The 56,805-nt window shown below is 69.5% G+C and carries 51 protein-coding genes (1 of these 51 only partly in view); 24 read left to right on the top strand and 27 right to left on the bottom strand.

Annotated elements, in window-relative coordinates; translation table 11 throughout:
- Positions 1–144: 144 nt before the first annotated feature.
- The 3 genes from ACFXI3_RS05820 to ACFXI3_RS05830 are packed head-to-tail and all read right to left on the bottom strand — an operon-like array spanning position 145 to position 3,709.
- On the bottom strand, positions 145–906 hold the full coding sequence (locus ACFXI3_RS05820) for a class I SAM-dependent methyltransferase (protein ID WP_378398269.1): 762 nt from the start codon (positions 904–906) through the stop codon (positions 145–147).
- A 5-nt stretch (positions 907–911) separates the two neighbouring features.
- Entirely contained in the window at positions 912–2,063 is a 1,152-nt protein-coding gene (locus tag ACFXI3_RS05825) for a MalY/PatB family protein (protein WP_378398270.1), read from the bottom strand.
- 26 nt (positions 2,064–2,089) lie between these two features.
- Entirely contained in the window at positions 2,090–3,709 is a 1,620-nt protein-coding gene (locus ACFXI3_RS05830; protein ID WP_378398272.1) for an APC family permease, read from the bottom strand.
- A gap of 72 nt (positions 3,710–3,781) precedes the next feature.
- On the opposite strand from ACFXI3_RS05830, the gene ACFXI3_RS05835 reads away from it, so the two are divergent.
- Genes ACFXI3_RS05835 through ACFXI3_RS05845 form a run of 3 tightly spaced genes read left to right on the top strand, consistent with a single transcriptional unit; the run spans position 3,782 to position 6,190 of the window.
- Positions 3,782–4,681 (top strand): LysR family transcriptional regulator, encoded by a 900-nt coding sequence (locus ACFXI3_RS05835; RefSeq protein ID WP_370938163.1) that lies wholly within the window; start codon positions 3,782–3,784, stop codon positions 4,679–4,681.
- 25 nt (positions 4,682–4,706) lie between these two features.
- Positions 4,707–5,423, top strand: a complete 717-nt coding sequence (locus tag ACFXI3_RS05840) for a hypothetical protein (RefSeq protein ID WP_344279791.1) — start codon at positions 4,707–4,709, stop codon at positions 5,421–5,423.
- Positions 5,420–6,190 (top strand): methyltransferase domain-containing protein, encoded by a 771-nt coding sequence (locus ACFXI3_RS05845; protein WP_378398274.1) that lies wholly within the window; start codon positions 5,420–5,422, stop codon positions 6,188–6,190. The genes ACFXI3_RS05840 and ACFXI3_RS05845 overlap by 4 nt, the downstream gene beginning before the upstream one ends.
- Here ACFXI3_RS05845 and ACFXI3_RS05850 read toward each other — a convergent pair.
- From ACFXI3_RS05850 to ACFXI3_RS05900, 11 genes are all read right to left on the bottom strand, one after another.
- Positions 6,174–6,839, bottom strand: coding sequence for a DNA alkylation repair protein (locus ACFXI3_RS05850; RefSeq protein ID WP_378398276.1), 666 nt, complete (start codon positions 6,837–6,839; stop codon positions 6,174–6,176). The genes ACFXI3_RS05845 and ACFXI3_RS05850 overlap by 17 nt on opposite strands.
- Positions 6,840–6,928: 89 nt before the next feature.
- Entirely contained in the window at positions 6,929–7,564 is a 636-nt protein-coding gene (locus ACFXI3_RS05855; RefSeq protein WP_378398278.1) for a flavin reductase family protein, read from the bottom strand.
- Positions 7,565–7,570: 6 nt separating this feature from the next.
- Positions 7,571–9,193 carry an amidohydrolase gene (locus tag ACFXI3_RS05860; protein ID WP_378398279.1) on the bottom strand — a complete coding sequence of 541 codons (1,623 nt, stop codon included), beginning with the start codon at positions 9,191–9,193 and terminating at the stop codon, positions 7,571–7,573.
- The gene (locus tag ACFXI3_RS05865; protein ID WP_378398281.1) at positions 9,190–10,215 is read right to left on the bottom strand and encodes an ABC transporter ATP-binding protein; all 1,026 of its coding nucleotides are present in this window, start codon (positions 10,213–10,215) and stop codon (positions 9,190–9,192) included. The genes ACFXI3_RS05860 and ACFXI3_RS05865 overlap by 4 nt, the downstream gene beginning before the upstream one ends.
- Entirely contained in the window at positions 10,212–11,030 is an 819-nt protein-coding gene (locus ACFXI3_RS05870; protein ID WP_344279773.1) for an ABC transporter permease, read from the bottom strand. The genes ACFXI3_RS05865 and ACFXI3_RS05870 overlap by 4 nt, the downstream gene beginning before the upstream one ends.
- The gene (locus ACFXI3_RS05875; RefSeq protein WP_377926643.1) at positions 11,023–11,910 is read right to left on the bottom strand and encodes an ABC transporter permease; all 888 of its coding nucleotides are present in this window, start codon (positions 11,908–11,910) and stop codon (positions 11,023–11,025) included. Before ACFXI3_RS05875 ends, ACFXI3_RS05870 begins: the two co-directional genes overlap by 8 nt.
- On the bottom strand, positions 11,907–12,947 hold the full coding sequence (locus tag ACFXI3_RS05880; RefSeq protein ID WP_370938171.1) for an extracellular solute-binding protein: 1,041 nt from the start codon (positions 12,945–12,947) through the stop codon (positions 11,907–11,909). The genes ACFXI3_RS05875 and ACFXI3_RS05880 overlap by 4 nt, the downstream gene beginning before the upstream one ends.
- 11 nt (positions 12,948–12,958) lie before the next feature.
- Positions 12,959–14,236 carry an aspartate aminotransferase family protein gene (locus ACFXI3_RS05885; protein ID WP_378398283.1) on the bottom strand — a complete coding sequence of 426 codons (1,278 nt, stop codon included), beginning with the start codon at positions 14,234–14,236 and terminating at the stop codon, positions 12,959–12,961.
- 25 nt (positions 14,237–14,261) lie between these two features.
- Positions 14,262–15,701, bottom strand: a complete 1,440-nt coding sequence (locus ACFXI3_RS05890; protein WP_378398284.1) for an aldehyde dehydrogenase family protein — start codon at positions 15,699–15,701, stop codon at positions 14,262–14,264.
- 187 nt (positions 15,702–15,888) lie between these two features.
- Positions 15,889–16,431 (bottom strand): TetR/AcrR family transcriptional regulator, encoded by a 543-nt coding sequence (locus ACFXI3_RS05895; protein ID WP_378398285.1) that lies wholly within the window; start codon positions 16,429–16,431, stop codon positions 15,889–15,891.
- 146 nt (positions 16,432–16,577) lie between these two features.
- Entirely contained in the window at positions 16,578–16,862 is a 285-nt protein-coding gene (locus tag ACFXI3_RS05900) for an alkylmercury lyase (RefSeq protein ID WP_344279755.1), read from the bottom strand.
- Between the two features lie 182 nt (positions 16,863–17,044).
- On the opposite strand from ACFXI3_RS05900, the gene ACFXI3_RS05905 reads away from it, so the two are divergent.
- Positions 17,045–18,181, top strand: coding sequence for an FAD-dependent oxidoreductase (locus tag ACFXI3_RS05905; protein WP_378398286.1), 1,137 nt, complete (start codon positions 17,045–17,047; stop codon positions 18,179–18,181).
- Here the strand turns inward: ACFXI3_RS05905 and ACFXI3_RS05910 are convergent.
- The 4 genes from ACFXI3_RS05910 to ACFXI3_RS05925 are packed head-to-tail and all read right to left on the bottom strand — an operon-like array spanning position 18,168 to position 21,491.
- Positions 18,168–19,106, bottom strand: coding sequence for a GNAT family N-acetyltransferase (locus tag ACFXI3_RS05910; RefSeq protein WP_378398288.1), 939 nt, complete (start codon positions 19,104–19,106; stop codon positions 18,168–18,170). The genes ACFXI3_RS05905 and ACFXI3_RS05910 overlap by 14 nt on opposite strands.
- A 12-nt stretch (positions 19,107–19,118) precedes the next feature.
- Positions 19,119–19,796, bottom strand: a complete 678-nt coding sequence (locus ACFXI3_RS05915; RefSeq protein WP_378398289.1) for an aspartate/glutamate racemase family protein — start codon at positions 19,794–19,796, stop codon at positions 19,119–19,121.
- Positions 19,793–20,797, bottom strand: a complete 1,005-nt coding sequence (locus ACFXI3_RS05920) for a D-cysteine desulfhydrase (RefSeq protein WP_378398291.1) — start codon at positions 20,795–20,797, stop codon at positions 19,793–19,795. The genes ACFXI3_RS05915 and ACFXI3_RS05920 overlap by 4 nt, the downstream gene beginning before the upstream one ends.
- A 37-nt stretch (positions 20,798–20,834) precedes the next feature.
- Positions 20,835–21,491 carry a helix-turn-helix domain-containing protein gene (locus ACFXI3_RS05925; protein ID WP_344279740.1) on the bottom strand — a complete coding sequence of 219 codons (657 nt, stop codon included), beginning with the start codon at positions 21,489–21,491 and terminating at the stop codon, positions 20,835–20,837.
- Positions 21,492–21,624: 133 nt separating this feature from the next.
- On the opposite strand from ACFXI3_RS05925, the gene ACFXI3_RS05930 reads away from it, so the two are divergent.
- Positions 21,625–23,490 carry an FAD-binding monooxygenase gene (locus ACFXI3_RS05930; RefSeq protein WP_378398292.1) on the top strand — a complete coding sequence of 622 codons (1,866 nt, stop codon included), beginning with the start codon at positions 21,625–21,627 and terminating at the stop codon, positions 23,488–23,490.
- A gap of 3 nt (positions 23,491–23,493) precedes the next feature.
- Here the strand turns inward: ACFXI3_RS05930 and ACFXI3_RS05935 are convergent, their stop codons facing one another.
- On the bottom strand, positions 23,494–24,930 hold the full coding sequence (locus ACFXI3_RS05935) for an alpha/beta hydrolase (RefSeq protein ID WP_378398293.1): 1,437 nt from the start codon (positions 24,928–24,930) through the stop codon (positions 23,494–23,496).
- Between the two features lie 73 nt (positions 24,931–25,003).
- Positions 25,004–26,158: an epoxide hydrolase family protein gene (locus ACFXI3_RS05940; protein ID WP_378398295.1), complete on the bottom strand. Its 1,155-nt coding sequence runs from the start codon at positions 26,156–26,158 to the stop codon at positions 25,004–25,006.
- An 83-nt stretch (positions 26,159–26,241) separates the two neighbouring features.
- Here ACFXI3_RS05940 and ACFXI3_RS05945 point away from each other — a divergent pair, with 83 nt between their 5' ends.
- From ACFXI3_RS05945 to ACFXI3_RS05965, 5 genes are all read left to right on the top strand, one after another.
- The gene (locus ACFXI3_RS05945) at positions 26,242–26,817 is read left to right on the top strand and encodes a CGNR zinc finger domain-containing protein (RefSeq protein WP_378398296.1); all 576 of its coding nucleotides are present in this window, start codon (positions 26,242–26,244) and stop codon (positions 26,815–26,817) included.
- 107 nt (positions 26,818–26,924) lie between these two features.
- A complete protein-coding gene (locus tag ACFXI3_RS05950; protein WP_378398297.1) occupies positions 26,925–29,042 on the top strand; it encodes a 2Fe-2S iron-sulfur cluster-binding protein in 2,118 nt (705 codons plus the stop codon).
- 128 nt (positions 29,043–29,170) lie between these two features.
- The gene (locus tag ACFXI3_RS05955; RefSeq protein ID WP_378398299.1) at positions 29,171–29,968 is read left to right on the top strand and encodes a helix-turn-helix transcriptional regulator; all 798 of its coding nucleotides are present in this window, start codon (positions 29,171–29,173) and stop codon (positions 29,966–29,968) included.
- 32 nt (positions 29,969–30,000) lie between these two features.
- Positions 30,001–31,116, top strand: a complete 1,116-nt coding sequence (locus ACFXI3_RS05960; RefSeq protein WP_378398301.1) for a WD40/YVTN/BNR-like repeat-containing protein — start codon at positions 30,001–30,003, stop codon at positions 31,114–31,116.
- On the top strand, positions 31,113–31,418 hold the full coding sequence (locus tag ACFXI3_RS05965; RefSeq protein ID WP_275291770.1) for a MoaD/ThiS family protein: 306 nt from the start codon (positions 31,113–31,115) through the stop codon (positions 31,416–31,418). Before ACFXI3_RS05960 ends, ACFXI3_RS05965 begins: the two co-directional genes overlap by 4 nt.
- Positions 31,419–32,070: 652 nt before the next feature.
- Here the strand turns inward: ACFXI3_RS05965 and ACFXI3_RS05970 are convergent.
- Positions 32,071–32,409 (bottom strand): DUF3140 domain-containing protein, encoded by a 339-nt coding sequence (locus tag ACFXI3_RS05970; RefSeq protein WP_378398302.1) that lies wholly within the window; start codon positions 32,407–32,409, stop codon positions 32,071–32,073.
- Between the two features lie 5 nt (positions 32,410–32,414).
- Positions 32,415–33,203, bottom strand: coding sequence for a FadR/GntR family transcriptional regulator (locus ACFXI3_RS05975; protein WP_378398303.1), 789 nt, complete (start codon positions 33,201–33,203; stop codon positions 32,415–32,417).
- A gap of 54 nt (positions 33,204–33,257) precedes the next feature.
- Between ACFXI3_RS05975 and ACFXI3_RS05980 the strand changes: the two genes are divergently transcribed.
- On the top strand, positions 33,258–36,041 hold the full coding sequence (locus tag ACFXI3_RS05980) for an FAD-binding and (Fe-S)-binding domain-containing protein (protein ID WP_378398304.1): 2,784 nt from the start codon (positions 33,258–33,260) through the stop codon (positions 36,039–36,041).
- A 9-nt stretch (positions 36,042–36,050) separates the two neighbouring features.
- Here ACFXI3_RS05980 and ACFXI3_RS05985 read toward each other — a convergent pair whose 3' ends face one another.
- On the bottom strand, positions 36,051–36,728 hold the full coding sequence (locus ACFXI3_RS05985) for a GntR family transcriptional regulator (RefSeq protein ID WP_378398305.1): 678 nt from the start codon (positions 36,726–36,728) through the stop codon (positions 36,051–36,053).
- Between the two features lie 231 nt (positions 36,729–36,959).
- On the opposite strand from ACFXI3_RS05985, the gene ACFXI3_RS05990 reads away from it, so the two are divergent.
- Positions 36,960–37,835: a MaoC family dehydratase N-terminal domain-containing protein gene (locus ACFXI3_RS05990; RefSeq protein WP_378398306.1), complete on the top strand. Its 876-nt coding sequence runs from the start codon at positions 36,960–36,962 to the stop codon at positions 37,833–37,835.
- Positions 37,836–37,901: 66 nt separating this feature from the next.
- Positions 37,902–38,720, top strand: a complete 819-nt coding sequence (locus ACFXI3_RS05995; RefSeq protein WP_378398308.1) for an enoyl-CoA hydratase/isomerase family protein — start codon at positions 37,902–37,904, stop codon at positions 38,718–38,720.
- A gap of 32 nt (positions 38,721–38,752) precedes the next feature.
- Here the strand turns inward: ACFXI3_RS05995 and ACFXI3_RS06000 are convergent, their stop codons facing one another.
- Positions 38,753–39,517, bottom strand: coding sequence for a GntR family transcriptional regulator (locus ACFXI3_RS06000; RefSeq protein ID WP_378398309.1), 765 nt, complete (start codon positions 39,515–39,517; stop codon positions 38,753–38,755).
- Between the two features lie 90 nt (positions 39,518–39,607).
- Between ACFXI3_RS06000 and iolC the strand changes: the two genes are divergently transcribed.
- The 5 genes from iolC to ACFXI3_RS06025 are packed head-to-tail and all read left to right on the top strand — an operon-like array spanning position 39,608 to position 45,464.
- A complete protein-coding gene (gene iolC / locus ACFXI3_RS06005; protein WP_378398311.1) occupies positions 39,608–40,555 on the top strand; it encodes a 5-dehydro-2-deoxygluconokinase in 948 nt (315 codons plus the stop codon).
- Positions 40,552–41,418 carry an aldolase gene (locus ACFXI3_RS06010; RefSeq protein ID WP_378398313.1) on the top strand — a complete coding sequence of 289 codons (867 nt, stop codon included), beginning with the start codon at positions 40,552–40,554 and terminating at the stop codon, positions 41,416–41,418. Before iolC ends, ACFXI3_RS06010 begins: the two co-directional genes overlap by 4 nt.
- Positions 41,415–42,221 (top strand): 5-deoxy-glucuronate isomerase, encoded by an 807-nt coding sequence (gene iolB / locus ACFXI3_RS06015; RefSeq protein ID WP_378398314.1) that lies wholly within the window; start codon positions 41,415–41,417, stop codon positions 42,219–42,221. Before ACFXI3_RS06010 ends, iolB begins: the two co-directional genes overlap by 4 nt.
- Positions 42,218–44,077, top strand: a complete 1,860-nt coding sequence (gene iolD / locus ACFXI3_RS06020; RefSeq protein ID WP_378398315.1) for a 3D-(3,5/4)-trihydroxycyclohexane-1,2-dione acylhydrolase (decyclizing) — start codon at positions 42,218–42,220, stop codon at positions 44,075–44,077. The genes iolB and iolD overlap by 4 nt, the downstream gene beginning before the upstream one ends.
- 43 nt (positions 44,078–44,120) lie before the next feature.
- On the top strand, positions 44,121–45,464 hold the full coding sequence (locus tag ACFXI3_RS06025; protein ID WP_378398316.1) for an MFS transporter: 1,344 nt from the start codon (positions 44,121–44,123) through the stop codon (positions 45,462–45,464).
- A gap of 3 nt (positions 45,465–45,467) precedes the next feature.
- Here the strand turns inward: ACFXI3_RS06025 and ACFXI3_RS06030 are convergent, their stop codons facing one another.
- Complete coding sequence (locus tag ACFXI3_RS06030) at positions 45,468–46,625, bottom strand: DUF418 domain-containing protein (protein ID WP_378398317.1); 1,158 nt, start codon at positions 46,623–46,625, stop codon at positions 45,468–45,470.
- Positions 46,626–46,778: 153 nt separating this feature from the next.
- On the opposite strand from ACFXI3_RS06030, the gene ACFXI3_RS06035 reads away from it, so the two are divergent.
- The 4 genes from ACFXI3_RS06035 to ACFXI3_RS06050 all read left to right on the top strand — a co-directional run bounded on the left by ACFXI3_RS06035 (position 46,779) and on the right by ACFXI3_RS06050 (position 52,978).
- Entirely contained in the window at positions 46,779–47,312 is a 534-nt protein-coding gene (locus ACFXI3_RS06035; protein ID WP_378398319.1) for a hypothetical protein, read from the top strand.
- A gap of 8 nt (positions 47,313–47,320) precedes the next feature.
- Positions 47,321–47,992 carry a two-component system response regulator CseB gene (gene cseB, locus ACFXI3_RS06040; protein ID WP_378398320.1) on the top strand — a complete coding sequence of 224 codons (672 nt, stop codon included), beginning with the start codon at positions 47,321–47,323 and terminating at the stop codon, positions 47,990–47,992.
- A complete protein-coding gene (locus tag ACFXI3_RS06045) occupies positions 47,989–49,191 on the top strand; it encodes a sensor histidine kinase (protein ID WP_378398321.1) in 1,203 nt (400 codons plus the stop codon). The genes cseB and ACFXI3_RS06045 overlap by 4 nt, the downstream gene beginning before the upstream one ends.
- A 514-nt stretch (positions 49,192–49,705) precedes the next feature.
- Positions 49,706–52,978: a GH92 family glycosyl hydrolase gene (locus ACFXI3_RS06050; protein ID WP_378398322.1), complete on the top strand. Its 3,273-nt coding sequence runs from the start codon at positions 49,706–49,708 to the stop codon at positions 52,976–52,978.
- Between the two features lie 74 nt (positions 52,979–53,052).
- Here the strand turns inward: ACFXI3_RS06050 and ACFXI3_RS06055 are convergent, their stop codons facing one another.
- Together ACFXI3_RS06055 and ACFXI3_RS06060 are read right to left on the bottom strand one after the other, a co-directional pair.
- A complete protein-coding gene (locus ACFXI3_RS06055) occupies positions 53,053–55,068 on the bottom strand; it encodes a glycosyltransferase (protein WP_378398324.1) in 2,016 nt (671 codons plus the stop codon).
- On the bottom strand, positions 55,065–55,697 hold the full coding sequence (locus ACFXI3_RS06060) for a DUF998 domain-containing protein (protein ID WP_378398326.1): 633 nt from the start codon (positions 55,695–55,697) through the stop codon (positions 55,065–55,067). Before ACFXI3_RS06060 ends, ACFXI3_RS06055 begins: the two co-directional genes overlap by 4 nt.
- Positions 55,698–56,090: 393 nt before the next feature.
- Between ACFXI3_RS06060 and ACFXI3_RS06065 the strand changes: the two genes are divergently transcribed.
- Both ACFXI3_RS06065 and ACFXI3_RS06070 read left to right on the top strand, forming a co-directional pair.
- Positions 56,091–56,645, top strand: coding sequence for an OmpA family protein (locus ACFXI3_RS06065; protein ID WP_378398328.1), 555 nt, complete (start codon positions 56,091–56,093; stop codon positions 56,643–56,645).
- A protein-coding gene (locus ACFXI3_RS06070; protein WP_378398329.1) for a polysaccharide pyruvyl transferase family protein crosses the window boundary here: on the top strand, positions 56,642–56,805 show its 5' portion. The gene runs 1,009 nt beyond the window's last position; 164 of the gene's 1,173 nt are visible here — the first part of the coding sequence; the start codon lies at positions 56,642–56,644; its stop codon lies off the right edge, out of view. Before ACFXI3_RS06065 ends, ACFXI3_RS06070 begins: the two co-directional genes overlap by 4 nt.

Here is a 56,805-nt window from a genome sequence, read left to right on the forward strand (position 1 = left end):
GCAAACCCCGCCCACTCAGAAGACCAGGCAACCGCGCCCCAACTCAACGGATCCCGACGACAATCCGATCATCCCCCACCTGCCACACCGTCCCGACCTCGGCAAACCCCGCCCACTCAGAAGACCAGGCAACCGCGCCCCAACTCAACGGATCCCGACGACAATCCGATCATCCCCCACCTGCCACACCGTCCCGGCCTCGGCGAACCCGGCCTCACGCAAAAACGCCAGGTAATCATGCACAGACGGCCGATCAGTCACCTCATGCGCGAACCCGCCGTCCCGCTCCGCGACCAGCCCGGCCAGCTCCGGAGCCGCCTCGACGGCCTGCCACCAAGCCGCCCAATCCTCGTTCCGCGCGATCCCGGCCCGAACCGCGCGCCGCTGGGTCAGCGCGCGGTTCAGGGTGTCCAGCCGAGGTCCGGCGTCGCCCTCATAGAGGTGGTCGCCGTTGACGAAGACCCCGCCAGGAGCAAGGACTTCGCCGCACACCGCCAGCAGATCACGCAGCGGCAGGCGGTTCATCCAATGCAGCGCGGTCGTGCTGACGAACGCGTCGGGCGCGCGGTCGAGCCCGAGCGCCTCGTACCAACCACGCTGGCGCAGGTCGGCCGTGACAGTGCGGAACCGAGCGCTGCCGTAGGCGAGATCGGCGAGCCCGAGCAGCAGCGGATCAGCGTCCACCCCGACCACCCTCGCACCGGGGAACCGCGCCAGCAGCCGCGTCGCGAGCGAACCCGGGCCGACGCCCAGGTCGACGATCAGCGGGTCCGAGCGCGGGATCAGCTCGTCCAGCACATCGCCGAGCACCGCGAACCGTTCCTCGCGGTCGGGCAGGTAGTGCTCCTGCTGCCGGTCCCAGCGGTCCAGCCAGTACCGGGCGCGGTCTTCGGTGAGGACAGTCATGGGGATCATTCCAGCACTTGGATGATCCGCGCGGCCGCATCAGCCAGAACGTCCGGCTCGGTGGCGTAATTCAGCCGCACGAATCCGGCTCCGCTCGTCCCGTGGTCCGGCCCCGCGGTCACCGCGACGCTGGCCTTCTCCCGCAGCAGCTGCGCGGGATCGGCCAAGCCCAGCCGGCGCAGGTCCAGCCAGCCCAGATAGGTCGCGTCGGCCGGTTGATAGACCTCAGGCAGACCGGCGGCGGCGAACTGGGCGGCCAAGCGGAGGCGGTTGGCGTCCAGGAAGGCGAGCGCACGCTCCAGCCACGGCGCGCCGTGCTCGAACGCGGCGGCGGACGCGACCATCCCGAGTGGACTGATGCCTCCGCTGGCCGCGCCTGGCAGCCGGTCCCAGCGCGAGCAGTCGTCCGGGTTGGTCAGTGCGACGAAACCGCAGCGCAGTCCCGCGATGTTCCACGCCTTCGAGGCGCTGAACAACGTCACCGCCTGCCGCCGGGCCGTCTCGCTGACCGCGGCGTACGGCACGAAGTCCACGCCGTAGCGCAGCGGCGCGTGCACCTCGTCGCTGATCACCCGGCCGCCGTGGCGTTCGGCGATCTCCGCCAGTTGCCGCAATTCGGGAGGCGAGAAGATCCGCCCGACCGGATTCGCCGGGTGGCACAACAGGAGGCTGCCCGCACCGGCGGCGAAGGCGGCGTCGATCCGGTCGTAGTCGAGCCGGTGTCCCTTCAGCAGCGGGACCTGCACCGCTTCCCGGTCAGCCAGCGAGATGGCGCCGAAGAAGCTCCGGTACGTCGGCGTCGGCACGATCACCGCGGAGCCCGGCGCGGTGAACTCGCGCAGCGCGTTGGTGATGCCTTTCATCAGCTCCGGCAGAAGCCGGATCTCGCCGGGGTCGACGGTCAGCCCGTGCGTTTCGGTGAGCCACTTCGCGGCGGTTTCCGGCAGCCCCGACTGCGCGGCCGGAATGGGGTAGCCGAAGGTCTGCCGTTCGACCGCGTCGCGCAGCACGGCCAGGATCGGCTCGGCGATCGGCAGGTCCATTTCGGCGACAGTCAGGTCGAGCACGTCCGGCCCGTACACCGACCAGCGTTTCGTGCGCCGCTCGCGGGACTTCGCCAGGTCCCAGGCGAAGCCGGGGTCGTGCGTGTCGGTCATCTGGTTTCTTCTCCCTTTCGCTGAGTTCACCCGGCGGGCAGAACTTGGGGCCGCGCCGAGGATTCTGTCTGTTCCGCGATCCGGTACCGCACCCCGGACCGGTGTGCGAGCCACCACGTGGCCGCGCTGACCGCGCCCGCGGCGAGCGAGTCGTACGGCGCGGCGATCGTCCCGGTGCCTTTGAAGGACCCGAAAGCGGACAGCGCGCCGAGCACGAGCAGCCAGCCGATCAGCCAAACCCCTTGCAGCACCGGGGTATTCGAGCGACCGGACCGGGTCGCGCGGCGGATCAAGTAGATGACGAAGCCGACGAGCAGCAGCGGCAGCGCGATCCGCATCTTCGCCCAGCCGGACCAGTACAGGATCAGGCCGGACACCACAAAGGACGCCGCGCCGACCGGGGTCGCCCACCGGCCGAGCCAGCCTTCGCCGTCCTCGGTGCGGTACAGGATCGTCGCGGCGACCGACACCACGGCGTAGCTGAGGCCGTAGAAGAAGCTCAGAGAGCTGACGATCGACTCCCAGCTGCCGAAGCTGAGGATCACCGTCGCGCCGATCAACGCGTTGAACGCCAGCGCCGCCCACGGCACGCCCCAACGTCCGCTGACGCGGGTGAACAGCCGTGGCAGCAAGCCGTTCTGCGCCGCCCCGTAGGTGTAGCGGGCCTTGATCGAGGTGCCCATCAGCAGGCTGCCGGACGGCGAGAACACCGCGTCCGCGATCAGCACGGCGGACAGCCAGCCCATGCCGAGGAGACCGGCCAGCTGCGCGAGCGGCGACGTCAGGTTCATGCCGCGCCAGCCGGAACCGAGCAGCCCGGCCGGCGGCGTGTAGATCATCGCGAACTGCAATCCTAGATACAGCAACACCGAACCTGCCAGCACGATCAGCGTCGCGCGCGGCACGGATTTGCGCGGGTTGCGGGCTTCGCCGGACATCACCGCCGCGCCGTTGATGCCGGTGAAGGCGTAGACCACGCCGCCGCCGACCACGGCCATCAGCGCCGACGAGATGCCGTACGGCGCGAAACCGCCGCCGAGTGCGTAGTTGTTCGAGTCGAAACCGCTGGCCAGCAACAGGATCACGGTGGCGGCCGGGACGATCAGCTTGACCGTGGTGACCACGTTGTTGAGCCGCGTGATGAAGACGACGCCGAAGAAGCTGGCCGAGCAGAACACCAGGAGCAGCGCCGCGGCGAAGAGCCGGCCTTCCCAGCTCAGCGTGTCCTCGCCGAGCAGTCCGGGCAGCCACCGGCCGAGATACTGCGCGACCGCGGTCGATTCGCTCGGCCCGGCGAACACCGCCTGCAGCAGGATCGCCCAGCTCACCGCGGTGCCGACCAGCGGCCCGGACGCCATCCGCGGCCAGCGGACGTTGCCGCCGGACATCGGATTGCGGAACGCCAGGTCGATGAACACCAGGCAGACCAGCAGCGTCGCCCCGCCGCCGATCACCCAGGTCAGCAGGGCGGCGGGCCCGGCCTGGCGCGCGACGGTGTAGGGCGAGAGCAGCCATCCCGACCCGATCACGCTGGAAAATGTCAGCATCGCGAGCGAAGGCGTGCCCAGCGCGCGCCGCAACCGGTGGTCGGCCGCAGCGGAAACTGTCGCGGCGTCGTTGCCCGAAGTTCTGCTTGCCTCGTTCATCGGTCCACCGTGACGCACCGGCGAGCATTGCGGTAGACAGACATCCGTTACGGCTGGCCTTAAGCTGAGGCTATGGCTCAAGTGCCCGTCGAAACGACCGACCTCGTGGTGCTCGACGCCGCCGCCCGGCTCGGCAGCTTCTCCGCCGCAGCCGCTGAGCTGCAGCTTTCCGCCCCGTCGGTGAGCAATCGGCTCGCCGCGGTGGAGCGCAGGCTCGGGGTCCAGCTGTTCGAGCGCGGCGCGCGGGGCAGCGTGCTGACCACAGCCGGTGCGCAGCTCGCCGAGTACGCGCGACGCTGTCTGCGACTGCTGGACGAAGCCGTCGCCGAGGTCGGCGCCGAACGGTCGCAACGGCTCGTGCTGGCCGCGCCGGCCAGTCTCGGTTCGTCGGTGTTCCCGCCGGTCCTGGCGGTGTTGGCGGGCCGTCCGATCGCGGTGCACTGCCGAGTCGCGCACAGCGACGAGGTTCTGCAACGGCTGCGAGACGGCAGCGCGCACGCCGGATTCCTGCTGTCGCGTCCGCCCGGGGACGACCTCCGTTCAGTCCGGATCGGACGGTCCGGCATCGTCGCGGTCTGCCGTCCCGGCCATCCGCTGGCGACGCGGTCCCGGCTGCGGTTCGGCGATCTGGCCGACAGTCCCGTGCTCGTCTACCGCTGGGGTGTCGGCGCGGAATCGCTCGCCGCGGCGTTCGAACATCCGGAGCGGCCCGCGGACCGGCCGGTGCACACGATCGGTTTGCCGGGGACCGCGTTGCAGCTCGCCGAGGACGACGATTACGTCGCGGTGGTCCCGCATTTCGCCGCGGCACGGGCGATGGAGCGGGGCACGGTGCGGCGGTTGCCGCTCCCCCTCGGCGAGTGGAAGGTCGAGGTACGGTTCGCGCATCCGGCCGCGTCCGCGAGCCGTCCTGGGGTGGCCGAATTGCTGGATGATGTCGGCGGTCTCCGGAAAGCGCTGGCGCTGGACTGAAGCGTTTTCTGGTTGACTCGAGGACATGACTGTCGGAGCTCCCGGTCCGTCGCCTGCGGAACTGGCCGGATACGTGCAGGTGGCGCGCGATCACCGCGAGCACGAGCGCTACCACTCGGTGCTCAAGATCGAGGAGGCGGCGGCCTGGCGGCGCGATTCCAACGCGTTGAAACTGCTGGCCGCCCGGTGGTCCGACAGCCCCGCTCCCGACCGGCTCGATCCCGCGCACGGCGCCGTCGGCTGTGTCGACCTCAACGACCCGGCGGTGGTCGCGACGACCGGAATTCTCTTCATGGAAGGCGAATCCGAGCCCGCGGAGCTGATCGCCCTGCGTGCCCGGTTCGAGCAGGCCGCGGCGCGGTACCAGCGGCTGTCCGGGTGGCTGGGCGAGCACATGGCGGCGGAATGGCCGCGGCTGCGCACCCTGCTGACCCCGGCGCTGGCGGAAGCCGCCCGCCCTCGCTTCCGGGCGCTCACCCGCACGACGGAAGCGGCCAACGCCTACAGCCTCGTCGCCCGGCTGCTCGACTCCGCCGTCTACACGCTCAACGCCCAGGACCTCACTCCCGAGGGCGTGCGCCGCGCTCCCGCCGCCGCGGCGAGCATGGTGCTGACCGCGTCGTGGTTCCTCGATTCCGCGGCTTCCTCCCTCGCCGAGGCCGGTGCGCATCTCGGGTTGTCCGATCCGGACTGGACCAGCTTCATCGCACTCGCCGAGACCTCTGGTTCACTCGAAACATGACTTTCGGCGTTCCTCGACCGGACAAAATCGACTACTACGCCCAAGTCGCCGAAGCCGGGCGCGATTACAAACGGCAAGTGCTGGCCGCGCTCGACCTGCGGCCCGGCCTGACCGTGCTGGACGTCGGCTGCGGTCCCGGCACCGATCTGCCCGCCATGGCTGAAGCGGTGGGTTCGTCGGGGGCGGTCCTCGGCGTGGACATGGAACCGGCGATGGTCGAGGAGGCCGGGCGACGGGTCGCCGGGACGCCGCGGATCTCCGTCCGGCTGGGCGACGCGCACGCGCTGCCGCTGGCCGAGTCGAGCGTCGACCGGGTCCGGGCGGACCGGATGGTGCAGCACGTCGCCGATCCCGCCGCGGTTTTCGCGGAGCTGCACCGGGTCCTGCGCCCCGGCGGGCTGGCTTGTGTGGCCGAGCCGGATTGGGACAGCCTGGTGGTCGATCCCGGGGAGCTCTCGACGAACCGGGCGTTCAACCGGTTCGTGTGCTCGACGATGGTCCGGAACGCGACTGTCGGCCGTTCCTTGCCGCGGCTGGCTTCAGGCGCGGGATTCGAGGTGCTCGACGTTTCGGTTGCCACGCCGGTGTTCCGCGATTTCGAGGCGGCGGACAAGATTCTCGGCTTGAGCCGGAACACCGAACGCGCGGTGCGGGCGGGTCAGCTGGAGCGGGCGACCGGTGAGAAGTGGCTGGCAGCGCTGGCCTCGGGACCGTTTTTGGCTGCCAGCATGGTTTTCATCGGGGTTTTCGCTAAGCCTGCCGCTTGACCATCTCCGCGATCCACACCGGCGCGTACGGCGAGGTGCAGTTCGGCGGAGTCGGGTAGTCCTTGAGCACGCCCAGCCGCTCCCCGATGCCGATCGCACGGGCGCGCAGGTCCGGGTTCTCGATGCCGATCTGCGCGAGACAGTGGTTCATCGCCCACTGCAGCCGCTCCGGGGCGGCCTTCATCTCGGCTTCGATGACGTCGAGCAGCCCGGGAAGGTCCAGCCCGTCCGGCTTCTTGGCGACGCGGTCGACGGTCAACGCCCAGCCCGCGCTCGCCACCACCGGGTCGGGGTCTTCGAGCCAGGCGACGCGGAGTTCCTCGGCGTAGCGGCTCTTCTTGACGATGTTCGTTATAAGCCAGTCCTGGACCTTCGGTTTGACGGCCTCGCGCAGCATGGCGTCGAGGTCGTCGCGGTCGAACTGCTTCGGCCTGGCGACGAGAAGGGCCAGCAGACGGGCGTTGGTGTCGCCGGTCCGCCACAGTTCGCGGGCGAGGTCCGGCTGGGCTTTGAGCTCTTTCGCGAGGGCACGGAGCTTGCCGAGGTTGACGCTGTGGTCGTCGCCGTGGCTCTCGTTGACAGCGCGGATTCTAGGATCGTCGAGCTCCTCAAGCCGAGCGAGGACCCCGGGAAGAGTTGCGTCAGCCACGAAAACCTCCCTGCTCAGGTACGAGACCAAGACTACGACCCGAGCCGGCTCAGCCGACTTTGCGGTCCGTGAGGGGAACCCTGACGGATTCAGAGTCCCTCAGGGTTCCCCTCACGGACCTGGCCGGCCAGCAGCTCCTCCGGAGCGGGGATCGGCACCCGCACCCAGTTGTCCACCCGGGTGAACGTCGCGCCGCCCATGCGGCCCACCGGCTGGTACGCGTCCTGGTCCAGCCGTCCGTCCGCGCGCAGCAGCCGGTCGTCCACCGCGACTCCGACCACCTCGCCGAACACCAGGTGCGAGCCCCGGAACTCCTCGATTTTCACCAGCGTGCACTCCAGGCTCGGGCCCGCCCCGGCGGGATGCGGGACGGCGATCCGCACCCCGGCAGTCCACGACAAGCCGACCTGTTCCGCCTCGTCCACCGAAGAGTCCACTGTGGACGCAGTGCGCGCGACGAGTTCCTCTTGGCCGCTCAGCGCTATCGTGATCGCGAACTCGCCCAGGGCCTCGATATTGGTCAGAGTGTCTTTAGGCGCTTCCGAAATCGAGAAGACGACCGTCGGCGGGTCCATCGTCAGCGGGGCGAAGTAGCTGAACGGCGCGAGGTTCCGCACGCCCGCGCTGTCCACCGTGCTCACCCACGCGATCGGCCGCGGGACGACGGCGTTCTTCACCATCCACACGAAAGCGCCGCGATCGGCGTCGGTGTTGCTGCTGTACACGAACCCTCACTCCGCCACTACGCGTCCTCCGAGCACGGTCAATTCCGACCGTACGCTGAGCAACTCCTCGTCCGCAGCGGTGACCGGATCGTGGGCGAAAACCGCGAGGTCGGCGAGGGAGCCGACACTGAGCGTGCCCTTGAAAGCCTCCGCGTGTTCGAGCCAGGCGGGGCCGGTGGTCCACAGCCGCAGCGCTTCCTCCCTGGTCAGCGGGCTGGCCACGAGAGAGTACGCGTTCGGCCCGGGCGAGCCGGTGAACGTCGCGACGCCGCGGCGCCAGTCCGGGACAGTCACCGGTGCGTCCGAGCTGTCGGCGACCATCACTCCGTGGTCCAGCAGCGCCCGTGCGGGGAAAGCGTCTGCCCACCGAGACTCGCCCAGCACGCGGACCATCGACGGGCCGCTGTAGGTCCGCATCAGCGAGCTGGTGATCACGCCGATGCCGGATCGCGCCAGCCGCGAAAGCACCGCGGAGGACAAGAAGGTGCCGTGGATCAGGGCGTGTCGCGCGTCCGGCCAGGGGTCGGCCGCCTGCGCCGCCTCGATCGCGTCGACCACTGCGTCCGCGGCGCGGTCCCCGGTCACGTGGACCTGCACCCGCACCCGCCGCACATGGGCGACCAGGATCAGCTCGTGCAGTTCCCGTACTCGCGCGTCGTCGTCGGGGCCGAAGGTCACCAGGCTTCCGTGCTCGCCGGACGGATACGGCGAGTGCATCCACGCGGTGCAGTGCGTCGGCACTCCGTCGGCGAACAGTTTGATCCCGCCGATCCGCAGCAGGTCGTCGCCTTGCGCGAAATCCGTCTCGTCCAGCAGTTGTGCCAACGAGGCAGCGGACGTCGTCGGCGATGGCCAGTTCCAGTGCAGCAGCGCGGTGATCCGCAGCCGGAGGCGGCCGGCGGCGTGCAGGTCCCGGTAGTCCCGCCACAGATCGGGCGGGACGATCGGGTCGGTCACGCTGGTCATCCCGAGGGCGTTCAGCCGCTGCATGCCGCGGACGATCGCGTCCAGCCGGACGGAACGGCTCGGCTGCGACACCAGCGAAGCGACCAGTTCCTGCGCGCTCTCCACGAGCACCCCGGTCGGCTCCCCGGAGGAGTCGCGCACGATCTCCCCAGCTTCGGGATCCGGCGTCGACGCGGTGATTCCTGCCCGCTGAAGCGCCGCGCTGTTCGCCCAAACCTCGTGCGACGACGCGTGATGCAGCACCGTCGGCTGTGCACCGGTCACGGCATCGAGCCAGGCGCGAGTCGGCACCGCTCGGCCGTCCGCGAATTCGGCGATCGTCGTTTCCCGCCAGCCTCGGCCGACGATCCACTCCCCCGGCGGCGCACTGGCCAAAGCGCTGGCCACCGAGTCCAAAGAAGAGGCAGCGGAAAGGTCCACACAGAACTCCGGACCGGCTGCGGCGTGGAAGGCCAGGTGCAGGTGGGCGTCGTTCAGTCCAGGAAGGACAGTCCGGCCCGCCAGCTCGACGACCCGCGCCTCCGGCGAAGCCGCGGCGGAAACCGTCTTGTCGTCGCCGACCGCGGCGATCCGGCCGCCGGACACCAGCACCGCGGAAGCGGTCCCGACCGCCGGATCGAAAGTCCGGACCACGCCGCCGCGCAGCAGCAATTCCTCAGTCATACCGCCGCCAATTCCGGAACGCCGCCGCTCGGCACCACGGCCTGATGCTCCGGATGCCAGGCCGCGATCACCTCGTCCCCCGGCCGGTGCTCGTGCGCGACCCCGGCCGACACCACCGCGCAACCACGCGCACCGTCCGAATACCGCAACCAGATCCGCGTGTGATCGCCGACGTACACGATGTCAGTCACCCGCGCGCTCGCCCGCTGGTGTCCACTCGGGACTGGATCCGCCGAAGTGTGCAGCGTCAACCGTTCCGGCCGCACGATCGTCACCTCCCCCGGCGTGAGCGACAACGCATTGGACTCCCCGATGAACTGCGCGACGAACAAGGTCTCCGGTCGCTCGTACAGTTCCTCCGGCGTACCGACCTGCTCGATCCGGCCGTCGTTGAAGACCGCGATCCGATCCGACAGCGTGAGCGCCTCCTGCTGATCGTGCGTCACGAAGAGGAACGTCATCCCCAATTCCCGGTGCATCCGCGCGATTTCCCGCTGCAACTGATCACGCAGCTTCTTGTCCAACGCACCCAGCGGCTCGTCCATCAACAGCGCACGCGGTTCGTACACCACCGCTCGCGCGAGAGCCACGCGCTGCTGCTGACCGCCGGAAAGCTGGCGCGGCAGCCGGTCCCGCACCGCCGACAGCCCGACCAGCTCCAGCACCTCGTCCACCCGCCGGGAGATCTCGGCCTTCGCCACCTTGCGCTGAGTCAGTCCGAAAGCGACATTGCGCGCCACCGACATGTGCGGGAACAGCGCGTACTGCTGGAAAACCACGCCCAGATTCCGCCGGTGCGGTTTGAGCCGCGAAATCTCCTGACCGTCCACAGTGATCGATCCGGACGTCAGCGGCGTGAACCCGGCGATCATCGACAGCATCGTCGTCTTGCCCGAACCGGACGGGCCGAGGAAGGTCATGAACTCGCCGTCGGCGATGTGCAGCGAGACGTCGTCCACGGCGGGCCGGTCGACGCCGGGGTACGCCTTCGTCACGTGGGCGGTCGCGATTCCGTCAGTCATGATTGCTCTTTTCGGCGCAAAACGGCGGGGACGAACAGCAGAATGGTGGTGAACACGACGATCAGGCTCGACGCGGCGGCGATCGTCGGGTCGATTTCCAGCACGATCGATTCGTACATCTTCACCGGCAGCGTCTTGATCGCGGGCGTCTGCAGGAACAACGCGACCACGACCTCGTCGAACGAGGTGGCGAAGGCGAACACGAACCCGGACAGCACCCCGGGCGCGATGATCGGGAGCACGACCTTGCGCAGCGTCGCGAACCGGGGCGCGCCGAGGCTGGCCGCGGCCTTCTCCATGATCGGGTCGTACCCGGCGAGGCTGGTCCGCACCGACGTGAGCACGAACGGCAGCCCCAGCACCGCGTGCGCCAGCACGAAACCGAGCATCGTGCCGTTCAGCTGCCAGCGCAGGAAAACCCCGTAGATCGCGACCGCGACGACGATGCCGGGCAGGATCATCGGAGCCATCAGCAGCTGCCGGACGACTCCGCCGCCCCGGCGCATCCGGTCCAGCGCGAGCGCGGCAGCCACGCCGAGCACGGTCGCCAGCGCGGCGGCGAGCACCCCGACCTGGACCGAGTTCGCCAGTGCGGCCAGCCATTGCTTGCTGGTGAAGAACTCCGCGTACCAATGCCACGACCAGTCCTTCGGCGGGAACTCGAACGTCGAGCCCGCGCCGAAGCTCATCGGGATCACCACGAGCGTCGGCGCGACGAGCACGAACGCCACGAGGACGACCCACCCGCGCAGACCCCAGCCGAGGCTGCGCTGCCGCACCGCGGCGGCCCTGCTGATGGACGGATTGTCAGCCACGGTCGGCACCTCCGGCAGCACTGGTGCCCAGCGGCGCGGCCACGCGGCTGAGCACGGCGAGCACCACGAGCGTGACGACCAGCAGGATCGTCCCGAGCGCACCCGCGCCCGCGAAGTCGAGCAGATCGTTGACCTGGGTGCCGATCACCTGCGCGACCAGCGCCTGCTGCGGCGTGCCGAGCAGCGCCGGGGTGATGTAGAAGCCCAGCGACATGATGAACACCACCGAAACCCCGGCCAGCACGCCCGGCATCGACAGCGGCACGTACACCCGCAGGAACGCCACCGGACGCCGCGCGCCGAGGCTGCCCGCCGCGTGCAGCAGGCTCCGGTCGATGCTGAGCATCGAACTTTGCAGCGGCAGCACCATGAACGGCAGCATCACCTGCACCATCGCGACCGTCACGCCGGCCACCGAGCCCAGCAGCACGACCCCGTCGATGCCGATCGCCGCCAGCGCCTTCTCGATGACGCCGCCGCGCTGTTCGAGCACGTACCAGGCGAAGTTGCGCGCCATCAGGCTGGTCCAGAACGGCATCAGGACCAGCAGTGTCAGCACCGACCGGGCGCGACGGCCGACGAGTGTCATCGCGTAGGCGTAGGGATAGGCGATGACGAGCGTGGCCGCGGTGATGATCAGCGCGGTCCGCAAAGTCCGCAGCATCACCCGGAGCTGCACCTCGTCGCCGAGCACCGCCAGGTAGTTGCCGACCCCGAACGACGGTTCGGTGAAGCTCCGCCACAAAATCACGGCGAGCGGATAGAAGAAGAACACCAGCACCACCGCCGCCGCGGGGAGCAGCAGCCACGAAGTCCGCCGGCGTTCACGCCCGGGTCCGGCCTGCGGCAAGGCCGGGGGCCGGGTCGCCACGGCGGTCATCCGGTCGTCCAATCCGACCACGCCTTCACCAGCGCGGGCCGGTTCGCCGCCCAATAACGCACGTTGCTGAGCACTCGCAAGTCCTCCTTGCCCTCGCCCCAGATGTCGAGCTGGCGGCCGATCTCCGAACGGGCGGCGGGGGCGGCCGTGTTGGCCGGTCCCACGCCCGCCCGTGCGGCGAAGTCCGCCGCTTGCGCCGGCTGCGAGGCGAAGCGGATGAGCTTCTTCGCCTCCTCGGCGCGTGCCGTCCCCTTCGGCACCACGAGTACGTCCCAGGTCACCGGCACCGGGATGCCCGGCACCACCTTCCAGTTCGTCGCCCCCGCCTTGAGCAGCGAAAACGCCCGCGCGCTGACGATCAGCGCCATGTCCGCCTGCCCGCCGGCCATGCGCTGCTGCTGGTCGCCGTACGTGCTGGTGATGGACAGCTGCGGCCGGATCCGGTCGTACATCCGCAGCGCGCGGCGCATGTCGAGCGGATACAGCTTGTCCCGCGGCACGCCGTCGGCCAGCAGCGCGGCCTCGATGGTGCCGACGCTCGGGTCTCCGCCGTAGATGATGCGGCGGCCGGGGAACTGCTTCGGGTCGAAGAAATCCGCGAGTTTCGCCGGCGGGTTCTTGCCGTAGACCTTCGAGTCGTACATCAGCATCATGCCGAAGAAGGCGTCCGGCACCCCGCAATCGGTGAGCGAGCCCTCCGGGAACCCGGCGGCCTGCGCTCCCATGTCGACGGGTTCGAGCAGGCTCCCGCACACCGCGGCGGCAGCGGACGCGTCGGTGTCGACGACGTCCCAGGTCACCTTTCCCGCCTCGACCATCGCCTTGAGCTTGGCGTTGCTCGACGGGCCGTCGATGGTGACGGTGGTCCCGGTCTGCTGCTCGTACGGGTCGAGCCACGCGGCGCGCTGGCCCGCCTGGTACGCGCCTTGGCCGTAGGAGGCGAACACGAGCGAGTTCGGGCCGCCCTCGGAAATCGCGCAGCCGGCAGTGGTGAGCAGAAGCGCGGCGGACAGCAGCGTCGGTATCCGGCGTCTCATGGCTCCTCCGTTCAGCTCGCCGCGGCCGCGACGTGCTTGCACAGCACGTCGGCCAAAGTGTCGATCTGGTCCTCGGTGATCACCAGCGGCGGGGACAGCACGATGCTGGTCCCGGACGCGCGGACCACCACGCCGTCCGCGCGGCAGCCCGCCTGCACCGGCGCGGTGGGCTGGTCCGCGAACTCGATGCCGAGCATCAGGCCGACGCCGCGCACCTCGCGCACGTGCGGCAGCTCGGCGAGCGGGTCGAGCCGCGCGCGCAGCCGGGCGCCAAGGACGGTGGCGCGTTCGAGCAGCTTCTCCTTTTCGATGATGTCCAGGTTCGCCAGCGCGACCGCGGAGCCGACCGGGTGGCCGTTGTAGGTGAAACCGTGCAGGAACGTCGCGCCCTCGGCGAGTTCGAGCACGCGGCGTCCAATGAGGACCGCGCCCATCGGGATGTACCCGCTGGTGAGCCCTTTCGCGGTAACGATCATGTCCGGTTCGACGCCGAAGTGCTCGCTGCCGAACCAATGCCCGGTGCGACCGAAGGCGGTCACGATCTCGTCCATGATCAGCAGAATCCCGTGGCGGCGCAACACTTCCCGCACCCGCGGCCAGTAGCCCTCCGGCGGCGGCACCATCCCGCCGACGCCGAGCACCGGCTCCCCGATGAACGCGGCGATCCGATGTGGACCGATCTCCTCGATGCGCTTTTCCAGCTCTGCCACCAGAAGTTCTGTCGCATGGGGACCGTGTTCGAGGCCGTGCGGTTTGCCGAGCCATTCGACGTCCGGCAGCAGCGGACCGTACCCGGCGCGCAGGCCCTCGATCCCAGTCGCGGCCAGCGAAGCGCCGCCCATGCCGTGGTAACCGCCGTGCCGCGCCAGCACCACCGTGCGTTCGGGCGAACCGGCGTGGTGGAAGGCAAGCCGGGCGAGTTTGATCGCGGTTTCGTTGCCCTCGGACCCGCCGTTGGTGAGGAAAACGCGTTCCAGCCCGGCCGGGGCGAGCGACAGCAGGCGCTCGGCGAGACGGATCGACGGGGCGTTGGAGTAGTCGCCGAAGGACGAGTAGAACTCCAGCTTGCGGATCTGCTCGGCGGCGACGTCGGCGAGTTCGGCGCGGCCGTGGCCGACCGGGCACTGCCACAGGCCGCAGGTGCCGTCGAGGTACTGGTTGCCGTCGGTGTCCCAGAGCAGCGCGCCTTCGCCGCGGTCGAGGACGAGGGGTTCGGCCGGGACGCCGATGACGGTGTGCGGATGGATGAGGGTGCGCTGGTCGGCGGCGGCGAGGTCAGCGGTGGTCAAGGCGGATTCCTTTCGGGGAGCGGTTTCAGAACCGCAGAGCGACGGCTTTGGTCTCGGTGTAGGCGTCGATGCCTTCGGCCCCGCCTTCGCGTTCCTGGCCGGAGTTTTTCTGGCCGCCGAACGGAAGTTCCGGGCGCACGGGCGCCGGATCGTTGACGCCGAGCACGCCGAAATCGAGCCGGTCGAGCGTGCGCCAGATGCGTCGCAGATCGGAGCCGAACACGTAAGCGGCGAGGCCGTAGTCGGTGGCGTTGGCCAATTCCACGGCTTCGTCGTCGGTGCGGAAAGTAGCGACGGCGAGCACCGGGCCGAACGTTTCCTCGTGGCTGATGAGCATGTCCGGCGTGACGTCGACCAGCACGGTCGGCTCGAAGAAATGGCCTGGCAGCGCGGAATCCGTCCACCGGTTGCCGCCGACGAGCACGCGCGCGCCCTTGCCGACGGCGTCGGCGACCTGGTTTTCCACCTTCGCCAGCCCGGCTTCGTCGATCAGCGGGCCGATGGCGGTGCCTTCGGCGTCGCCTCGGCCGACCTTCAGCGCGGCGGTTTTCTTTTCGATCAAGGAAAGCAGGTCGTCGCGGACGCTTTCGTGGACGTACAGCCGGTTCACCGCCGTGCAGCTTTGCCCGGCGTTGAAGAACTTCCCGGCGACGACGCCCGCCGCGGCGGCTTCGAGATCGGCGTCCTCGAACACGATCGCCGGCGAATGCCCGCCCATTTCGAGCGACGTGCGGCGGAGGATGTCGCCGGTCTGGCGCAGCAGGCCCAGTCCGACCTCGGTGGAACCGGTGAAGCTGACCTTGCGCAGCCGCCGGTCGGCCAGCAGTACGCCGACGAGTTCCGCGGGCCGAGTGGTAGTCAGCGACTGCAGCACGCCGTCGGGCAATCCGGTGTCCTGCACGATTTCCAGCAGCGCGGTGGCGATCAGCGGGGTCTGCTCGGCCGGTTTCGCGATCACCGGACAGCCCGCCGCGAGCGCGAGCCCGACCTTGCGGATCAGCATGCTGGCCGGGAAGTTCCACGGCGTGATCGCGAGCACCGGGCCGACCGGCGCGCGCAGCACGAGCCCCGGACCGGCCGCGTTCGCCGGGGTGACCCGCCCGTACGCGCGGCGGCCCTCCTCTGCCGCCCACTCCAGCATCCGGGCGGCTCCGGCCAGTTCGCCGTTCGCTTCGGCCAGCGGCTTTCCGTTCTCGCGGCTGAGCAACGCGGCGAGTTCGCCTTGCCGCGCCCGGATTCCGGCGGCCGCGGCGCGGAGGTGGCCGCTGCGGGTTTCCGGGTCGGTGTCCGCCCAGCCCCGGGCGGCTTGCGCAGCGGCGGCCAGTGCGTCCCGCGCCTGCTCGGGCCCCGCGTCGGCGGCTTGGCCGAGGACGGCGAGGCTCGCGGGGTCGACGACGTCGAACGTCGCCGGGGCGGAACGCCAGCGGCCGTCGATCAGCAAGGTCGCGGCGGCGGTGTCGGGCATCGGTACGCCTTTCGGGTCGGCGGGTTCGGGATGCGCCGAGTCTGACCCTTAGGTGTTGATTAAGTCAACACCTAGACGGCGGCGAAATTCCGGAAAGGACAGTGGGAAGTTCTTGCGGCGCAACGACATCGGGAAACACTTCTGCCCCGGCGACGTCGTGCGCGGCCGGGGTGCGGGCGTGGTTCGGCTAGCGCGCGGCGGCGAGCAGGCCGCGCAGGGCTTCGAGCGCCGGACCCGGATCGACGTCCGGATCCGCCACCTGGTGCAGGAACATTCCGTCGAGGGCGTAGAAGACGAGCTGGGCCAGCCCGCCGCCGGCGGGCAGTTCCTTGCCGACCGCGGCGAGATAGCCGTCGTAGAGCCGCCGGACGATCGGCCGCAATTCGGGCCGCCGCGCCGATTCCACGACCAGCTGATACTGGAACACTTGCAGGTCCGCGCTGTCCCGGAACCGCTGGCGCACCTCGGGACCGTCCGCGTAGACGCCGGTGCGGGCGCCGATCAGGCCGTTCTCCGCGCTTTCCTCCAGCACGAGGTCCAAAGAGGACTGGAGGAGGTCGTCGATCGAGGAGAAATGGTGCTGGACCGCGCCGGTGGTGCAGCCCGCCGCCCGGGCGACCGCGCGGTAGGTGAGGCCGCGCAGCCCTTCCGAAGCGACCACGCCGACCGCCGCCCGGCGCAGGGCGAGCTTCATCCCGGTCGGGTCGTCCGGGGTTCCGGACCGGCTCATCCGCACCTCCTCGGCGTCGTTCGGGATTCACGCTACATTACATCTGTAATGTAGACCAGAGCGGCGTAGCCGACACCGGTATTCCGGGCACAACTCGCCGGGAACAGCGGTTTCCGGTCAGGCTTTTACCGTGCGGCAGCGTCGATTCAGCCGCGCTTCGAAGACAACGCGGCGAGCACGCGCTCCCGGGTCGGCACATCGAGCCGACACGCGTCCCCCGCGACCGACCCGGCCGTCCCCATCACGTCGACCCCGTCGACCAGGATCGTCGGCGAGCGGTAACGGCCGACGCGTTCGACGAGCGCGGCGTCGAGGCCGCTCTCGGCGAGGCAGCCGGCCACCAGAGACCGGGCCGCCTCGGCGTTCGGGCAGTCCGGCGCGGTCAGCAGTTCCACCCGGATCCCGCGGATCTCCGGCCCGGTCGCGCACATGCCACCCAGCCTAGGCGGAAATCGGCCCTTGACAATCCGCTTCCGGAAAAAGCTATGGTGGCCCCAGGACGTCGAAAGCCACAGCCCGGTAGGTAGTCCGGGCGGCGCGCAGCGCTCGTACTCGCACCCCTCCGGTGCGTCCAGCACGTCCCCTTGCTCCGTATCCAGAAGGGGAATTCGCTGTGCCTGGAAAACTTCGCGTCCTGATCATCGGCGCCGGTGTCGGCGGGCTCGCGCTCGCCCAGGGATTGCACCGCGCCGGGATTGCCGTCACAGTCCGCGAACGCGATGCCTCAGCCGTCGGCCGCTTGCAGGGGTATCGCCTGCGAATCGACTCGAACGGCCTCGACGCGCTCGACCGGCTGCTCCCGCCGAGGCTCAGCCAGGCGGTGTGGGATGCCAGTTCGACGCCGTCGCGTGCCAACTTCCTCAACGGGACGCAGCCGCCCGAGCCGGTCGAGCGGAATGTCTCGATCAACCGGCTCACGCTGCGCGAGATCCTCCTGCACGGGCTGGACGACGTCGTCGAGTTCGGCCGCGAGTGCACCGGCTACCACGTGGACGACACCGTCACCGCGACCTTCGCGGACGGATCCACCGCGTCCGCCGATGTCCTGGTCGCCGCGGATGGCGTGAATTCCGTGCTACGACGGCAATATCTGCCGCACGCACGCGTGGTCGACACCGGCATCCGCATCATGTACGGCCGCTTCCCGCTCACCCGCGAAACCGCCGAACTCATCCCCGACGAGTGGTTCGGCATCTACCGCGGGCTCCTCGGCCCGGACAACCTGCACGTCGGAATCGCCCCGGTGCACTCCCGGCGGCCCGCGTCGCTGCCCGGCCTCACCGACACCAGCGATTACGTGATGTGTCTGCTCGCCGCCCGCACCGAACTGCTGCCGTACTCCGACGACGAACTCCGCGCCGCCACCGGACTTGAGTTGCGGAACATGACGGTTTCCTTGGCGCGCGAATGGAATCCGAAAGCGAGCGAACTGCTGTCCCTCGCCGATCCCGAGACGCTGTTCCCCATCTTCATGCGCACCAGCGTGCCGATCGAGCCCTGGCCGACCACCCCAGTGACCCTGCTCGGCGACGCGATCCACGCGATGAGCCCAGCGGTCGGCGTCGGCGCGAACATCGCTCTGCGCGACGCTGAACTGCTCGCCGAGAAGCTCACCGAGGCCGGTGCCGATCCCCTGCCGGCACTGCGAGAGTACGAAACGGCGATGATCGGCTACGGCTTCGACGCGGTCCGGACGTCGGCGAAGTTCGGGGCGCTGCGGATGGGACAGCCTCCGCTCACGCCGGCTTGAGCAGCGGCACGTCCCGCGAAATCTCGCTGAACCCGACGCTGTAATAAAGCCCCCGCGCCGACGGATGTCCAGGTGCGCCAAGGCAAGCGACCGTCGCGTGGGCAGCGCCGGCTGCCCGCGCGCGGTCCATGCCGTGCAGGAGCATCGCGCGGCCCAGTCCGAGCCGGCGGTAATCCGGGTGGGTGCCGACCGGCTCGAATTCGGCGGTCTTGTTCGCCTCGTCGAGCCACATGATCGTGGACGCCGCCATCGTCCCGTCCGGTGCTTCGACCAGGAAGTGCAGGTCGCCGCGGTACGCCGGGGTCGCGCGCACGCCTTCGTAGCTTTCCAGCGTGTACGCGGTGACGCCCCAGGCATCGACATGAGCCTGGACAGCCGCCTCCGGTCCGGCCTCGGCGGCGGTGCGGAAGCGGAATCCGTCCGGCAGCACCGGTGTTTCGAGCACCTCGAGGTCGCGTTCGTTCAGCTGTGTCCACGATCCGGTGTCGCCGAGGCTGTCCGGATCGGGCCCGTAGCCGTGCGCTGCCCAGCGTTCCAGGCCGAACTCGTCCGCCGCCCCGGGAAGCACGGTGCGTTCGAGGCCGTCCGCGGTGGCGTCGAACCAGTCGATCACCTCGTCGACCAGCGCCGCGTGATCCGGATGGACTTGATAGGCCAGATAAGCGCCGGTGACGTCTTTGACTGAGCCGTCGTTGAGCCGCACGCTCCGGGGCAGCTGCGCCCAGCCCCACGCGACGAGGTCGTCGCCGGCGAACCAGAGGCGACGGACCCAGCTCGCGCCCTGCGCGGCGTGCCCCTTGCCCCAGTTCCACGCCAGCTCGCCGTAGGCCGCGTCGCTGTTGACGAGGTCCTGGCGGACGGCGGTGACTCGCTGCGCGAGCTCCTGCATGAGCAGCACATCCGCGGCGGTCAGCAGATCAGTCATTCTCGGACTCTGTCAGGCGGGCGGCCGGGCGTCGACCGGTTTTCCGCCGCAGGCGCGGATCACCGCGTCGGCGAGCAGGTCCGTCGGATCGAGCACCCCGGACGCCTGCCTTGCCGCCAGCGGAAGTTCCGTGCACGCCAGCACGGTCAACGGCGCGTCAACGTCGGCAAGCGCCCGGTCGAAATGCGCCGTTCCGCTCGCCAGGTCGCCGCGCTTCACCGCCGCGACCGCCGCGTCGACTTCCCGCTGCCCTGCTTCGGACGGCAGCACCCACTCGACCCCGGGCACGCCCCGTTGGTAGAGCCCGGCGGCGATCGTCCCGCGAGTGCCGAGCAGCCCGACCGGACCCGTGCGTCCGGCGAGGAATTTCGCCGTCTCCGCGATCATGTCCACGAACGGCACCCCACTTGCCGCAGCCAGCCGCGGCAGGAAGAAATGCGCGGTGTGGCACGGAATCGCAATCGCGGAAGCGCCGAGATCGCGGAGTTTCTCCGTCCCGGCAAGCAAAGCCGGATACGGGTCGGTGCTCCCGTCGAGCACGGCGGCGACCCGGTCCGGCACGGTCGGATCCGCCCAGATCGCCACCCGCAGGTGGTCCTGGTCGCGCTCCGCGGCCGTCCGCGCGATGAGTTTCGCGTAGAACTCCGCAGTCGCCGCCGGGCCCATTCCGCCGAGGATGCCCGCGATCACTGGAAGGTCGACCGGTAGCCGAACAGCCCCACAGCACCGCCGGTGTGCACGAACACGACGGTGTCGGTCGCGGCGAACCGGCCTTCCCCGATCTCGCCGAGCAGGCCGGCGAATCCCTTCCCCGAGTACACCGGGTCCAGCAGGATTCCTTCGGTCTCGGCGAGCAGCCGCACCGCGTCCACCATGGACTGCGTCGGCACGCCGTAGCCCTCGCCGACCCAGCGGTCGTCCACGAGCACGTCGTCGCGGGACACCTCGGCGCCGATCAGCTCGGCGGTCCGGGCGGCCAGCCCGTGCACCGCGTCGATCTGCCGCGCTTCCGGCTGCCGCACGCTGACGCCGAGCACCCGCGCGGGACTGTGCACCGCGCGCAACCCGGCGACCAGCCCGGCCTGCGTGCCGGTGCTGCCGGTCGCGTGCACGACCCAGTCGACCGGAACCGGCGCGGCGTCCAGCTCCAGCGCGCACTGGACGTAGCCGAGCGCGCCGATCGGATTCGACCCGCCGCCCGGGATCACGTACGGCCGCCGCCCCTGCGCGCGCAGCTTCTCGGCGACCGTCTCCATCGCCGCTGACATATCGGTTCCGGCCGGTACCCGGTCCACGATCTCCGCCCCGAGCAGTTCGTCGAGCAGCACGTTGCCGGAGTTCTCGTACTCCTCGTCGCGCACCTGACGTTGTTCCAGCAGCAATTTGCAGCTCAGCCCGGCGCGCGCGGCGGCCGCGGCGGTCTGCCGGGCGTGGTTGGACTGCGTCGCGCCCTGGGTGATCAGCGTGTCGGCACCCTGCGCCAGCGCGTCGCCGACGAGGAATTCCAGCTTCCGCGTCTTGTTGCCGCCGGTCGCCAATCCGGTGCAGTCGTCGCGTTTGATCCAGAGGTCCGGAACGTCCCGATGGCGTTCGCGCAGCCGCGCGGTGAGCCGTTCCAGCGGTTCGAGCGGCGTCGGGAAGTGTCCGAGCGGGAAGCGGGCGAAGCGCGTCGTCTGTACCACGGACGCCATCGTGCTTCCCGGGACCGGCCGCTGTCCACCGCGTCCACTACGGATGCAGCTCGGCGCGGATCTCCTGCGCCGCCTGCGCCAGCCGCGCGCCGATCGCGGCGATATCAGCCGGACCGGTCAAATACACCACCGCCAGCGCCGCCGGATGCTGTCCGGGCACCGCGAGCGGCACCGCGATCGACGACAGCCCGGGGATCACCTCGTCATGGCTGGTTTCGTACGGCGCTTTTTCCCCGCGCAACTGCTGCAGGATCGCGCGGCCCGGTGCGCCGTCGGTGATGGGATGCCGACTGCCCGGCCGCTGCGCCACCGCCGCTGTCGCCTGTCGCGGTTCGACGCTGGCCAATGTGACCACGGAATCCTCGCCGTCGAGCGTCGCGAGGAACGCCGTCATGCCCAGTTCGTTCGCGAGCACGGTCAGCTCGGGCAACGCAGTGGACTGCAGATCGCGGGAAACGTTGCGCGCCAACGCCGCCAGCCTCGCTCCCAGCTCCAGCTCACCGTTCGCGCCGCGCACGATCAGGCCGTGGTCTTCGAGCGTGCGCACGATGCGATAGGTGATCGACCGATGCAGCCCGAGCCGCGAGGCCAGCTCGCCGATCGACAGCGGCGCGTCGGCCTCGGCGAGAACTTCCAGCGCGGTGAGCCCGCGCGACAACGTCTGCGACCCGGCCGCTTGCTTGGCTTCCGTCACGACTCGGTCCTTCCCCGCGGGGTCTTGTGCACCGGAGCGGCCCACCTTAGCATCGATGTACTCAATAATTGAACAACGAGTTCTATTATCGAACACGGTCCCCAGGGTGCTTCACAGCGAAGTGAGGAAACTTATGCAGTTCCACCACCACGGCTACGTTTCCGGCGAACCGCGCGTCCTGCCCGCCGCCGGAACCGGAATCGACCGGCCCGCGGAACTGCCGGACGAGGTCGACGTGCTGATCGTGGGCACCGGCCCGGCGGGCATGATCACCGCCGCGCAGCTGTCCCGGTACCCGGACGTCACCACGCGCATCGTCGAACGCCGCGGCGGAAGGCTCGAAGTCGGCCAGGCGGACGGGATCCAGGCGCGCAGCGTCGAAACCTTCCAGGCGTTCGGCTTCGCGAACCGGATCGTCGAAGAGGCGTACCGGATCACCACGATGTCGTTCTGGAAGCCCGATCCCACCGACCCGAAGCGCATCGTCCGGTCGTCGCGCGTGCCCGACGACCCCACCGGGATCAGCGAATTCCCGCACCTCATCGTGAACCAGGCCCGCGTGCAGGACTATTTCGCCGAGTACATGGCGAACTCGCCGAGCCGGATGACTCCCGATTTCGGCCTCGAATTCCAATCGCTGACCATTACCGAGGGCGACGAATATCCGGTTTCCGTGACGCTGCGCCACACCGTCGGCCCGCGTGCCGGCGAGGATCGCGTTGTCCGAGCCAAATACGTCGTCGGCTGCGACGGCGCACGCAGCGCGGTGCGCGAGTCGATCGGCCGGGAACTCGTCGGCGACCAGGCTTTGCACGCGTGGGGCGTGATGGACGTCCTCGCCGTCACCGATTTCCCGGACATCCGCACGAAATGCGCCATCCAGTCGCACGACGGCGGCAACATCCTGCTGATCCCCCGCGAAGGCGGCGCGCTGTTCCGGATGTACGTCGACCTGGGCGAGGTGTCCGAGGACGACCACGGAGCCGTCCGGAAGACGACGATCGACCAGATCATCGCGCGCGCCAACGCGATCATGCGTCCCTACACTGTGGACGTCAAGAACGTGGCGTGGCACAGCGTGTACGAGGTCGGCCACCGCCTCACCGACAAATTCGACGACGTCCCCGTCGGCGACCCCCGCTTGCCACGCGTCTTCATCACCGGCGACGCCTGCCACACGCACAGCGCGAAAGCCGGGCAGGGCATGAACGTCTCGATGCAGGACGGGTTCAACCTCGGCTGGAAACTCGGCCACGTCCTGGACGGCCGCGGTCCCGCTTCGCTGCTGGCCACCTATTCCGCGGAACGCCAGCTGATCGCGAAAAACCTCATCGACTTCGACAAGGAATGGTCGACGCTGATGGCGACCCGGCCGGAAGACCTCGCCGATCCGGCGGAACTGGAAGAGTTCTACGTGAAGACCTTCGAGTTCCCGTCCGGTTTCATGACGTGCTACCAGCCTTCGGAGCTCATCGCCTCGCCAGAACACCAGGACCTGGCAACGGGGTTCCCGATCGGCAAGCGCTTCAAGTCGGCTCCCGCCATGCGGGTCTGCGACGCCAACCTGGTCCACTTAGGACACCACGCGCAAGCCGACGGGCGTTGGCGCGTCTACGTTTTCGGACCCGCCGCCCCGGTCGCCGATTTCGCCGACTGGCTCGGGAATTCCCCGGACTCCCCGGTCGTGGCCCACACGCCGAAGAATCTGGACGTCGACGCCTGGTTCGACGTGAAAGCGATCTACCCGCAGCCGTACGAGGAAATCGATCTCGGCGAGGTCCCGGAAATCTTCCTGCCCCGCACCGGTCCCTTCTCGCTGATCGACTACGAGAAGGTCTACGCGGCAGATCCCGCGGACGACATCTTCGCCGCCCGCGGGATCTCGCCGGACGGTGCGGTCGTAGTGGTCCGGCCGGACCAGTACGTCGCGAACGTCCTCCCTCTCACCGGCACCGCCGAGCTGGCCGCGTTCTTCGCCCCGATCTTCAGCGCCGGATAGCCGTCAGGAACGCTCGGCCGGGCAGAAGCGGTCCCGCGCCGGGAAGTCCCCGCCGACCAGGTACGCCGTCGTCGTGTCGTTCAGGCAGTTGTTCGCGCCAGCGCCATACGCGACGTGTCCGCCCTGGTCGGCGGTGACCATCCGGGCCCGGGAGCCGAACGCCCATCGCGTGCGCAAGGCCCCGGGCAACGGCGTCGCCGGGTCGCGGAGGTTCTGCACCATCAGCACGTCAGCAGGTCCGTCGCCAGTGATCCGGACCTTCTTCTCCACCGGCGCGGGCCAGTACGCGCACGCCCGGATATTGGCGGCGTAGGCGCCGTACATCGGATACCGCGCCCGGTCGACCTCGACATTGCGCTGATACGTCCGCACCGACGTCGGCCACTGCGAATCACCGCAGATCACCCCGAGGTAGCCGACCGGGAAGCTGCCGCGATCCCCCGCCTTCGCCGCGACGGCTCCGGGAAGCGGCTGGTGCGTGTCGAGGAGATGCCAATACGTGGCAAGCTCTTTGAAGCTGCTGTCGTTCCGGAGCTCTCCCGACGTGAAGCCGCGGAACGCTGTCCCGTCGAACCCGGACTCCGGCTTCTCGTCCAGCCGATCCGCCAGCTCGTAGTACTTCGCCGTCACCGCCGCCGGAGTGGCGCCGAGACGGTACTCCTGGTCATGCTTCGCTGCGTACTTCGCGAAGTCGGGAAACCGCAATTGGAAACCCATGCCTTGCGCCCGCAATGCCTCGACGTCGTATCCCTCCGGCGGCAAACTGCTGTCCAGGACCACTCGATCGCTGCGCTCCGGGAACAAGGTCGTGTACACCGCCCCGAGATAGGTGCCATACGACTCCCCGTAATAGGAAACCTTGTTTTCTCCCAAGGCTTCCCGCACCCGGTCCATGTCCCGCGCCGTGTTGGCGGTGGTGATGAACGGCAGCAGGTCGGCAGTCTCCGAGCTGGTGCACTGCTGGGCGATCCGCTCCGCCAGCGCGGCGGATTTCGCCACCTCCGCCGGATTGTGCGGATAAGGCGGGTTGGCCGCGAGCGCCTTGTCCGCGTCGTCCAGCCCGCAGGTCAGGCCCGCGCTGGAGCCGATCCCGCGCGGGTCGAATCCGACGATGTCATAGCTGTCCCGCACCGCCTGCGGAAACGGCTGCACCACCGGGACGCGCAACCCGGCCAAGCCCGGACCGCCGGGATTGACCAGCAGCACCCCGCGCCGTTTCTCCGGTTTCGCCGCGGACAGCCGGGACACCGCGATGTCGATCTTCCGCCCGTCCGGATGCCGGTAGTCCAGCGGAACGGCCACCGTCGAGCACTGCAGGCCAGGCAGTTGACCACCGCCTGGACAGGCACCCCACCGTAACGGCCCGGCCGACGCGGGCGCCGCCGACACCACCGACACCATCGCCGCGACCGCAAGCGCGACCGGCATGATCTTTCGCATTCAGCTCTCCTCTGCGGATCGGAGTTGCTGATTCACCACACCAGCCGACAGCGCGCCGGACCCCTGCCATTTGTCACCCCCGCAGCACCGCGGCCAGCCCCTCCCGCAGATCCCGGACGAAAAACCCCGGCACCTCGAGCGACGGGAAATGCCCGCCCCGTTCCGGCTCCCGCCAGCGGACGATCTGCCGGAACCGCTCCCGCGCCCAAGGACGCGGGGTCTTCTCGGTGTCACGGGGATACATGGTGACGGCCGCCGGAACGTCCACCCGGAGCTCCGGATCCAGCGAATTGTGGCTCTCGTAATAGATCCGGGCCGCCGACGCACCGGACCGGGTCAGCCAATACAACGTGACGTCGTCGAGCACGCGATCGCGGGACATCGTCTCGAATGGACTGTCCTCGGTGTCCGACCACTCCGCGAACTTGTCCACCAGCCAGGCAAGCAGCCCGACCGGCGAGTCGACGAGCGAGTACCCGATGGTCTGCGGCCTGGTAGCCTGCTGCTTCGCGTACGCCGCGCGATGCCGCCAGAAGTGCCGGGTCTCCTCGGTCCACCTGCGCTCGTCCGCCGTCAGCCCGTCCGTCGACAGTCCGGGCGGCCCTTCCGCGAACAAGGTGTGGACACCCAGAACCCGTTCCGGGAACCGGCCGGCGAGAACCGTGGTGATATTGCCGCCCCAGTCACCGCCGTGCGCCAAGAACTCGCGGTACCCGAGCCTCCCCATCAACTCGACCCACGCGGCCGCGATCTTTTCCGTCCCCCAGCCCGTGGTGGTCGGTTTGTCGCTGTACCCGAAGCCCGGCAACGACGGCACCACAACGTGAAACGCCGGCGCGGCGGCGTCGTCCGGGTCCGCCAGTTCGTCCACCACATCGACAAACTCCGCGACACTGCCCGGCCACCCGTGCGTCAAGATCAGCGGAGTCGCGTCCGCGCGCGGGGACCGGCGGTGCAGGAAATGGATTCCCAGGCCGTCGATCACGGTGCGGAACTGGCCGATCCGGTCAAGGCGATCCTCGAACGCTCGCCAGTCGTACCCAGTGCGCCAGTAGTTCACGAGATCGACCAGATCAGCGAGCGGCACACCCTGGTCCCATCGGCGGGATCCGTGCACAGTCTCGGCCTCCGGAAGCCTCGCCGCGGCCAGCCGAGCCCGCAGATCGTCGAGGTCAGCGTCGGTCGCACGGGCTTCGAACGCGTGTACTTCGCTGGTCAGCGCGGTCATGAGTCCTCCTCGGTCGGATTGGAACCGGCTAAGACGGTTCTAACAGCCGCCCACGTCCGAGCGCAACCGGCTAAGCTGGTTCCATGCCTTCCGCGTTCCCCGACTTCCGCCTTGGCACCGTGCTCGCGACGAGTTTCACCGCGACCCTGACCGAGCGCCGCGGCGATGCCGTCGAGCGCATTCCGGTGCCGCAGCGACTCGTCGATTGGCTGGCGGTGAGCGGTCTCGCCGTGGGCTCCTGCACCGCTGACCAGCTCGAACTCGCCAAGGAACTGCGGGAGTCGATTCACGCCGCCGCGACCGCGGCCGCACTCCACGAGGCCCTTCCCGCGTCCGCCGTCCAGGTCATCAACGACCGAAGTGCCCAGGGCCGCGCCGCAGCCGTCCTGACACCCGACGGCGAGCGACGGTGGCAACTCAGCTCCGCGACCGCCGTCGAGGACGCCCTCGGCGTGATCGCGGCCGACGCGATCAGCGTCATCTCAGGCGAACGCGACGGAAAACTGGCCCTGTGCGCCTCGCCGACCTGCCAAGCCGCTTTCTTCGACACCAGCCAGAGCCGCACCCGTCGCTGGTGCGACATGAACACGTGCGGGAACCGGCAGAAGAAGGCGCGCTTCAACGCCAACCAGCGCAAGGGTGCCAAAGCAGCGGAGTGACCCTCGGAATGTGAGCAACCAGCACGGCTGATCCGCCCTGAACACCGGTTTCGGGCGGCTGCGAAAGCGAGTAGCCGAAGACCCGAGCTAAAGCTCACAATAGAGCTATGACCAGCGAAAATCTGGCGACTGCGGCCAGCCGGATGACCACCGTCGAGGAGCTGGAAGCCGCCATCGGCCGCCCCGGCGCGGCAATCATGCTGAAGCAGCTCGACCACCTCGGCGAAGGCTGCGAAACGATCCTCGCGCACTCCCCGTTCGCCGGGTGCGGCTACCGAACCGCCGACCGCACCTGGCACAGCACGTTCGTCGGCGGATCACCCGGCTTCCTGCACGCCCGCTCCCCCACGCAGATCTCCTTCGCATTGCCCGCCAACGCCCCGGCACCAGCGATCGACCACGGCATTTCCTTCGTAATCCTCCTGCCTGGCATCGGCGAAACCCTGCGGCTCAACGGAATCGTCGCGGCGACAGAACGCCGCGAAACGGTAGTGCGCATCAACGAGGTGTACGTCCACTGTGGACGTTGCGTCTTCCGCTCCAAACTCTGGCAACCACGACCAGTGCGCGCCGCGCCGCCGGCCCCCGCGATGACCGAAGGCCCGCTGGCGCGACCCGATATCGCCGATTTCCTCGCCCGCGCCCCGTTTCTGATCCTCACCACTGGCGACGCGGCAGGCGGAAGCGACACCAGCCCGCGCGGCGACCACCCCGGTTTCGCGCACATTGTCGACGGCCACACCATTCTGCTGCCGGACCGCAACGGCAACAAACGAGCCGACACCGCCCGCAATCTGCTCCAGGAACCGGATCTCGCCCTCGCCGCGCTTGTCCCAGGCCGCACCGATGTCCTGCAGCTGCGGGGCACCGCATCCCTCACCAACGATCCAGCGCTGCTGGAACCCCTGTCCCTGCGCGGAAATCTCCCCCAAGCCGCATTGCTGATCGACGTGACGAACGCCGAACTGGTTGCCAGCGAGGCAATCGAACGCTCGCGACTGTGGCATCCGGAGGCCCACGTCGACCGCGCCGAGGTGCCGGACCTGATGGCGCTGGCGGTGAAACACGCGTCACTCGGCACCGCGGCCGGTGCGCCGCCGGGTTTCCTGCTCGCCTTTCTCGCGAGGTTTCCGAAATTGATCCGATTCGGCATCAACCGGGGTTATCGCAGCCAACTCGACGACGAAGGCTACGCCGATTCCGCGGTGGCGCCCGACCGTCCGCTGCGAACTGTGCGCGTTTCCGAAATCCGCCGGGAAACCCCGCAGGCGGTGACCGTCGCACTGGAGGACGGGGCGCGGTTCGATTTCCGTCCCGGCCAGTTCTTCACGCTTGTCGCCGATCTTGACGGCAAGCCGGTGCGCCGGGCCTACTCCGCGTCAGGCGTCCCCGGAAAGAAGCGGCTCGAAGTAACCGTGAAACGGGTCGGCGACGGCCGCTTCTCCTCTTACCTTCACGACCGCCTGCAGGTCGGCGACCGCCTGTCGGTGCGCGGCCCGTCCGGCTCGTTCCGTCCCGATCCGCGCGCCGACCTGGTGCTGATCGCCGCGGGCAGCGGAATCACGCCGATGATGAGCGTCCTGCGCACGCGGCTTTCGCGGCCGGGCCGCAGCCGGATCTCGCTGCTGTACGCGAGCCGGTCCGAGGAGGAAACCATCTTCGCCGCTCAACTGGCCCGGCTGCGGCGACGGCACCCGCGACGGTTGCGGATCACGCACGTACTGTCGCGTCCGGACTCCGGCTGGACGGGCGAACGCGGGCGGATCGACGAGGAGTTGCTGCGCCGCTGGCTGGGCGACGCTTCTCCGACGGCCGAGTACTGCGTCTGCGGGCCCGAGCCGCTGATGGCCATGGCCCGTGGGGTGGTCGCCGGACTGGGTGTGCCGGAGGGGCGATTCCACGAAGAGCGGTACACCAGCGGTGCTGCTGATCCGGCGGACATGAGCACCGAACAGCAGGAGATGGTGGTCGAGAACGTCGGCTCGGCCACGGTCGAACCTGGGGCCACCCTGCTCGACGCGGGCCTCGCCGCCGGGCTGCCGATGCCGTACTCGTGCACCGTCGGAAACTGCGGCGAATGCCTGGTCCGGCTGCGTTCCGGCGAGGTCGCGACGAAACAGCCGAATTGCCTCACGCCGCGACAGCGGGCGGACGGCTATGTGCTCGCCTGCGTCAGCTGCCCTCGTTCGGCGGTCGTCATCGATATCGAAGACGACCCGCGGTAACTCGTCGGCGACTGCCGGCTCGATCGCGTCAACCGCTCACGCCGTTGTCATCGACCGGGAAGGCGGCGAACACCCGGAATTGTCGGTCCCCCGATTTACCATGACCGCACATCCGAGGAGGTGTGCACATGCGGGACGCCGTGCTCGAGGCGGCGAGGTTCCTGGCCGCCGGACGCACCCGGCAGCTCACGCTCGAGGACGTGGCCGACCACGTCCGGTACAGCCCGTTCCACCTGGCGCGCGCGTTCGAGCGGGAGATCGGCCTGCCGCCGGGGAAGTTCCTTGCCGCGCAACGGTTCCAGCTCGCCAAGGAGCTGCTGCTGGACACCGGCGAGAAGGTGGTCGACATCTGCCACGAGGTCGGGTTCTCCGCGCCGGGCACCTTCACCACGCGCTTCACCGCGGCGGTCGGGGTGAGCCCGCACCGGTTCCGGCTGCTGCCCGGCCTCCTCTCCGAGCACCCGCCGGAACCGGTGCGGGTGGCGGGCCCGGACTGCGCGGGCGGGGCGGTCACCGGCCGCGCGCTGCTGAGCCCGGCCGCGGTCGCCGCGCTCGACGGGGCGCCCGCGGTGTACGTCGGGCTGTTCGCCGGGTCGTCGGCGCGCGGCGTCCCGGTCAGCGGCTCGCTGCTCGGGCCGGACCTGGAGTTCACGCTCGTCGACGTCCCGCCCGGCGTCTACCGGCTGCTGGCCTGCGCGCTGCCGTCGGCGGGCGATCCGCGCGCGCAGCTCGCGCCGAGCGTGCAGGCGGTCGGGTCGGCCGCGCGCCCGGTGCGGATCCGGGCCGGGCCGGTGCCGCTGCGCCAGGACGTCCGGCTGGACGTCGCGCCCGCGTGGTCGCCTCCGGTCCTGGTCGCGCTGCCGCCGCTGGCGTCGGAGGGAGCGCAAGAATGGAGAGGCGGCTCCCGGCTGGCGAGATTAGGTTGAACCAGGTCACAGCCCGTTGTCAGGGAGAAAGCATGCCTGGAGTTCGAGTACTGGTCGGCACCCGCAAGGGCGCGTTCATCCTCACCTCGGACGAGGGCCGCACGCGCTGGGAGGTCGACGGCCCGCACTTCGGCGGCTGGGAGGTCTACCACCTCGCCGGCTCGCCCGCGGACCCGGACCGGCTGTACGCGTCGCAGTCCACGTCGTGGTTCGGGCAGCTGATCCAGCGCTCCGACGACGGCGGGAAGACCTGGAACCAGGTCGACCACGAGTTCGTCTACGAGGGCGGCGCGGGCGAGCACCTCTGGTACGACGGAACGCCGAAACCGTGGGAGTTCACGCGGATCTGGCACCTGGAGCCGTCGCTGACCGACCCGGACACGGTGTACGCGGGCGCGCAGGACGCGGCGCTGTACCGCAGCACCGACGGCGGGAAGAGCTGGCGGGAGCTCACCGGGCTGCGCAAGCACACGTCCGGGCCGGGCTGGCAGCCGGGCGCGGGCGGGCTGTGCCTGCACACGATCATCCTCGATCCGCGGAACTCGAAGCGGATGTTCACCGCGATCTCCGCCGCGGGAGCGTTCCGCAGCGACGACAGCGGCGAAACCTGGCAGCCGATCAACCGCGGCCTGCACTCCGAGGGCATCCCGGACCCGGACGCCGAGGTCGGCCATTGCGTGCACCGCCTCGCCTTGCACCCGTCGCGGCCGGACGTGCTGTTCATGCAGAAGCACTGGGACGTGATGCGCTCGGACGACGCGGGCGACAACTGGCGCGAGATCAGTGGCAACCTGCCGAGCGACTTCGGCTTCCCGATCGCGGTGCACCCGCACGAACCGGAAACGGTGTACGTGGTCCCGATCCGCAGCGATTCGGAGCACTATCCGCCGGAAGGCAAGCTGCGCGTGTACCGCAGCCGCACCGGCGGCGACGAGTGGGAACCGCTCACCCACGGCCTGCCGCAAGAAAACTGCTACGTGAACATCCTGCGCGACGCGATGGCCGTCGACTCCCTCGACGAGGCAGGCATCTACTTCGGCACCACCGGCGGCCAGGTCTACGCGTCGAACGACGCGGGCGAAAGCTGGGCCCCGATCGTCCGCGACCTGCCCGCGGTGTGCTCGGTCGAGGTGCAGACCCTGCGATGACCACCGTCGTCCGCGTCAAGCTGCCCACGCACCTGCGCCGCCTGGCGAAGGTCGAGGGAGAGATCCAGCTGCCGGTCGAGGACCCGCCGACGCGGGACGCCCTGCTGGACGCACTGGAACACGCCTACCCCCAGCTGCGCGGCACAGTCCGCGACACGACCACCGGCAAACGCCGGGCGTTCGTCCGGTTCTTCGCCTGCGAGGAAGACCTGTCGAACACCGCCCCGGACACCGCCCTGCCCGCCCCGGTCCTGTCCGGAGCCGAACCGTTCCTGATCATCGGAGCCATGGCAGGCGGCTGACCAAGAACCACCGGCCGAGGGGAAGAACCCCGAGCCTCGGTGCGTCCCGGGGGCGCACCGAGGCCCGGGGCTTACGCGTGTTGGGCTGGGTCTTGCCGGGTTCCTTGGGACCGGAGCCGCTGCCGCCGAGGCCGGTCGCCGCCGAACTGGGCACGGCTGACTGCTCGCGCCAGGCCCGACGCGCTGAAGCCCCTCGCGCCGAGCCCGAGCAGGTCCCGGGCGCACCAAGGCCAGGGGCTTGCACGTGTTGGGCCGGGTCTTGCCGGGTTCCCTGGCTCCGGAGCCGCTGCCGCCGAAGCCAGTCGCCGCCCAACCGAGCACGGCTGACCACTCACGCCAGGCCCGGCGCGCTCAAGCCCCTCGCACTGATCCCGAGCGCGCCCACCCGAGCCGGACCCCCGCCAGCTCCCCCAGCCACCAAAGCCCACTGCCGCCAGGGCCGGTTGGCCGCCAACTCAAGCCCGGCCCGGCAGACCGGCCGAGCCAAGCCCGTCCCGCCGAGCGCCAACGGGTTCTCGCTGGGCCGGGTGCCCACTGTGGCTCGAGGTAACCCGTGCGTCGTTCGGTGCATCCCACGCACCGAACGCAACGTCGAGGCGAACCGAAGGAACCGACGCCGCACAGCCAGCCGTCCCGTCGAACCCAGCCAGGATCAGTCCCGCACCGGTTTCACCGGGTCATGCCCCAGCGACATCAGCCCCTGCCGCCATCCCGCATCCCCCGCCACCGGTTCCAGATCATCCCGGCGCGAGGCGTGCACCCGGTCCACCACATCGCGCATCACCTCGACATCACGCTCGTTCACATCCGACCGGCGTTTGCCCAGGATCGACAGCACCTGACGGCCGGTAGCAGGCCCCGCCTGGTCCGGGAGCGGTTCGGTTTCCGGGCCGGTCTCGCGGGTGCGCAGCCAGTCCGCCAGCTCCCGCGAGGTCATGTTCACCACCCGGTGGAATTCCGTCCACAGGTCGTCGTCCACGTGCGCGGCCACCTCGATCACCTCCCGGAGTCGTCGGTGGCCCGGTTACCCGGACCGCGCGAGGGCAAACCCGGCGGCGTCGAGTCCACATAGGACACATAGGACCGGGCCCGCGCGGCGATGCGCGCCAGTGCGGCGCATCCTGGCTCCGGAACCCCGGCCCGGACCGCCGACGCGATTGCCCGGTGGTCCTCCCATGACCGGGAAAGGTCGCCGTGTTCCGTGAGTTCTTCGAGGAGCCGGTCGGCCATCAGGCGGCGCAGCGGGACGCGGATCGCGAGCATGCTGCGCAGCAGGATCCGGTTGTGCGCGGCTTCGGCCAGCGCGACGTGGAATTTCGCATCCGCTTCCAGGAAGAGGTCCCGGTCGGTCAGAACCAGAGCCATCCGGTCGACCAAATCCGTCAAGACCGCCAGTTCGGCGGCGGTCCGGCGGCGGGCGGCCAGGGCGATGATGGTCGATTCGATCGCTTCCCCGGCCTCGACCAGCTCGCGATACTCCGCCGCGTCCGAAGCGCCCAGCTGCCACGGGACGAACCGGGTCGCCGAGGGTTCCAGCACGAACGTTCCGACGCCCTGGCGCGTCTCGACCCAGCCGCGCGCCTGCAGCGTCCGGACTGCCTCTCGGACGGTCAGCATCGACACCCCGGCCGACGCCGCGAAGTGCCGCAGCGACGGGAGCGCGGTCCCGGGAGGCCATTCGCCGCCGAGGATTTTGCGGGTCATCTCTTCGACCAGCGAATCCACCACGCTCACCCGCCGCACCCGGGCAAGTTCCGGCGGCGGTCCCCTCCGTCCCGAGGTCATCGCGCCAGCGTACGGATTGACGGCACTGTTTCAAACACCTAAATTCAAGCCGGGATGTCCACCGAAAACGATCTGCTCGCCGACCTCCGCGCGAACGTTCGCGGCGAGGTCCACGCCGACGTCCGCCGTCGCGCGGAATACTCCACGGACGCGTCCAACTACCGCGTCGTCCCGCAGGTCGTCGTCCTGCCGAGGGAAACCGAGGACGTTCTCGCGGCCCTCGAGATCGCCCGCCGCCACGGCGTTCCCCTGACCAGCCGCGGCGGGGGCACGTCGGTCGCGGGCAACGCGATCGGGCCGGGAGTGGTCGTCGACTTTTCGCGGCATCTCCACCGCATTGTCGACCTCGACCCGAGGGCGCGGACCGCGGTCGTCCAGCCCGGCGTCGTCCTCGCCGACCTCCAGCGCGCCGCCGCGCCGCACGGGCTGCGGTTCGGTCCCGACCCGTCCACGCACGCCCGCGCGACGCTCGGCGGCATGATCGGCAACAACGCCTGCGGGCCGCACGCGATCGCCTACGGCCGGACCGCGGACAACGTTCGCGAGCTGAGCGTGGTCGACGGCACCGGACGGCAGTTCACCGCCGGTCAGTCCGGCGCGGTGCCGGGCCTCGCCGAGCTGATCGACACCCGGCTCAGCTTGCTGCGCACCGAATTCGGCCGGTTCAGCCGGCAGGTCTCCGGCTACTCGCTCGAGCACCTGCTGCCGGAGAACGGCCGATCGCTCGCCCGCGCGCTGGTCGGCACCGAAGGCACCCTGGCGGTCACGCTGGAAGCGACCGTCGACCTGGTCGACATCTCCCCCGCGCGGCTGCTGGTCGTGCTCGGCTACCCGGACATGGCGACGGCTGGCGACGTCGTGCCCGGGCTGTTGCCGCACCGGCCGCTGGCTGTCGAAGGGCTCGACGCACGGCTGGTCGACCTCGTGCGCCACCATCGCGGCAACGTGCCCGCGTTTCCGGACGGCGGCGGCTGGCTGATGATCGAAGTCGGCGGCGAGACCGAAACCGAGGCCCGCTACAACGCCGAGCGTCTCGTCAAAGACTCCCAAGCACTCGATCACGTCGTGCTGACGCAAGGAGCCGAGGCCGCCGCCATGTGGCGGATCCGCGAGGACGGAGCCGGACTCGCGGGCCGGACTCCCACCGGCGAGCAGGCGTGGCCAGGCTGGGAGGACGCCGCCGTCCCGCCCGAACGGCTCGGCGCGTATCTGCGGGATTTCGACGCTCTCCTGGACGAATACGGCCTTGAAGGACTCCCGTACGGCCACTTCGGCGACGGCTGCGTGCACGTCCGGCTCGGGCTGCCGCTCGAACAGGACGCGTCGGTGTTCCGTGCGTTCATGACCGCCGCCGCGGATCTGGTCGTCGGTTACGGCGGCTCGTTCTCCGGCGAGCACGGCGACGGCCGGGCACGCGGCGAACTGCTGCCGAAGATGTACTCGGCCGAAACGATCGAACTGTTCGGTGCGGTCAAAGACCTCTTCGATCCCGGCGACCTCCTCAACCCGGGCGTCGTCGTCCGGCCGCACCCGCTCGACGCGGATCTCCGCCGCCCGCAAGCACATCCGCTTCCGGTCGTCGCGGGCGGATTTTCCTTCTCCCACGACGGCGGAGACTTCACCCGCGCCGTGCACCGCTGCGTCGGAGTCGGGAAATGCCGCGCCGACAACCGGGCGGCCGGCGGCTTCATGTGCCCGTCCTATCTCGCCACCCGCGACGAGAAGGACAGCACTCGCGGACGCGCCCGCGTGCTGCAGGAGGTCGCGAACGGCTCGCTGGTGTCGGGATGGTCGGACGACGCGGTGCGCGAATCGCTCGATCTTTGCCTGTCCTGCAAGGCCTGCGGCAGCGACTGTCCGGCCGGAGTGGACCTGGCACAGTACAAATCCGAAGCACTGCACCGGAAATACCGGCACAAGATCCGCCCCGTTTCGCATTACACTCTGGGTCGGTTGCCGGACTGGATCCGCTTGCTGCACCGGATCCCGGTGCTCGGCCCCCTCGTCGTCAACGCCCTGATGTCGCTCCGCCCGGTCGAGAAGGTCCTGTTAGCACTGTCCGGAGTGGACACTCGTCGGCGGGCGCCGAGGTTCGCCCGCCGCTCGTTCACCCGGTCCCGGCGAAGGATTCGCGAGCAGGGGCCGGAAGTCGTGCTGTGGGCGGATTCCTTCTCGGACGGCATGGACACCGAGGTCGCCGAAGCGGTCGCGGCCGTGCTCGCCGACGCCGGGTACCGCGTGCTCGTCCCGCCGCGGCGGCCGTGCTGCGGGCTCACCTGGATCACCACCGGCCAGCTCGACGCCGCCCGCCGGAAGCTCCGCGATCTCGTGCACACGCTGCGCCCCTACGCGCAGGCCGGGCTCCCGATCGTCGGCGTCGAGCCGTCGTGCACCGCCGTCCTGCGGTCCGATCTGCTCGATCTGTTCCCCGGCGATCCGGACGCGAAAACGGTCTCCGCCGCCGTCACGACGCTCTCCGAACTCCTCGCCAAGACAGCCGGCTGGCAAGCACCCGACCTGTCCGGCGTCAAAGTGGTCGCGCAGCCGCATTGCCACCATCATTCGGTTATGGGCTTCGAGGCCGACCACGCCCTGCTCGCCGCTACCGGCGCGGAACTGCACACTCTCGCCGGATGTTGCGGCCTGGCCGGAAACTTCGGCATGGAACGCGGCCATTACGACGTCTCCGTCGCGGTGGCGGAGAATGCGCTGCTTCCGGCCTTGCGCGACAACCCGGACGCGGTCTTCCTCGCCGACGGTTTCTCCTGCCGGACGCAAGCCGATCAGCTGGCCGGAGTGCGCGGTGTCCACTTGGCACAGTTGCTGAAGCGGCGCTGACGCCAGGGATCAGTTGTCCCAGAAGCCCTGCTTCTCCAGCAAGGAGACCGCGCGCTCGCCGCCGTCCGAGAAGTGTTTCTCCACAATGGACCGAGCCCGCGAAGCCGACCGGGCGCTGAGCGCGTTCAGGATCTTCCGGTGGTCGTCGTGCGCCTTTTCCGGCCAGTCCTCGTGTGCCTCGTAAAACCCGTGCGTCACCGTTTTCGCGAGGATGCCCAGGATCGAGACCAGGCGGCGGGAATCGGCGGCGTAGTTGATCCTCCGGTGGAACTCGAAGTTCAGCCGTTCCTGTTCGCCGCGGTCCACTCCGGACTCCATCCGGTCCGCCAGATCGTGCAATGCCTGCAGGCTTTCCGGCGAAAGGTTCTTCGCCGCGCGCTCCGCCGCCAGACCGGAAACGAGGCCGAACACCCGGTAGTGATCGCGGATGTCGTCGCGCGTCATCCTCGCCACGAACGCGCCGCGGCGGGCGATGTGCTCCACCACGCCCTCGTGGTCGAGCGTGATCAACGCTTCCCGGACAGGCAGCTTGCTGATCCCGAGTTCGTCCGCCAGCGCCTCCTGGTCGATCTTCGCCCCGGCGCGCAATTGGCCGGAGAAGACCCGTCGCCGGATCTCGTGCGCGGCCAGCGCTTTCAGGTTCGCCGGACCGCTGCGGCGCAGTCCCGCGCCCGTGGTTTCGGGCATCGCCCCGGCCTCCCCCTCTGGCGGATGGTTGTCCAGATAAAGTATTACATAAGCCGCCCTGCTCAAGCCCGCCACCGACCATCCCGACCTGGCGGTCAAAAGTGGCCAGATGCTGCATGAACCCGAACGGACCGCGCCTCGCGCCCGCACCGAACCGAGCGGGACACCGGATCAGTCCTGATAAAGTATTCAGCCCGACTGCCTCGCCCCGAAACGAGACCCGAGGAACCCATGTCCGCACCGGAAGCCTGGGAACCGTACGCCGTCACCAGTGAAGAAGTGCTCGAACCCGGCCCGGTCGCCGCGCTGGCGGCGTTGTTCGACAACGGGCTTCCCGCGCCGGAAATAGACGACGAACTGCCGCCGCTGTGGCATTGGGTCGCGCTCGCGCGCTGGCCGGTGTCGTCGCGGCTCGGCCTCGACGGCCATCCGGCGCGCGGCGGTTTCCTGCCGCCGGTCGACCTGCCGCGGCGGATGTTCGCCGGCGGCGAGGTCGTGGCGCACCGCGCGCCGAAGGTCGGCGAGACCGTCCGCCGAAAATCCATTGTGGACTCGGTCACCGAAAAGCCTGGCCGTTCCGGGAAACTGGTGGTCGTCCAGGTGCGCACGGAACTGTCCGGAATGGACGGAACGCCGTACATCGAGGAGCGCCAGGACCTGCTCTACCGCGAGGCCGGGCCGCCCGCCGCGCCAGCGGTCCCGGAAACCGCCGCCGCACTCGAGCCAGTGGGGTCGCCGTTCCGCCGCACCGACGGGCAGAGCTGGGAATTCGTCACCGATCCGACGCTGCTGATGCGGTTCTCCGCGGCCACCGCGAACGCGCACCGCATCCACTACGACTGGCCGTACGCCACCCGCGTCGAGGGCTATCCCGGCCTGGTCGTGCACGGCCCGTTGATGTCGCTGGCGCTGGCCGAGGTGCTGCGGCTCGACTCCCCCGCCTCCCGGGTGCGCCGGATCAGCCACCGCAACCAGGCCCCGCTGTTCTGCGGACAGCCCGCGCAACTGCGGGCGAGCCCCGGCGCCCGTTCGGTCGCGCTCGACCTGCTCGGCCCCTCCGGCCCGAGCACCAGCCTCGCCGTCGAACTGTCCGAAGAAGGCACGTGATCTGGCGGCAGTGTCCGCGGCGATGGCAAGGTGGCGCAGGTGTTCCGGACGACGGAGGGAAGCTGAATGAGCCGCTACGCGCAGTTCGAGAACCTGCGGGTCGACGGACCGGACGAGGACGGCGTCATCGAACTCGTCCTCGACGCTCCGCATCTCAACGCGGTCAGCGAGGACGCGCACGGCGAACTCGCCGACATCTGGCGCGAATTCGACCGCGACCCCGACGTCAAAGCGGTCCTGCTGCGCGGCGAGGGCAAGGGGTTCTCCGCGGGCGGATCGTTCGACCTGGTCGAGAAGCTGGCGAACGACTTCGAGGCCCGTTCGCGGACCATGCGCGAGGCCCGCGACCTCGTCTACAACGTCATCGACTGCTCGAAGCCGACCGTCTCCGCGATCCACGGCCCGGCGGTCGGCGCGGGCCTGGTCGCCGGGCTGCTGTCGGACATCTCGGTGGCCGCCGCGAACGCCAAGATCATCGACGGCCACACCCGGCTCGGCGTGGCGGCAGGCGACCACGCGGCGGTGTGCTGGCCACTGCTGTGCGGGATGGCGAAAGCCAAGTACTACCTGATGACCTGCCGTCCGATGACCGGAGCGGAGGCCGAGCGGATCGGGCTCGTGTCGCTGTGCGTCGAGGAGGAGGCCGGGCTGCTGCCCACCGCGCGGGAGATCGCGCACGAGCTGGCCAACGGCGCGCCAAACGCGATCCGCTGGACGAAGCAGAGCCTCAACCTCTGGTACCGGCAGCTCGCGGGCGCGATTTTCGACTCCTCGCTGGCCCTGGAGTTCTACGGTTTCGCCGGTCCGGAGGTCCGCGAAGGGCTCGCCTCGCACCGCGAGCGGCGGAAGCCGGACTTCACCCGCGTGCACGACCGGGAGGACTGACCAAGCAGACGAGGCGGTCCGCAGGGAACCTTCTACTGCGGACCGTGCGTCAGCGGCAGATTGAACGAATACCGCGACGCCCGGTAAACGTGCCAGCCGTATTCGACCACCCGGCCCGTTTCGTCGTACGTCGTGCGCTGCATCGTCAACAACGCCGCACCGGGCGATTCTTCCAACTGCGCCGCGTCTTCCTCGGTCGCCAGCCGCGCGCCGATGCTCTGCTGCGCCGAATGCAGCCGGATCCCCGCCTGCCGTAGCAGCTGATAGAGCCCCTGCGAACGCAATTCGTCGTCCTCGACGTCGAGAATGCCGTCCGGGAGGCAATTGTTCATGACCGCCAGCGGTTCGCCTCCCGTGCAGCGGATCCGCTTCAACCGGCGCACTTGCTTCAGCCCGGGAGCCTCCAGCACAGCGGCGGTCTCGGCATCGGCCGGTTCGACGCGGTTGACCAGCACCCGCGACGACGGCGTCTCGCCCAGTCCGGCGAGGTCGTCGAAGAGGCTGCTCAGGCGCAGCGGCCGGGCGACCTTCGTGCGCACCACCTGGGTGCCGACGCCGCGTTTGCGCACCAGCAGACCCTGGTTGACCAGCGACTGGATCGCCTGCCGCACCGTCGGCCTCGACAGCCGCAGCCCCGCCGCGAGGTCGAGTTCGTTCGCCAGCCGGGAGCCCGCGGGGAGGCGGCCGTCGTCGATCGCGGCGTGCAATTGGCGCGCGACCTGGAAGTACAGCGGCTCGGGGCTCGCCGGGTCCACCGCGATCCCGCGGACCGGGTCCCAGGCCGGACTGGTGCTCATCGCCGCAGCCTACCCCGCGTATGTCCATATGTCTTGACAAAGTCCTCGGGAACGGGGCACGGTCGGAGCACAGCCTGCGAGGAGGACGCGATGACCACGGGGTTCGACCTCGTCACGATGGGCCGGATCGGGGTGGACCTCTACCCGCTGCAGACCGGCGTCGGCCTGGAGGACGTCACCACGTTCGGCAAATACCTCGGCGGCAGCGCGACCAACGTCGCGGTCGCCGCCGCCCGGTACGGCCGTCGCAGCGCGGTGATCACCAAAACCGGCGACGATCCGTTCGGCCGGTTCCTTCGCCGCGCGCTCGCCGGATACGGCGTGGACGCCCGGTTCGTCGGCGCCTCGCCGCGGCTGCCGACACCGGTCACGTTCTGCGAGGTCTTCCCGCCAGACGATTTCCCGCTCTACTTCTACCGTTTCCCGAAGGCGCCGGACCTCGACATCGCGGTCGGCGACCTGGATTTCGACGCGATCCGTTCGGCGAAAGTCTTTTGGGCGACGGTGACCGGGCTGTCGCAGGAACCGAGCCGCTCGGCCACGCTCGCCGCGCTGGAAGCCCGTGGCCGCAAGGGAATCACCGTCCTCGACCTCGACTACCGGCCGATGTTCTGGGAGTCCCGCGAGCAGGCGCGCGAATGGGCCGGCAAGGCGCTGGGACACGCGACGGTCGCGGTCGGCAACCTCGACGAATGCGAAACCGCGGTGGCTGTGCGTGAGCCTCGAGACGCAGCGAAAGCGTTACGGGACAACGGCATCTCGCTTGCAGTGGTGAAACAGGGGCCGAAGGGCGTGCTCGCGGTGGACGACACCGGCGAGGTGGAGGTGCCGCCGGTGCCGGTGGAGGTCGTCAACGGCCTCGGCGCGGGTGACGCGTTCGGCGGCGCTTTGGTGCACGGGCTGTTGTCCGGCTGGGGCATCGAGCGGATCATGCGGTTCGCGAACGCCGCGGGCGCGCACGTCGCCGGGGAACTCGCCTGCTCGGACGCGATGCCGACGGAAGACCAGGTCCTGCGCAGGCTCGGAGGCACGGAATGAACATCGTCGAAAGGATCGTCGCCAAACGCGTGCACGATCCGGACGCGATCGCGGAGGCGGCCGCCGCCCGGTTGCGGGCGAAATCGCCGTTCAACGACAAGGGCGCGGCGATGATCATCGCGGCCGATCATCCCGCCCGGGGCGCGAACGCGGTCGGCGCGGATCCGCTGGCGATGGCCGATCGCGGCGAGTTGCTGGAGCGGCTGTGTCTCGCGCTGGAACGCCCCGGCGTCACCGGCGTGCTCGCGACGCCGGACGTGATCGACGACCTGCTGCTCCTCGGCGTGCTGGACGGCAAGACCGTGCTCGGGTCGATGAACCGCACCGGGCTGGCCGGGTCGAGTTTCGAGATCGACGACCGGTTCGCCTGCTACGACGCGGAAACCATCGCGCGGATGCGGTTCGACGGCGGCAAGATGCTCACCCGGATCTGCCTGGAGGACCCGGCGACGCCGAGCGTCCTGGAGAACACCGCGAAGGCCATCGACTCGCTCGCCGAGCGGAAGCTGCTCGCGATGGTCGAACCGTTCCTGTCCGGCTGGATCGACGGGAAGATCAAGAACGACCTCTCCCCCGAGGCGGTGATCCGGTCCATCACGATCGCGTCCGGGCTCGGCCACACGTCGGCCTACACCTGGCTGAAGCTGCCGGTGGTCGCCGAGATGGAGCGCGTGCTGGCCGCCTCCACGCTGCCCGCCGTGCTGCTCGGCGGCGAGGTGACCGATCCGGACGCGGCGTTCGCGTCCTGGCAGGAGGCGTTGGCGTTGCCGACGGTGCAAGGTTTGGTGGTCGGGCGGTCGCTGCTCTATCCGCACGACGGCGACGTGGCCAAGGCGGTCGATACGGCGGTGGGGTTGTTGTGAGCCAGTTCAGCCTTGTCATCACTCCCGAATCAGCCGGATGGGGTTACTCCGGTCTGCGTGTGCTGGAACTCGACGGCACCGAAACTTTCTCCACCGGCGACGCGGAAACGCTCGTGCTTCCGTTGTCCGGCAGTTGCACGGTGTCGGTCGACGGTGCGAAGTTCGAGCTGACCGGTCGCACCGGCGTATTCGACGCGGTCACCGATTTCGCTTACCTGCCAAGGGATGCCGAAGCAACGGTGACCGGCCGAGGTCGATTCGCGCTGCCGTCGGCGAAAACCTCGAAGCGGCTGCCCGCCCGATACGGCCCGGCAAAGGACGTGCCGACCGAGCTGCGCGGCGCGGGAAACTGCAGTCGCCAGGTCAACAACTACTGCCTCCCGCACACCTTCGACGCCGACCAGCTGCTCGTCTGCGAAGTGCTTACGCCGGGCGGAAACTGGTCGTCCTACCCGCCGCACAAGCACGACGAGGCACGCGAGGGCGAAAGCGAACTCGAGGAGATCTACTACTTCGAGGTCGCCGGCGGCGGCATGGGCTACCAGCGCGTTTACGGCACTGACGAGCGCCCGATCGACGTCTTGGAAGAGGTCCGCAGCGGCGACGTCGTGCTGATTCCGCACGGCTGGCACGGGCCGTCGATGGCCGCCCCCGGCTACGACCTCTACTACCTGAACGTGATGGCCGGTCCCGGACCCGAACGAGCGTGGCTGATCTGCGACGACCCCGCCCATGCCTGGGTGCGCCAGACCTGGGAGTCCCAGGCCGTCGACCCGCGGCTGCCGTTCGGAGGCGCACGATGAGGCTGACCACCGCACAAGCCCTGGTGCGCTTCCTCGCCAACCAGTATTCCGAACGCGACGGCGTCGAACACCGGCTGATTCCGGGCTGCTTCGGGATTTTCGGGCACGGCAACGTCGCCGGGCTCGGCCAGGCCCTGCTGCAGGCCGCGCACACCGGCGAGCTCCCCTACTACCTCGCGCGCAACGAACAAGGCCAGGTGCACGCCGCGACCGCGTTCGCGAAAATGCGCAACCGGCTCCAGACGTTCGCCTGCGCCGCGTCCACCGGCCCCGGGTCCACGAACATGATCACCGGTGCCGCGCTCGCCACCACGAACCGGCTTCCCGTGCTGTTGCTGCCAAGCGACGTTTTCGCTGGCCGGGGACCGGATCCCGTGTTGCAGCAACTGGAAGACGCACGCTACGGCGACGTCTCGGTGAACGACGCCTTCCGTCCGGTGTCCAAGTACTTCGACCGGATCACCCGCCCCGAACAGCTGATCCCGGCCGCGCTCGCCGCCATGCGCGTGCTGACCGATCCGGTGGAGACCGGCGCCGTCACGCTTGCGCTGCCGCAAGACGTCCAGGCGGAGGCCTACGACTGGCCGGAGGACTTCTTCCGCCGCCGCGTCTGGCACATCGACCGCCCGGGTCCCGCACCAGAAGCCTTGGCCCGCGCCGCTGAACTGCTGCGTTCCGCGAAAGCACCGCTGATCGTCGCGGGCGGCGGTGTCGTGTACTCCGAAGCCTGGCCGGAGCTGCGCGCGTTCGCCTCGGCGACCGGGATCCCCGTGGCGGACACCCACGCGGGCAAGGGCGCGGTGCCGTGGGACCACCCGTGCGCGGTCGGCGGTCTCGGCTCCACCGGCACTTCCGCGGCGAACGCACTGGCCGCGGAAGCCGATGTCGTCCTGGGAATCGGCACCCGCTACAGCGATTTCACCACCGCCTCGCACACCGTCTTCGGCAACCCGGACGTGCGGTTCGTGAACCTCAACGTCGCCCGGTTCGACGCCGCGAAACACTCCGCCGAGATGGTGGTCGGCGACGCCCGGCGCGGCCTGGAAGCCTTGTCGACCGCGCTGTCCGGCTGGCAGGTCCCCGACGCCTGCCGCGCGCGGACCCGGCAACTCGCCGACGACTGGAACCGCACCGCCGACGCCTGCTTCGACCTCGGCCACGCTCCTCTGCCCGCGCAAAGCGAGATCCTCGGCGCGCTCAACCGCACGCTCGACGACAGCGACGTCGTGCTCAACGCCGCCGGTTCCATGCCCGGCGACCTGCAGATGCTGTGGCGGGCCAGAGACCCCAAGGCGTACCACGTGGAATACGCCTACTCCTGCATGGGATACGAGATCGCCGCGGGCGTCGGAGTGAAGCTGGCCGCGCCGGAGCGGGAAGTCGTCGTGCTCGTCGGCGACGGTTCGTATCTGATGATGGCGCAGGAAATCGTCACGCTGATCGCCGAACGGCTCAAGGTGATCATCGTGCTGGTGCAGAATCACGGGTTCGCCTCGATCGGGTCGCTCTCGGAATCATTGGGCTCGCAACGGTTCGGCACGTCTTACCGGTATCGCGCCGAGAACGGTTTGCTGGAGGGCGACGTGCTTCCGGTCGACCTCGCGGCCAATGCGGCGAGCCTCGGCGCGACTGTGCTGCGCGCGTCCACTGTGGACGAGTTCCGGGCGGCTTTGAAGCAGGCCAAGGCGAATCCGGTGACGACAGTGGTGCACGTGGAGACGGATCCGCTCGCGCCCAACCCGCCCGGGTCGGCATGGTGGGAGGTTCCGGTGAGCGAAGTGTCCGATTTGGACTCGACGAGCGCGGCTTACGAGACTTACGCCGAAGAGAAGCGGAACCAACGGCACTACCTCTGACGCTTCGGCCCACACCGAACCATTCCCGGGTCACCCTTTTCCCGTGACCGCAACGAACTCCGCACGCAGGCAACGACTGGCACTGATCGCGCTCTGCCTGCCGTTCTTCATCGTCCAGCTCGACGCGACCGTGGTGAACGTCGCCGTCGAAGCGATCCGGCGCGACCTCGGCGGCGGGCTGGGCGGTGAGCAATGGGTGATCGCGAGCTACACCATCGCGCTGGCCGCGGGCATGCTCACCGCGGGCTCGCTCGGCGACCGCTACGGCTCGCGGCGGGTGTGCGTCCTGGGGACCGTCGGGTTCGGAGTCGGGTCCGCGCTGTGTTCGCTGGCGCCGACCATCTCGGTGCTGATCGTCGCGCGCACGCTGCAGGGTGTCGGTGCGGCCGCGTTGTTGCCGTGCTCGCTCGCGCTGATCGTCCGGCAGTTCCCCGAACCGCGAGCGCGGGCGCACGCGCTCGGCCTGTGGGGCGGCATCGCGGCCATCGGCCTCGCGACCGGCCCGGTGGCCGGCGGCGTGCTCATCGCGCTGGCCGACTGGCGGGCGATCTTCTGGGTCAACCTCCCGGTCGCCGCGCTCGCTATCGCGCTGACCTGCCGTTACGTCGTCGAGTCGCCGCAGCGGAACCGTCGCCTCGATCCGTACGGGCTGGTCCTCGGCACCGTCGCGCTGTCCGCGCTCGCCGGCGGGCTGATCCAGGTCGGCCGGTCGAGCTGGGCTGTCCCGCTGATCGCCGCCGGCCTGCTGACCGGGCTCGCGTTCCTCCTGGTCGAACGACGCCGCCGCGATCCGATGCTGCCGCTGGCGATCTTCTCGTCCCGCCCGTTCTCCGCCGCGAGCACCGCCGGGCTGCTCTTCAATTTCTGCCTCTACGGCACCCTGCTCTGCCTGTCGCTGTTCCTCCAAGGCCCGCTCCACCAGTCCGCCTACGCGACCGGCATGCTGACGCTCCCGCTCACCATCGCGATCGGCATCGGGGCCACCGCCAGCGGACGGCTCACCGCGCGGTTCGGCCCCCGCGTCCCGATGCTGACCGGGTTCAGCCTCGCCGGACTCGGCGCGGTCCTGCTGGCCACGGCCGATTCGGTGCCGCTGGTGGTGGCGGGCGGAGTGGTGCTGTGCTGCTGCTCGATCGCGATGCCGGCGATGACGTCGGTCGCGATGTCGACGCCGCCCGAGGAGCACACCGGTCTGGCCAGCGGCGTCCTGAACACCGCCCGCCAGACCGGAGGCGCGTTGGGCACCGCGGTGCTCGGCAGCCTGCTCACTGCGGGCTCGACGATGTCGCTGAGCGTCCCGATGACGGTGGTCGCCCTCGGCTACGCGGCGGCGGTCGGCTGCACTTTGCTGGCCACCCACCGCCGGGAACTGGTCGCTGCCCGCTGAACCTCAGGGCACGAGCAGCGTCGCCCGGTGCACCAGCCATTCCAGCGGACCGCGCCGCCGCCAATGCCGCCACGCCACCGACGCGGCCAGCATCACCGCGACCACCGTCACCAGGAACACGAACGAATACGGCTTCGGCACCAGCTTCAGGACCGCGAAATGGGCCGCGTACCAGGTAAAAGCCATTCCGCCGGCCGCGGCGAGCGGCCACAGCGCACGACGGCTCAGCGGCCGGTCCAAGGCGATCAGCAGTCCGCCGAGCAGCACCATCGCGACGCCGATCATGAGCACGATGCCGAGCGGGCTGGTGGCGTACAGCGATCCGTCCGGCGGCATCGCCAGCAGCACCTGCCACGGCATCCCAGGCGGCGGGGTCGTCGCGATCGCTTCGGCTCCGCCCAGCGGATAGGTGGCGATCCACGAACCGAGGATCGACGCGGCGGCAAGCACGAAACCGGTGTACAGCAACCGGATCCGGACCTGGTGCGCGCGAAGGTCGAGGCGGCCGATCGCCATTCCCGCCAATGCCAAAGGCAGGCCGTAGGCGACCTGGAAACCGCCGCCGAACAACACCATCCCCTTGAAGAACTCGCCCCATTGTTCGGGATGCCCGAAGATCGCGAGGCCGCTCGCCGTTTCGGACCCGGACATCATCCAGTCGGAATGGGCGTTGAACACCCAGAACGCGTAAAGCGTCATCGCGGGCACGGCGATTCCGGAGAGAACGAACAACGTCCGCGCGCGCAGCCGGGTAAGCGGCAGCAGAAGCAGCAGGAGCACCGCGTAGTACTCGATCACGGACATGCCGTACTCGTCGATCGCCAGGCTGAGCAGGAACAACACCACCGCCCGGACCGCGAGCCTGCCGCGGGCGCGCCACTTCTCGTTCCCCTCATCCGGGGTCGCGCCGCCGGTCATCAACGCCGCGGACAGCCCGAACAGCAGCACGAACAGGCTCATCGCCCGGGACGACGTCTGCACGTTCAGCCAGGTCAGGAACCCCGGGGCCGCCTGGGGCGGTCCGCCGTGGAGCCAGCCGCTCGCGAAGAAATGCTCGATGAACACCCCGACGATCGCCAGCGCCCGGACCGCGTCCACGCCCAGCAACCGTCCCTTCGGCACCCGCGTTTCCGCCGGGTCCCGCACCGTTTCCGTCCTCATCGGACTCCTCCCTGGTCGATTCCCCGCCAAAGTAGGAACGGCGGATCACCGGCCGCCGGGAATCGCGTCGCAGCCGGCCGGAGGAAACCCATCGGTTTTGTAACAGCGCTCCCCGAACAGCGTGCGGACGGCAAAATGGCTACTGTGCGAAGCATGCGGAGGACAGTGGTCGCGGCGATTGCGCTGTTGTCGCTCACCGCTTGCTCCGATGTGGACGGTGTGCGCGTCGCCGGGCCGGCTCCACCGGCGGCGGCAGCCCCGGCACCGGCGAACAACCCGCGCGGCCCGACCGTCGACGCGGTCGCGCTGCTGCGCGCGGATCCGACGGTCAGCGCCAGGACGAAGGCGGCGCTGCGGCCGTGTCCGTACGGTCCGACCGCCGGGTCGTATCCCGTCAGCACCGCCTACCACGAGCTGACCGGCGAGGTCGACGTCGTGGTGAACGTCTATCCGTGCGGCGCGGTCGGCGCACCGGGCACCGGCAGCAGCGGCGCGACAGGTGTGCCGGTCGGCGCGTACCTCGGCGGCTACGTCTACACCATCGGCGGGAAACAGCTGTTCAGGCTGGAGAACTCCGGCGCCATGCTGACTGTGCTCGACGGGCAGCTGGCCACGATGTCGGCGACCGGACCGAACAACGGGGTGGCCCGCTACCGCTGGACCGGCACCGGTTTCTCGCCGGAGTGAGAGGGGACATGACGCAGGTACTGCTCGTCGAGGACGACGACGTGATCCGGGAGGCGACGCAGCTCGCGCTCGAACGCGCCGGGTTCCGGGTCTCGACGGCCGCGGACGGGCTCGCCGGGCTGGACCAGTTCCGCGCGCGGCCGCCGGACGTGGCGTTGCTCGACGTGATGTTGCCCGGGCTCAACGGCGTCAGCCTGTGCCGGCGGATCCGCGAGGAAAGCCGGACGCCGGTGCTGATGGTCTCCGCCCGCGACGATGCGGTCGACGTCGTGCTCGGCCTCGAAGCCGGCGCCGACGATTACGTCACCAAGCCGTTCGACACCGCGGTGCTGATCGCCCGGATCCAGGCGGTGCTGCGGCGAAGCGGCTGGTCCGGGCCCGAGGAGGACGCGTTCGTCCGCTTCGGCGACCTCGAAATCGACCGCGCCGGGCTCGACGTGCGCCGGGCCGGCCAGCCGGTGGACCTGACCCCCACCGAACTGCGGCTGCTGCTGCGCTTCGCCGAATCGCCCGGGACTGTGCTCAGCCGGGACACCCTGCTGGCCAGCGTCTGGGATTACGCGTGGGGCGGCGATACGCGCGTGGTCGACGTCCACGTGCAGCGGCTGCGCGTGAAGATCGGCCAGGAACGGCTGCAGACCGTGCGGGGCTTCGGATACAAGCTCCGCGCCGAGCCGTGAAACTCTTCCCCGCCACGCTGAGGTGGCGGCTGACCGCAGCGGTGACCCTCGTGTCGGCCGCGGTCGCGGTGACGTTGAGTTTGCTGGTGCACCAGCAATTCGCGCGCACCCAAGCCGAGCAGGCGCGGCATGCGCAGGACGAATGGATCCAGCTGCTTCTGCGCAACCCCGGTGTCGACGGCCAATTCGACGATCCGACCCTGCCCGCCCCCCTGCGCGACGCCGTCCGCGGCGGCAACCGAGCGACCTATTTGGACGGTCCGGTTCTGTGGGCTGCCGCCGAAACCGGCGGACACATCGTCTCGGTCCGGACCAGTTACGCGTCGCAAACTCAGGCACTGGCCACCTTGGACCAGGAGCTGCTGGCCGGTTCCGCTGTCGTGACCGTCGCCGGTGCCCTGCTGGGTGTCGTGCTCGGCGCCGGAATGGCACGCCGGCTCCGACGGGCCGCCGACGCCGCCCGAGACGTCGCGAACGGCGCGCCAGCGAGGGTGCGCGACGCAATCGGCCCGCGTCCGCGAGACGAAACGGCCGATCTCGCCCAAGCAGTCGACGCGATGGCGGACGCGTTGCAAGCGCGCTTGGCCGCGGAACAACGGGTCACCGCAGACATCGCACACGAACTGCGAACCCCAGTGACCGGCCTGGTAACCGCCGCCGAACTGCTGCCACCCGGACGCCCGGCCGAACTGGTCCGCGACCGAGTCGCCGCACTGCGATCGCTGGTGGAGGACGTACTGGAGGTGGCTCGCTTGGACACCGCCGCCGAGCGCGCAGACCTGGCGGAGATCGACTTGGCGGAATTCGTGCGGCGCCGAGTACCAGACGCGGTGGCTCCTCGCGCAGTCCAGGTGCGGACGGATCCCCGACGACTGGAACGAATCCTGGCGAACCTGCTGTCGAACGCGGCCAAACACGGAGCCGCGCCGGTGACGGTGACGGTGGATGGCCGATGTGTAGTGGTCGGCGACCGAGGCCCGGGCTACCCGGAAGTCCTGCTCCGGGAAGGACCCGCACGATTCCGAACCGGCACAGACGCCCGCAGCGGCGGACACGGGCTAGGGCTGACGATCGCAGTCGCGCAAGCGCGAGTGCTAGGGGCGGAACTGAAGTTCGAAAACCTGCCCGACGGCGGCGCACAGGCAGTGCTGCGTTTGCCGGAGCTAGCAGTCCGTGAGGGGAACCCTGAGGGACTCTGATTCCGTGAGGGGAACCCTCACGAACCACGATCCCCACAGACTCCGGTGCACCCAACCATCGAGGCACCCGGCCCCCGCCCTGCACCCCGATACGAAGCGTCCCTGCGGTCTGGGGGTGCTTGTCAAGGCATCTTTCCCGCCTTGACAAGCACCCCCAGACCGTCAGCACAATCAAGCTTCGGGGTGCGGGGCCCCACCGCACCACGGTTACGTGAGGCGAACCCTCACGAACCGAGGCTGAGCGGGAAGCGAACCCTCCGGAAGGCGGAGCACGGGAAGTGCCGCGATTGCCGGAACCGGCGGGCCGTGAGGGGAACCCTCACGAACCATGGTTGACCGGGAAGACAACCGCGGCGGAATCAAAGTCAGCGAGGGCCCTGGAACGCGGGCCCGGAAGCTGTCCCGTTGTCGCCCTTCTCAAACCCCCTCCAGGATGACAAGCTGCTCACCAGCCGGTCGCCTCCGCACCGGTTCGCACGATGACAACGTTGTCAGCCCTGGAGGTAACGCGTCCATGTGGTCGCAGAAGAGACGGGCGGCCGCACTCGCGGCGGCAGCCTTCGTGGCAACCGGACTGGCCCCCTGCACAACCGCCACCGCCACCGCAGCCACCAGCGCCGCGGATCCGGTCTCCCTGGTCAACCCATTCGTCGGCACCCAAAACTTCGGCAACACCTTCCCCGGACCCAGCGCCCCCTTCGGCATGGTCCAGGTCAGCCCCGACACCGGCGGCCAGGGCGGCTACGACTACCAGCAGAACTCGATCTACGGCTTCAGCCAAACCCACCTCTCCGGCGTCGGCTGCGGCGTCATGGGCGAGCTGCCGGTCATGCCGACCACCGGCGCCGTCGATTCCGTCGACAAGAACTCCTACAAATCCGAGTACAGCCACGACGACGAGAAGGCCGAGCCCGGCTACTACCGCGTCGGGCTGAAGAAGTACGGCGTCAACGCCGAGCTCACCGCCACCCCGCGCACCGGCTGGCAGCGCTACACCTTCCCGTCGACCGGCCAGGCCAACGTGCTGTTCAACACCGGCCAGGCGAACCAGTCCGTGAAGGATTCCGAAATCCACGTCGTCGGCGACCGGACCCTCGAGGGTCGCGTGCGCGCGGGCGGCTTCTGCGCCGGGCACGACGAGCACACCGTCTACTTCACCGCGACCTTCGACCGCCCGTTCGCCTCCTACGGCACCTGGCGCGGCACCACCCGCACCGCGGGCAACCGCGACGCCGCGGGTACCGGCGGCAATGGCGCGTGGGTCAGCTTCGACGCCACCACTGACCACGATGTCGTCCTCAAGGTGGGGCTCTCCTACACCGGTCTCGCGGGCGCGCGGGACAACCTCGCGAAAGAAACCAGCGACAGCTACGACTTCGACGCCACCCGCACCGCATTGCGCAAGCAGTGGGCGGACCGGCTCGGCGCGATCAAGATCAGCGGCGGCACCACCGAACGGCAGACCGCCTTCTACACCTCGCTTTATCACGCGCAGCTGCACCCGAACCTGGCCGGCGACATCAGCGGCGACTACGCCGGTTTCGACGGCAAGGTCCACCGCGCCAACGGCTACACGCCGTATCAGAACTTCTCCCTTTGGGACACTTATCGCCCGCAGAACCAGCTGCTCGAAATGCTGGAACCGCAGGTAGCCCGCGATGTCGCGCTGTCCGTGCTGTCGATCGGCCGCGACGGCGGCTGGCTGCCGAGATGGGCGCTGGCGGGCAGCGAAACGAACATCATGACCGGCGACCCGGTAACGCCGTTCCTCGTCGAAGCCTGGTCGAAGGGCTTGCTGGCCGGTCATGAAGACGAGGCGTACGGGCTGCTCAAGAAGAACGCGACCAGCACCCCACCCGCCGATTCGCCGTACAACGGGCGCTCCGGCGTGAATTACTACAACGACCGCGGCTACATTCCGAGCGGCCTCACCCTCGGCAAGGACTGCGCGGCCAAGGGCGGCGACAACGACTGCGAGCACCCGACCTCGGCGACCATGGAGTATTCCGCCGCCGACGCCGCGCTCGCGTTGATGGCCAAGGGATTGGGCCACCAAGCCGACGCGCGCATGTTCGCCGACCGCGGCCAGTGGTACCGCAACGTCTGGAACGCCGCCGACAAGCAATTCCGCCCGCGCACCACGGACGGCACCTGGCTCACGCCGTACAACCCGGTCGACGCCGACCATCAGTTCCACGAAGGCGGCGCCTACCAGTACCAATGGCTCGTTCCGCAGGATCCGGCCGGGCTGACCGCGTTGATGGGCGGCAAGCAGGCGACCGAAAAGCGGCTCGACTCCTTCTTCGCCTACGACAACCTGCTCAAGGACCCGGCGGGCACCGCGCGCAAGGACTGGATCGCCAGCCCGTACGACTACTACGCCAAGGCCACCTACAACCCCAACAACGAACCCGACCTGCTCTCCCCGTACATGTACAACTGGGTCGGCGCCCCGGCGAAGACCGCGACCGTCGTCCGCGCGGCGATGACGTTGTTCACCACCGGCCCGGACGGCATGACCGGCAACGACGACCTCGGCACAATGTCCGCCTGGTACGTCTTCTCCTCGCTCGGCCTGTACCCGACGATGAGCGGCGCGAACTTCCTCGCCGTGTCCAGTCCGCAGTTCGAGTCGGCGACTGTCCAGATCGGACAGTACGAGGGCAAGCAGGGCGGCACGCTGACCGTCACCGCGCCCGGCGCGAGCGACGCGAACCGTTACGTGCAAAGCGTTTCGCTCGACGGCCGGGACGTCCGGCAGACCTGGCTCGACTGGTCCGCGGTCTCACACGGCGGCCAGCTCGCCTACCAAGTCGGCGCGACGCCGTCGAACTGGGGCACACAGCCGGGAACGGAGCCGCCGTCGGTCAACAAGGCCACCGGCGATCTGCGTCGGCACGTGGACGCGACCTTGCGGCCGAGTTCCGTGGTGCTGCCGCAGCAATCCTCGGCGCAGACTGTCCACTTGAACCTCGACGTGCTCGGTCAGAAACCCGGAGCGCAACCGGTCTTCGTGACCTCGTCGGCACCGTCCGGCTGGCGGGTGCAGACCGATCCGCTGCAGCTCTTGTGGTCCTTCCGGCTGCCGACGCAGAAGACCGCGCCGGTCTCGGTGACCGTTCCGGCGAACACGCCAGTCGGCACGTATTCGGTGCAGCTCAAGGCATCCGGCCCGGGCGCGAACACCGTCACCCGCACCACGAGCATCGAGGTCCGCGAACCGACGGTGTGCGCGACGACGTCCGGAACCCAGTGCGCGGTCGATCTCAGCCACGACCGCAACCATGACGGGACCGCGACCGTCGCAGCGTCCACGGAGGGCAACTTCGACGGCGGCGGCTGGAGCTACGACGCCGCTCTGATGCCGCCAGCTGGCACCTTTGTCCACAATGGAGTTACCTACGCTGCGCCCGACCCGACCGGCACTGCCGCGAACTTCGTGGAAGCACGCGGGCAATCGCTGCTGCTGCCCGCCGGGAAGCACCAGGCGGTCCAGCTGATCGGCTCGTCGCACAACGGTCCGGTGTCCACTTCGCTGACCGTGCACTACAGCGACGGATCCAGCGCGGATCTCCCGGTGGCGTTCGGCGACTGGGCCGGGTCGACGCCGTCCGGCACGACCGTCGCGCTCGATATGCCGCACCGGATCAAGGCGGGCAGCGGCGTCGACGGTCCGCCGGTGCGGCTCTTCGGCATTTTCTCCACAGTGGACGGAGCCAAGACCGTCCAGTCGGTGAGCCTGCCGAACGACCCGCGGGTCCAGCTCTACGCGATCACTCTCGCGTAGAGTCCGGCCGGGTTCGCCGGATCCCTCCCCTTCGTCCGGCGAACCCGGCCATCCCCCAGTTCCCCCCGATGGCCTCAGGCGGCCGCGGGCACCGCCGCGACCCGGCCCATCGCCTCGGCGTAGCAGGCCTCGAAGGAGTCCAAAGAGGACTCCAGCGCGTGCCCGGCGATCATCTTGCCGCTCGCCGCCCCCATCCGCGCCAACGTCGCCGGGTCGGCGACGACCGCGTGCAGCCGCTCGGCCAGCTCCCCCACGTTGCCTGGCTCGAACAGCCAGCCGTTGTAGCCCGGACGGCACAGGTGCGGCAACGCCATCGCGTCCGCGACCACCACCGGCTTCCCGGCCGCCATCGCCTCCATCGTCGCGAGGCTCTGCAGTTCGGCGATGCCCGGCATGCAGAAGAGATCCGCGGCCGCGTAGGCGTCCAGCAAGTCCTCTTCGGACACAAACCCGCGGAAGCGCACCCGGTCGGCGATCCCGAGCTCGCCCGCCAGCTTCTCCCACTCTGCACGGCACGAACCGTCGCCGACGATCTCCGCACGCAGTCCGGGCAGCAGCGCGACCGCACGCAACAGCTGGTCGACGCGCTTCTCTTCGTCCAACCGTCCGACGAACAGCACCGTCGGATCGTCGGACGTCCGCGAAACCTTCCGCGACCGGTAGCGGTCGATGTCGATACCGCACGACACAGGGACTGCACGCTCCGGGAAGCCGTTGTCGTGCAACAGTTCCACCGCACGCGGCGTCGGCGCAGTCACCACCCGCGCAGACGAGAACACTCGCGTCAGGTCACGCCACGCCCACCGCGAAGCCGCCCCGCGCAGCCACATCGGCACCCGCACGTGGCCGAACAGGTTCTCCGGCATGAAGTGGTTCGTCGCGACCGCCGGGATCCCCCTGGACGCGGCGTGCTTCAGGACGTACCGGCCGACCACGAAATGCGCCTGGACGTGCACAAGGTCCGGCTGCAACTCCTCCAGCAGCGCAGCCACGTCCTTGCTCACCTCCCAGGGCAGGCCGATCCGGAAGGTCCGGTGGAACGGGGTGCGATGCGACCGGACCCGGTGCACCACGACGTCGCCGTCTCTTTCGGTGCTCGCCGGGCCGTCCGGGTCGACGCTGATCACGTGGACCTCGTGCCCCCGGCCGGCGAGTCCGGCGGACAGCCGGTACGCGAACTGCGCCGCGCCGTTGACGTCCGGCGGATAGGTTTCGGCGGCGACCACGATGCGCAAAGCCCGGTCGTCGTTCACAGGGTGCTCCGATCTGGTGGAATGGACAGGAGAAGAACTGCTGCGGCTCAGCACCGCGACGCCGCCGACGGCCAGTACCGCCGCGGTCAGCGCGACCGCGGTCGCCGTGGCGTCGAGGTGGGTGGCTTCGCCGAGCACCCCGGCGCCGAGACCCACCGCGACCAGCGGATCCACGACGGTCAGGCAGGCGACGGCGAGGTGCGGCGGACCGCACCGGTAGGACAGCTGCACGAGCCAGCCGCCGGCCAGCAGCGCCGTCACCATCGCGGCGACCGACACCGCGGTGCTGAAATCGACCGTGCCCTCTTGGACTTCGAGGGAAACCGCTCGCATCAACACCGAGACGAAGCCGTAGGCGGCGCCACCGGCCGCGCCGAAACACAGCCCGCGGATCGACGGACGGGAAGAAATCGCGCCGATCAAAGTCAGCAACGCCACGGCCCCCAGCACCAGCAATGCCGCGCGCGTCTGCGCGTCGGCGCCGACCGCGGTGCTCGTGGTGCTGTCCGCGGCGACGGTGACGAACGTCCCGACGCCGAGCATGGTGACCGCGACCGCGGGCAGATCCCGCCGCCGCCGGTCGAGAATCGCAGTAATCGCAACGGCAATCACCCCGACCGGCTGCACGACGGTCAGCGGGGCCATCCCCAGTGCGACCGCGTGCACGCCCGCCCCCGACCCGAGCAGGGCGAGCCCGCCGAGCCAGCGCGGCGCCCGGATCAGCTCCCCGATCCGCGGCCGGCCGGACAATCCGGTGACCACGCCGTGCTGCAGAAGCGCACCGGTGGAAAAGAAAACCGCACCGAGCACGGCGAGTGCGATGGCGAGGATCGTCATGCGGCCACCTCGGATCGGGCCATCGCGGTGACGGCGAAGAGTTGTGCGTAGAGCAGGGCGTACAGCACGCGTTCGAACAGCCCCAGGAACTCGGGCACGGACTGCTCCAGCAACGGCGCGTGGGCCAGCAGAAAGGCGAGCGAAGCGGCACCGGACGCCAGCGAAAGCCAGCGCACCGCCTTCGCTTCCGGCCGCCGGCGCGCCAGCAACCATCCCGCCAGCGGCAGGCAGACGAACATCGCCGCACCGGCATAGCGGTGCACCGCACCGGAAAACGACGTTTCGACGCCGGACGGATCGGTCGGGAAGAAGGTCGCGATGACCAATCCGGCCGCCCACAACGCGATCAGCACCGACTCCAGGCCGCGTTTCGGCAACCCCTGCCTGAGCAGCGCGTGCCGGACCGCCAGCGACGCGCCGGCCAACCCGAGCGAGGCCGCCGCCAGGAGCACCGCCCCGCCGGGCGGGAAGACGTAGTCGCTGATGACGTCGCGGACCGGGTCGATCGCGCCCGCCGCCACCACGTGCAGCAGGAGGATCGGCACCAGCGAAAAAGCCAGGGCCGCAGCGGCGATGACGGGCGCCGTCGCCCTGGCCTTCCGCGTTATGAGGGTCACATCGATCAGCATGCTGGCGGCTCTGACGGCTCGGCATCGGGGAACACCCTGAGATGCACCCCTGGAATCCGTAGCCGGTCCTGGTCTCCGCAGAGCTGGTGCGGACCGGACGCGCGCCTCCGGTTCGCCGTCGGCGCGGCCGGGCGAAATGCCGCACCGCGCGCTGAATAGGACGTTATACACCAGCCGGAGCACCGCCGGTTGACTGTCCTTTGTGGACTAGCCGGGTCCCTCACCCGGGTGGATGTCGACCTTGCCGGGTGAGGCGGCGGGCAGCCGCCCCCGCCCTGCTGACAGCGCGAAACCGCACGACGCCTCGCCGCGTTCGCCGGGCGCGCCGCGGTTGCCGCTGCCTTGACCCCGTGTTCAGATCCCGGCGAACCCAGCCGAAGGAGCGCAATTCTCATGCAGAGGGCACTCGTCAAGGCGGTCGTCGGGGCCGCAGCCGTCGTCGCGCTGGTCAGCGCGTGCGGATCGGGCGGATCGAACGACTCGTCCGGATCCGGAGCGTCCGGGCAGAACACCGCCCAGTCCAGCGGAGCCGCCCAGTCCGGCGAGGCAGGCGCGTCCGGCCAGAACGGCGCGCCGGGCCAGAACGGAGCCGCCGGGCAGAACGGCCCGGCCGCGCAGGCGGTCACCGCCGCGATCCAGCAGGCCTCGCAGGCCTCGCCGATCAAGTTCGAGCCGGAGAAGGCCGAACTCACCAGCCAGGCCAAGGAAGGCCTCGCCGCGATCGCGAAAGCCATGCAGGGCAACGATGTCAAGCTGAAGGTCGAGACCCACGCCGGTTACCCGGACGCGGAAAAGGCGAAGAAGCTTTCCGAAGAGCGCGCGCAGGCGATCTCGACCGCGCTTGAGGGCGACGGCGTCGCCAAGGACCGCGTGCAGGCGGAGCCGACCGGAAGCGAAAAGGCCCAGGGCGACCAGGCGTTGGACACGCAGCTTACTGTCGCTTCGTGACCCGAGCCCCGTCCCCCCGCCGGCATTACCTGGTCGGGCCGAGCGGATATCCGAATTTCGGCGACGAGCTGATCGCCGCTGCCTGGATCCGCCGCTTGGCCCGCACCGAACCGGACGCCGAAGTCTGGCTCGACACGCATTCGCCGGGGCCGGCCCAGCA

This window comes from Amycolatopsis sp. NPDC059235 (genome assembly GCF_042754125.1).
Classification (GTDB): Bacteria; Actinomycetota; Actinomycetes; order Mycobacteriales; family Pseudonocardiaceae; genus Amycolatopsis; species Amycolatopsis albidoflava.

Excerpts from the sequence above, each read along its gene's own strand:
- ACFXI3_RS05820 (WP_378398269.1), bottom strand. The coding sequence starts at position 906 with ATGACTGTCCTCACCGAAGACCGCGCCCGGTACTGGCTGGACCGCTGG.
- ACFXI3_RS05825 (WP_378398270.1), bottom strand. The coding sequence starts at position 2,063 with ATGACCGACACGCACGACCCCGGCTTCGCCTGGGACCTGGCGAAGTCC.
- ACFXI3_RS05830 (WP_378398272.1), bottom strand. The coding sequence starts at position 3,709 with ATGAACGAGGCAAGCAGAACTTCGGGCAACGACGCCGCGACAGTTTCC.
- ACFXI3_RS05835 (WP_370938163.1), top strand. The coding sequence starts at position 3,782 with ATGGCTCAAGTGCCCGTCGAAACGACCGACCTCGTGGTGCTCGACGCC.
- ACFXI3_RS05840 (WP_344279791.1), top strand. The coding sequence starts at position 4,707 with ATGACTGTCGGAGCTCCCGGTCCGTCGCCTGCGGAACTGGCCGGATAC.
- ACFXI3_RS05845 (WP_378398274.1), top strand. The coding sequence starts at position 5,420 with ATGACTTTCGGCGTTCCTCGACCGGACAAAATCGACTACTACGCCCAA.
- ACFXI3_RS05860 (WP_378398279.1), bottom strand. The coding sequence starts at position 9,193 with ATGACTGAGGAATTGCTGCTGCGCGGCGGCGTGGTCCGGACTTTCGAT.
- ACFXI3_RS05865 (WP_378398281.1), bottom strand. The coding sequence starts at position 10,215 with ATGACTGACGGAATCGCGACCGCCCACGTGACGAAGGCGTACCCCGGC.
- ACFXI3_RS05875 (WP_377926643.1), bottom strand. The coding sequence starts at position 11,910 with ATGACCGCCGTGGCGACCCGGCCCCCGGCCTTGCCGCAGGCCGGACCC.
- ACFXI3_RS05880 (WP_370938171.1), bottom strand. The coding sequence starts at position 12,947 with ATGAGACGCCGGATACCGACGCTGCTGTCCGCCGCGCTTCTGCTCACC.
- ACFXI3_RS05890 (WP_378398284.1), bottom strand. The coding sequence starts at position 15,701 with ATGCCCGACACCGCCGCCGCGACCTTGCTGATCGACGGCCGCTGGCGT.
- ACFXI3_RS05895 (WP_378398285.1), bottom strand. The coding sequence starts at position 16,431 with ATGAGCCGGTCCGGAACCCCGGACGACCCGACCGGGATGAAGCTCGCC.
- ACFXI3_RS05900 (WP_344279755.1), bottom strand. The coding sequence starts at position 16,862 with ATGTGCGCGACCGGGCCGGAGATCCGCGGGATCCGGGTGGAACTGCTG.
- ACFXI3_RS05910 (WP_378398288.1), bottom strand. The coding sequence starts at position 19,106 with ATGACTGATCTGCTGACCGCCGCGGATGTGCTGCTCATGCAGGAGCTC.
- ACFXI3_RS05920 (WP_378398291.1), bottom strand. The coding sequence starts at position 20,797 with ATGGCGTCCGTGGTACAGACGACGCGCTTCGCCCGCTTCCCGCTCGGA.
- ACFXI3_RS05930 (WP_378398292.1), top strand. The coding sequence starts at position 21,625 with ATGCAGTTCCACCACCACGGCTACGTTTCCGGCGAACCGCGCGTCCTG.
- ACFXI3_RS05935 (WP_378398293.1), bottom strand. The coding sequence starts at position 24,930 with ATGCGAAAGATCATGCCGGTCGCGCTTGCGGTCGCGGCGATGGTGTCG.
- ACFXI3_RS05940 (WP_378398295.1), bottom strand. The coding sequence starts at position 26,158 with ATGACCGCGCTGACCAGCGAAGTACACGCGTTCGAAGCCCGTGCGACC.
- ACFXI3_RS05945 (WP_378398296.1), top strand. The coding sequence starts at position 26,242 with ATGCCTTCCGCGTTCCCCGACTTCCGCCTTGGCACCGTGCTCGCGACG.
- ACFXI3_RS05950 (WP_378398297.1), top strand. The coding sequence starts at position 26,925 with ATGACCAGCGAAAATCTGGCGACTGCGGCCAGCCGGATGACCACCGTC.
- ACFXI3_RS05955 (WP_378398299.1), top strand. The coding sequence starts at position 29,171 with ATGCGGGACGCCGTGCTCGAGGCGGCGAGGTTCCTGGCCGCCGGACGC.
- ACFXI3_RS05960 (WP_378398301.1), top strand. The coding sequence starts at position 30,001 with ATGCCTGGAGTTCGAGTACTGGTCGGCACCCGCAAGGGCGCGTTCATC.
- ACFXI3_RS05965 (WP_275291770.1), top strand. The coding sequence starts at position 31,113 with ATGACCACCGTCGTCCGCGTCAAGCTGCCCACGCACCTGCGCCGCCTG.
- ACFXI3_RS05975 (WP_378398303.1), bottom strand. The coding sequence starts at position 33,203 with ATGACCTCGGGACGGAGGGGACCGCCGCCGGAACTTGCCCGGGTGCGG.
- ACFXI3_RS05980 (WP_378398304.1), top strand. The coding sequence starts at position 33,258 with ATGTCCACCGAAAACGATCTGCTCGCCGACCTCCGCGCGAACGTTCGC.
- ACFXI3_RS05985 (WP_378398305.1), bottom strand. The coding sequence starts at position 36,728 with ATGCCCGAAACCACGGGCGCGGGACTGCGCCGCAGCGGTCCGGCGAAC.
- ACFXI3_RS05990 (WP_378398306.1), top strand. The coding sequence starts at position 36,960 with ATGTCCGCACCGGAAGCCTGGGAACCGTACGCCGTCACCAGTGAAGAA.
- ACFXI3_RS05995 (WP_378398308.1), top strand. The coding sequence starts at position 37,902 with ATGAGCCGCTACGCGCAGTTCGAGAACCTGCGGGTCGACGGACCGGAC.
- ACFXI3_RS06000 (WP_378398309.1), bottom strand. The coding sequence starts at position 39,517 with ATGAGCACCAGTCCGGCCTGGGACCCGGTCCGCGGGATCGCGGTGGAC.
- iolC (WP_378398311.1), top strand. The coding sequence starts at position 39,608 with ATGACCACGGGGTTCGACCTCGTCACGATGGGCCGGATCGGGGTGGAC.
- ACFXI3_RS06010 (WP_378398313.1), top strand. The coding sequence starts at position 40,552 with ATGAACATCGTCGAAAGGATCGTCGCCAAACGCGTGCACGATCCGGAC.
- iolD (WP_378398315.1), top strand. The coding sequence starts at position 42,218 with ATGAGGCTGACCACCGCACAAGCCCTGGTGCGCTTCCTCGCCAACCAG.
- ACFXI3_RS06030 (WP_378398317.1), bottom strand. The coding sequence starts at position 46,625 with ATGAGGACGGAAACGGTGCGGGACCCGGCGGAAACGCGGGTGCCGAAG.
- ACFXI3_RS06035 (WP_378398319.1), top strand. The coding sequence starts at position 46,779 with ATGCGGAGGACAGTGGTCGCGGCGATTGCGCTGTTGTCGCTCACCGCT.
- cseB (WP_378398320.1), top strand. The coding sequence starts at position 47,321 with ATGACGCAGGTACTGCTCGTCGAGGACGACGACGTGATCCGGGAGGCG.
- ACFXI3_RS06050 (WP_378398322.1), top strand. The coding sequence starts at position 49,706 with ATGTGGTCGCAGAAGAGACGGGCGGCCGCACTCGCGGCGGCAGCCTTC.
- ACFXI3_RS06055 (WP_378398324.1), bottom strand. The coding sequence starts at position 55,068 with ATGACGATCCTCGCCATCGCACTCGCCGTGCTCGGTGCGGTTTTCTTT.
- ACFXI3_RS06060 (WP_378398326.1), bottom strand. The coding sequence starts at position 55,697 with ATGCTGATCGATGTGACCCTCATAACGCGGAAGGCCAGGGCGACGGCG.
- ACFXI3_RS06065 (WP_378398328.1), top strand. The coding sequence starts at position 56,091 with ATGCAGAGGGCACTCGTCAAGGCGGTCGTCGGGGCCGCAGCCGTCGTC.